We start from the raw sequence: 56,724 nt of genomic DNA, 5'->3' as shown, positions 1-56,724 counted from the left end.
TTGCCGAGCAGCGCATGGGTGCCGACGACGATGTCGATATCTCCGCTGGCAAGCCCGGCCTTCGTCTCCGACATGTCTTTCGTGGAAACGAGGCGCGACATCTGGCGGATCTTGAGCGGCAAGCCCTGAAAGCGCGTGGAGAAGGTCTTGTAATGCTGCCGGGCGAGCAGCGTCGTGGGTACGACGACGGCAACCTGATAGCCCGCCATGGCGGCGACGAAGGCTGTGCGCAGCGCCACTTCCGTCTTGCCGAAGCCGACATCGCCGCAGACGAGCCGGTCCATCGGACGGCCCCGCGCGAGGTCCTCGAGCACGGCTTCGATCGCCTGCTCCTGATCTTCCGTTTCCTGGAACGGGAAGCGTGCGCAGAACTCGTCGTAAAGGCCGGGCTGCGGCTCCATGACAGGCGCGGTCTTCAGTTCGCGCGCGGCGGCGATCTTGATGAGCTCGCCCGCCATCTCGCGGATGCGGCTCTTGAGCTTTGCCTTGCGCGCCTGCCAGCCCGTGCCGCCGAGCCTGTCGAGCTGCGCGCTTGCCTCGTCGGAGCCATAGCGCGAGAGAAGTTCGATATTTTCGACCGGCAGATAGAGCTTGTCGCCACCGTGATAGATCAGCAGCAGGCAATCATGCGGCGCGCCATTGACCTCGATGGTCTGAAGTCCCTCGAAGCGGCCGATACCGTGATCGACATGGACGACGAGATCGCCCGGCGAAAGGCTCGATGCTTCGCGCAGGAAGTTTTCCGCGCGCTTCTTGCGGCGCTGACGGATCAGACGGTCGCCCAGAACGTCCTGTTCGCTGATGACCGCGAGGTCGTTCGTCTCGAAACCGGCCTCGAGGCCGAGAACAATTAGTGAAACCGTCGCCTTGTTAACAGCGTTTACATCAACCCAGCTTTCCGCGAGCGCGATATGCTTCAGGCCGTGATCGCCGAGTACATGCGAAAGACGGTCCCGCGCGCCCTCGCTCCAGCTCGCGATGGCGATGCGTTTGCCGGCCTTGCGGAGCCCGGCGATATGTCCGCCCAGAACCTCGAAGATATTCACGCCGTCCTGCGCTCGCTCCGGCGCGAAGTTGCGGCCCTGCCTGCCGCCCAGATTGACGACGTTGCGCTCGCTGTCGGGCGCGGAAAAGGCCGTGAACAAGCGAACAGAGCGCTGGCCGCCGAGAGCGGCCTGCCAGTCGTCCTCCGTCAGGTAGAGCGCTTCCGGCTTCAGCGGCTTGTAGATGCTCGCCTCCACCGTCTTGATCTCGCGGGCTGCGACGCGGGCTTCGTAGTAATCGCGGATGAGTTCGAGGCGGCCAGCCTTTGATTCTTCGGCCAGCCCGTCCAGCGCCACGAGGGCGTGAGGCAGGTACTCGAAGATGGTGACGAGCTTGTCGTGGAAGAGCGGCAGCCAGTGCTCCATGCCCTGATGCTTGCGGCCCTCGCTCACCGCTTCATAGAGCGGATCGCGGTCGGTCGCCGCGCCGAAGGTCGCGACATAGGCCGCGCGGAAATGGCGGATGACTTCCGAGTCGAGATGGATTTCGTTCGCCGGCACAAGGTCGAGGCCGTGCAGGGTGGCTGTCGTGCGCTGGCTTTCTGGGTCGAAGCTCCTGACCGAATCCAGCGTGTCGCCAAACATGTCGAGGCGGATCGGGGCGTCGAAACCTGGCGGGAAAATATCCACGATGCCGCCGCGCACGGCGAATTCGCCGCGTTCGCGCACCGTGCCCGTGCGGTCGTAGCCGTTAGCGGCAAGATAGGTGGTAAGCGCCTCAAGGTCGATGCGGTTGCCGACATGGGCCGACCAGGCGGACCGTCGCACCATGTCCGGCTCGGGCACACGCTGGAGCGCCGCGTTCACGGTCGTCAGCAGGATGAAGGGTTTGCCCTCGACCTTGCGGTTGACGAGGCGCGACAGCGCGGCCATGCGGCGGCTGGAGATTTCAGGCGCGGGCGAAACGCGGTCATAAGGCAGGCAGTCCCAGGCCGGGAGGCTGATGATCTCGACATCCGGCGCGAAGTAGCCGAGCGCCTCCTCTGTCGATGCCAGACGCGCGTCGTCCCGCGCGATATGGATCACGCCCGCCGCGTCGCCTTCAGCGCGGGCGCGCGCAAGGTCGGCCAGCACCAGCGCGTCGAAGCCTTCCGGTGTTTCGCCAAGGGTCAGCCGGCCGGGAGCGGCCGCAATCCGCGTCAGGTCTCGCAAGTGGGTACCGCTCAGCCGTTCTGCTGCCAAAGGGCCGTCTTCAGGTGTTGGGCGCTGCGGATGCGGTTGAAGACGGATGTTTCGAACTCCGCGGGCACTTTCTCGTGTCCGGAAATCCAGTTGTAGAGGGTGATGTCCTGGATCTCGATCAAGCGCTCGTAATCGTCCAGGTCGGCGGGCGCGAGGCTGTCCAGCATTTCGTCGGCGAAATGGCCGAGGATCAGGTCCATTTCCTTGATGCCCCGGTGCCAGGAACGGAATTTGAGCCGCCGCAGGCGAATGTCGTGATCGGTGGGTGGGTTTTCGGCCATTTCGGTGCTTCCTGTTTGGGGAGGGATATAGACCCGCGAAGGCCCCCTGTCAGCCCCGGCGCGATATTTCCCGCCCGCGACCGATTGGCGATAGACTGCGCGCATGACCGACTCTCTCCGGAGCCTCGCTCCCCTTCATGCCGATTTTGCTTGCCGGGCCCGATTTTGGCCCGAAATGCGGGCCTGAGCGCGGTTATGCGTCCGGAAGTCCTTTTCCCGCTCTTCGCGCCCGCCCGCACGCTGCCCGGCATCGGCCCGCGCGTCGAAACGCTGGTGGCGAAGCTCGTCGGCGCGAAGCCTGGCGAGAGCAAGGTGGTTGATCTCTGCTGGCATCTGCCGACGGGCCTTGTGGATCGCAGACACAGGCCGAAGATCGCCGAGGTTCGGGATGGCGAGATTGCGACCATGGAGGTTCAGGTCGGGCTCCATGTGCCGCCGCGCCTGAAGCGGCTTCCCTATCGTGTGCATGTGCACGACGAGACGGGGGAAATGCAGATCATCTTCTTCAACGTGCATGGCGACTATCTGGAGAAAGCACTGCCCGAGGGTGCGATGCGCGTCGTCAGCGGCAAGGTCGAGTTCTATCAGGGCCAGCCGCAGATGACGCATCCGGACCATATCGTGGCGCCGGAAGAGCTGTCCTCGCTGCCGCTGCTCGAACCACTTTATCCGTTGACGGCGGGCGTCACCATGAAGCCGCTGCAAAAGGCGATCCGTGCGGCGCTGGAGCGTGCGCCGGAATTGCCGGAGTGGCAGGACGGACCTTGGCTCAAGGCGCGCGGCTTTGCCCCCTGGCGCGCATCTCTGATCGCCGCCCACAATCCGCAATCCGCCGCGGATCTGGAGCCGGACGCGCCCGCGCGGGCACGGCTTGCCTTTGATGAATTGCTGGCGAACCAGTTGGCGCTTGGCGTGGTGCGGCTCCGCATGCGTCGGCTGCCGGGGCGTGTTGTGAAAGGCGACGGACATTTGCGGAAGAAGGTTCTCGCAGCCCTTCCCTTCGCGCTTACGGGCGCACAGACGCAGGCGCTTGCCGAGATCGAAGGCGACATGGGTTCGGACCGGCGCATGTTGCGGCTGCTGCAGGGCGATGTCGGCAGCGGCAAGACGGTGGTGGCGCTGCTGGCCATGCTCAATGCCGTCGAGGCGGGATTTCAGGCAGCGATGATGGCACCCACTGAAATCCTGGCGCGCCAGCACCACGCCTCGCTCGTGCCACTCTGCGAGGCCGCCGGTGTACGCCTCGAACTGTTGAGCGGACGGGAGAAAGGCGCGCGGCGCGCGGCCATTCTGCAAGCGCTGGCGACGGGCGAGATCGACATTCTGGTCGGCACGCACGCGCTTTTTCAGGAAGATGTCGCCTTCAGGGCGCTCGCGCTCGCGGTGGTGGACGAGCAGCATCGCTTCGGGGTGCATCAGCGGTTGCAGCTTCAGTCCAAGGGCGGCTCGGCCACCGACATTCTCGTCATGACGGCGACCCCCATTCCGCGCACGCTGACGCTGACGGCCTATGGCGACATGGATGTGTCGCGTCTCAACGAGAAGCCGCCGGGGCGCAAGCCGGTCGACACGCGCGCGTTGCCGCTTGAACGGCTCGATGGCGTCGTCGACGGGCTGCACCGTGCTCTCGCTGCTGATGCACAGGTCTATTGGGTCTGCCCGCTGGTTGAGGAATCCGAAGAACTCGACGTGACGGCGGCCGAAGAACGCTACAAGCATTTGCGCGAGGTCTTCGGAGATCGCGTCGGCCTTGTACATGGCCGCATGAAGGCTGCCGAGAAGGATGCTGCGATGGCTCGCTTTCAGGCGGGCGAGACGCGCATCCTCGTGGCCACGACCGTGATCGAAGTGGGCGTCAACGTGCCGAGCGCGACCGTGATGGTCATCGAGCATGCAGAGCGCTTCGGCCTCGCCCAATTGCACCAGTTGCGCGGCCGCGTCGGACGCGGCGCCGACAAGTCGAGCTGCCTACTGCTCTATCAGATTCCGCTTGGCGAGACGGCGGCGGCGCGCATCAAGATCATGCGCGAAACCGAAGACGGGTTTCGCATCGCAGAGGAAGATCTGCGGCTGCGGGGTGCGGGAGAACTTCTTGGCACACGCCAGAGCGGGCTGCCGACATTTCGACTTGCCGATGTCGAGCGGCAGGGCGAACTTCTCGCAGCCGCCTATGACGACGCGCGACTCATTCTCGAACGCGACCCGGAGCTTGAAAGCGAGCGCGGCAAGGCGCTGCGTGTGCTGCTCTATCTTTTCGGGCGCGACGAGGCGATCAGATATTTAAGGTCGGGATAGTCGGCTTTGGTTTGCCCTTGCCGCCCTTCGACGGTTCGACGATGCCGAAGGAGACGATCATCTTGAGCCCGTCCTCGACCGTCATGTCGAGCACGCGCACATCCTCGCGCGGCATGTAGAGGAAGAAGCCTCCGGTCGGGTTCGGCGTCGTCGGCACAAAGACGCCGATCATCTCCTGGCCTTCGAGGCCTGGCAGATCGGTGCGCGGACCGGACGTGATGAAGGCCAGCGTATAGCTGCCGAGGCGCGGATATTCGACCAGGGCCACCTCGCGGAACGAGGTGTTCGACTGCGAAAGCACCGTTTCGAAAATCTGCTTCAACGCGCTGTAGATGCTACGCACCACCGGCATGCGCTCGACCACCCGCTCCGTCAGCGTAAGGAGCGCCTGTCCGAAGAAATTGGCCGCAAGCGCACCGAGTGCCGTCAGCACGACCAGCGCGATGATGAGGCCGAGGCCCGGAATGTTGAACGGCAGAAGACGATCAGGCTGGTATTGCTCAGGTAGCAACGGCACGAACCATGTGTCCACCAGATCGATGAACCAGCTGGTGATATAGACCGTGAGGCCGATGGGCGCCGCGACGATAATGCCGGTGAAGAAGTAGGTCCTGAGCCGCGCCATGATTCCGGGTTTACGCGGCGGCAACAGCAAGGATGGCTCGCCCTCGGTGGCGTCGGCTTCCGGCTGCGTGCTCTGGGGCTCGGTCATTTTGTCCTGCTCAATCAACCTTGACGTTGCGTCCCCTTGGATGACCCCGGCGGGCGGCACCGGCGGGTCAGGATTCCTTTTCCTATCATGCTTGGTTCGTGGCAGGATTCATAACAACAATTTACTAGTCGAGGCGGGCCGCCAAAGGCGCTCGCCCGGAAGAATTCCAGGGAGAACGACCATGGCGAAGCCTCCGGCAGGTTTCAAAATCCGCCTCGCGCCCGAGGACGAGTACACGCATCAGCCAGATGCGGCCATGAACTATAACGAGAGCATGTATTTCAACATGTTCGATCCGGCGCGGAAGACCGGCGGCTGGTTCCGCATCGGCAACCGGCCGAACGAGGGCTATGCGGAAGTGTCGGTCTGCCTGTATCTGCCGGACGGACGCGTCGGCTTCATGTATGCGAAGCCGAAAATCTCCGACAACAAGGAGATGAATGCAGGCGGTTTTCGTGTGCAGGTTGTCGAGCCCTTCAAGCGGCTGCGCGTCACCTATGACGGCAAGATCTGCCTGCTGAAGGAGCCAAACGACATGGCGGAGCCCGGCAAGGCCTTCAAGAACAACCCGATCCTGCCCTGCAAGGTCGAACTCGATTATGAAGGCGTTTCGCCGATGTTCGGCGGCGAGACCGTGAAGGAAGATGGTTCGGCGCTGGACATCGACCCCGAGAAGTCCTTTGCCAAGGCGCATTACGAGCAGCATGTGGCAGCGAGCGGCAGCTTCGTCATCGGTGACGAACGCTTCGAGGTTTCGGGCTTCGGTCTGCGCGACAAGAGCTGGGGGCCGCGCTACTGGCAGGCGATCCATTGGTATCGCTGGTGCCCGATGAACTTCGGCCGCGATTTCGGCATGATGCTATCGATCGTCGCCGGCGAGAAAGGCGAGCCGCGGCAGGGTGGCATGGTGCTGAAGGACGGAAAATACGATCTCATCACCGAAGTGTCGATCGACAGCGACTGGGACGAGAACTGGTATCAGACCGGCTTCCGCTCGCACATCAAGACCGAGTCCGGCGCGACCTACGATGTTGACGCGAAAGTGCTCTCGCTCATTCCTCTGCGCAACCGCCGTCAGGATGCGGACGGAAACGAGCTTGTTACGCGCATCACCGAGGGCATGACGGAATATCGCTGCAACGGCCAGGTCGGCTATGGCTTGTCGGAATATCTCGACCAGATCGTCGACGGCAAACCGGTGAGCATCGGGGGCTGAAATGGGCGCTGAGACAAATCCGTTTGCCGATGCACTGACGGGTGCCGTTCGCCGGGGTATTTCCGGCGCGACGGGCATCGCCAATCTGAAGCGGCTTTCGGGCGGCGCGAGCCAGGAGACATGGGCCTTCGACGCAACGACCGCTGGCGCGCCGATCCCGCTCATCCTGCGCCGCGCGCCGGGCGGCACTCGCGTCACCGAGGGGCGTGGTTCCACGGCGGCGGGGCTCGAAACCGAGGCGAAGCTCATCCAGCTCGCGGGCGCGGCGGGCGTCGCCGTGCCGCCCGTGCGGCTGGTTCTCGCCGAAGATGATGGCGTGGGCCATGGCTTTGTCATGGACCGCATTGAGGGCGAGACCATCGCCCGGAAAATTTTGCGTGACGCCGAATTCGCCGACGCGCGGCCGAAGCTCGCGCGGCAATGCGGCGAGATGCTGGCGCGTCTGCACAAGATTGACAAGGCGACGTTACCGCCGCTCCGCGTTTCACCTGCGAGCGAAGAGATCGACCAATATTACAAAACCTACAAGACGCATGATCACCCTCACCCGGTCTTCGAGCTGGCCTTCCGCTGGCTGAAGGACAACGCGCCGCCCGACGCCACGGCGATGACGCTGGTGCATGGCGACTTCCGCCACGGCAATCTGATGATCGGGCCGGAAGGCGTGCGCGCCGTTCTCGACTGGGAGCTGGCCCATATCGGCGATCCGATGGAGGATCTCGGCTGGATCTGCGTCAACTCATGGCGCTTCGGCAATATCGACAATCCGGTCGGCGGCTTTGGCAAGCGCGAGGACCTGTTCGCCGGCTATGAAGCGGCGGGCGGCGGCAAGGTCGATCCGGAACGCGTGAAGTTCTGGGAGGTGCTGGGCACGCTCAAATGGGGTGTCATGTGTACGACAATGGTAATGGCATTCAAGGCGGGCGACCGCTCCGTGGAACGGGCGACGATCGGGCGGCGCTCGTCGGAGACCGAGGTCGATCTGCTGCGGCTTCTCGCGCCGCGAAAGAAGGGATGAAGAGATGCAGGACCAGCCCACGGCCATTGAGCTTGTCGACATCGTCGCGGATTTCATCCGCCACCATGCCATGCCGCAGCTTCAGGGCCATGCCGCGTTCCATGCGCGCGTGGCAGCCAATGCGCTCGACATCGTCAAGCGCGAACTCGAAATCGCACCCAAGGCGAATGCCGAGGAGCATGGACGCCTCGAGCTTCTTCTGGAGCGCGATGGTTCGCTCGACGAACTCAACCGCGAGCTTTGCGCGGAGATCGAACGCGGCGAAATCGGCCTCGAGTCCGAGGAGCTCGTCGACCATCTATGGAAGATCACGCTGACGAAGCTCGCCATCGACCAGCCGAATTATTCCGGCTATGTGCGAGCACTGGAGGAAGGCTCGGAGGCCTGACGGCCTCGCGCCCTATTCCGTGGCAAGTTTGAGCTTTTCCGCGTAACGCGAGAGCTGCGCCCGATAGGCGGCGAGCATTTTGTCCTCGGTCATTGCCTTCAGATCGAGTGCTTCGTCCGCCCCGCCCTTGAGCAGCGTCGCGGCGATCTCGTCGTTCGCGACTTCCGTGTAATGGGTGCCGTCATAGGTCATGGCCGGGTCAATGGTCATGGCTGAAGGGATGCTGTAGTCGGTGAAGCGATCGAAGACCCGCGCCGCATCATGCAACGCCTTCGTGTAGCTCGGGAGCCAGCCGATCCGTTCGTAATCGGCGATGGCCCATGCCGACAGCGGCGAGGCATAGCCGACGAATTGTGCCTCAGGGAAGACCGACTTCAATTTCTCGTAAACAGCAATCGGCTTGCGATTGTCGAAAGGTCCCGTGTGCAGGTCGCGGATCGGTGTGCGCGGGTCGTAGCGCCGGGAGACGAAGGCGCCACGGCAATGGAAGTCCCGGTCGTATATCCGGTCGAGCGGCGATTTGCCAAAGAGGGTACGTTTCGACATGTCGAGAACGTCGAGCGAGAGATAGGCGAGGAACGGGCTTTCCGGCGCTGCCTTTGCCTTGATGAAGTCCGGCACGTTACGCGCAGGCGGAAGCGAGCGGAAGTCGCCGGCGCTCAAGCCGACGATGACGAGCCGTGGAGAAAAGCCCCTCGCCTTCAGCCATTCGGCATAGTCCACGAATTCGAGCGGTGCGCCGGAGGAAAAGGCGAAGTTGAAGCAATGATGTCCGGCGATCCTGTATTCCGGCAAAAGCGTGACGCGGCTATCGCCGAAGATGACGCAATCGTAATTGCCTTCATGCCCCGCGATAAGGTTCGGCTTCGAGATGCGCTCGTTGAAGGCGAAATTGACCGGCGTGATCTTGTTGCCGCCGAAATACCAGAGCGGATCGACCAGCGCATTGAACGCAAACGCGAGCGCGCAACAGAACGCCAGCGTTCCGAACAGCATGAACAGGTAGGTTGAGGCGGTCGCGGACATTTTCATTTTCGATCAGAACTGGAAATAGAGAAATTCACTGACACGCTGAAGGCTGAGAATGGCGGCAGCGGCGCCTATGCCGACGACGGCGGCATAGGGCGCGGCAGGCCGCCAGAAGATCGCGCGGCGCCAACGTGGGTTGTCATCGAGCGGCACGAGCAACGGATCCTTGTGGCGGTCGGCGCGCGAGTAATTGAAGGCGGGGCGCACCATGGCCATCCATTGCTGCGTGTTCGGCCAGAACCAGACGACCGACATCCAGAAGACGGCCCAGAGGAGATCGACACCGAGGTCATGCGCGGAGATCGAGGGCGTTACGGCGACGAGTCCCTTATAGATCGCAAGTGCCGCGTCGAGGCTGGGCGCGCGGAAGAAGACCCAGGCGAGCGCGACGGCCAGAAATGTGATCGTTCGGGCGATCCCGTGCGACCACCATTTGTTGATCGGCGTCGTCCAGACGGCGCGCCAGCCATGGTTGATGATCAGCATGGTGCCGTGCATGACACCCCAGAAGACGAAGGTCCAGGCGGCGCCATGCCACAGCCCGCCGATGGCCATGGTGAGGAAGAGATTGAGATAACGCCGCGCCTTGCCGCGGCGGTTTCCGCCGAGCGCGATATAGAGATAGTCGCGCAGGAAGCGCGACAGGGTCATGTGCCAGCGGCGCCAGAAGTCGACGATGCTCGTCGCCTGATAGGGCGAATGGAAATTGAGCGGCAGCTTGATGCCGAAGACGCGCGACGCGCCAATGGCCATGTCGGAATAGCCGGAAAAATCGAAATAGAGCTGGAACGTATAGGCGAGCATGCCTTCCCACGCTCGCAGGAATGTAATGTCATGCCCTGCTCCCGCATCGGCGAAGACGGAGCTTGCGAGCGGCGCCAGATTGTCGGCGAGCATGACCTTCTTGAAAAGCCCGATGAAGAAGATGGTAAGGCCGATCGCGACGTTCATGCGGTCGAAGGCAAAGCCGCGCGCGTTCTTGGTCTGGGTGAAAATCTCGTGGTGATGGACGATCGGCCCGGCGATGAGTTGCGGGAAGAACATCACGAAGAAGCAGTATTCGAGGAAGCTGTGTTTCACCACCTGCCCCCGCCCCGCATCGACCAGATAGGCGATCTTCTGAAAGGTGAAGAAGGAAATCGCCAGCGGAAGCACGATGTGCTGAAGCGGAATGTCGCTCCCCGCGACGTCGTTCGCCGTGCGGATCAGAAAGTCGGTGTATTTGAAATAGGCCAGTGCCCCGAGGTCGACCGTGACGCCGAAGGCAACAAGCGCCGTCGCCCAGCCGCGCCCCGGCTTCACCCGCTCGGCAAGGATGAATCGTGCCAGCACAAAGTTGAAAACCGCGAGTGCGATCAGCAACGGCAGATAGATCGGGTTCCACCAGCCGTAGAAAAAGAGCGAGGCAAGGACGAGAAAGCCGAGCGCTGCTTCCCGCCCCATCCAGGCGCGGATGAGGAAGCAGAGGATTGCGGTGGCTGGAAAGAAGCCGAAGAGGAAGATCGGGGAATTGAAGAGCATGAAGGCTTCTCTGGTCGCCGGAGGTGGCCGCAGATAAAAAGGGCCGGAATTGCTTCCGGCCCTTTCTTTCTAGCATATGCTTGCGCGATCAGGCACCGAGGGCACCAATGATCGTGACCGAGCACACATTCGAGGCGGGCGCGCCGCCGAGATTGTGGGTCAGGCCGATCTTCGGAGCGGCCAGCTGGCGCTCGCCGGCGCGGCCCTGAAGCTGGAGATACATCTCATAGGCCATGCGGAGGCCCGAGGCGCCGATCGGGTGGCCGAAGCACTTCAAGCCGCCGTCGATCTGGCAAGGCACCTTGCCGTCCGCGTCGTAGAAGCCGTCCATCACGTCCTTCACAGCATGCCCTTCGGGCGAGATGAAAAGGTCTTCCATGGTCACAAGCTCGGTGATCGAGAAGCAGTCATGCACTTCCATCATGCTGACTTCCTCGCGCGGCCGCTGGATTCCGGCTTCGGCATAGGCCTTCTTTGCCGCGATGCGCGCGGTGTGGAAGTAGCTGCCATCCCAGCTGTTGTGCTGCGACTCGAGACCGTTCGAGACGGCGAGCTGCATCGCCTTCACCGTCACGATGTCTTTCTTGCCGAGCGCACGGGCGATTTCCGGCGTCGTCACGATGGCCGCCGCCGCGCCGTCCGACACGCCGCAGCAGTCGAAAAGGCCGAGCGGCTCGGCGATCATCGGGGCGTTCATGACCTGCTCTTCGGTCACGGCGTTGCGCAGATGCGCCTTGGGGTTCTTCGCGCCGTTGGCGTGGCTTTTCACGGAGACATGGGCAATGGCGCGTTTCAGGTCTTCCTTGGAGACGCCGTGCTTGGCGCGATAGGCGGAAGCGAGCTGGGCGAAGTTGCCCGGCGCGGAGCCCGACGGCGCCCATTGCGGGATGAGCGTGCCGGCATTGCCGACCGGCAGGCCGCCATAGCCGGTATCCTTCAACTTTTCCACGCCGAGCGCGATGGCGATATCCGCCGCGCCCGAGGCGACGGCGTAGACCGCGCCGCGCAGCGCTTCGGAGCCGCCCGCGCAGAAGTTTTCGACGCGCGTGACCGCGATGTTCGGCAGACGCAGCGCCAGCGACATGGGCGTGCCGCCCTTGCCGGTGCCCGTCTCGTCGATATGCGTCGAGAACCAGGCCGCGTCGATCTGCGTCGGCTCGATGCCTGCGTCCTGCATCGCTTCGAGATAAGCCTCGACCATCAGTTCCTCGGGGCCGGCGTCCCAACGCTCGCCGAACTTCGAGCAGCCCATGCCGAGGATCGCAACCTTGTCCTTAATTCCAGCAGCCATGATGTTTTCCTTCCCGGTTTTTCTCTGGCTTGATTTTCGTGGCTGCGCTTATTCAGCGGCCTGCGATTTCGCCTGTTCTTTGAGGATGGGGACGGCCTTCCAGAAATACCTCCGGAAGCCGCGCTTTTCGTCGAAATCCTTGATGCGGAAGACGAGCTTCACTTCCATGCCGGAATCCACCGTACCCTGCTCGACATCGGTGAAGTCCATCATGATGCGCCCGCCTTCATCGAACACGACCATGCCGTAATGGTTCGGCGGGTTCATGCTGGCGGAGAGGAAGTCGGCCGACCAGGAGAGTATCTTCGCCTTGCGCTCGGCGAACTTGTAGGGCTCCTGCGTGTCGACCGTGTGGTTGTTCGGATTGACCGAAATGCGCGAGCGCGGGAACTGCACCACGCCGGTTTCCGTGCAGCGGCCGCCGACGAGACCCATGAGCATGTCTTCGTTGCGGTAGAGCGTGGTGAGCGCGGTCTTCTTGTCCTGCTCGGCACGCATGCCCTGCTCCCACTCGATCAAGCCGTTGAAGGTGAGGAACTTCAGGTAGTTCGTCTCTTCCTTCCGGTTGGCGAGCGAGCCGGCAATGCCGCGCTTGCCCGACTGGGTCGAAAGCTTGTCGGTCGTCTCGAAGACAAGCGCGTCGCAACCGCCGCCGAAATGCAGCACCAGCACCTTCTCGCCGGGCTTCGCGTCCTTCTGAAGCGCATGAATGAGCATCACCAGCGAATGGGCAGCGCCCGTCTCGCCGCAATTGGCGGCCAGTGTGTCGCGCGCGGCCTCCGGCGCGATGCCGGACTTCTTGGCGAGCTGCTGCACGAACTTGTCGCCGAAAGTGCAAGGCAGGACGAAGTGCTTGATCTCTTCCGCCTTGACGCCAGCATTGTCGAGCGCGGCTTTCACGGCGCGCGGAACAATCTTTGAGTAGCCCTCGTCGCGGATCCAGCGCTCTTCCCAGTTGTAGTCGAACTCTTCCGCGGAACCACGGAAGTGATCGACGAAATCGACCGTGAGGCTGGCGCCGCCGAGATATTTTGCGATGACGTTTTCGGTGCCGACAGAAATGGCAGCCGCACCGTCGCCGAAGTCGAGCTCCTGCGCGCTGGCGGCGCGGGCCTTGCGATGGTCGGCGGCAAGAACGAGCGCGTGCTTCGCCTCGCCCGCCTTCACGGCGGTCAGCGCCTGCAGAAGCGCCGAAGTCCCCGCGCGCTGCGTCGAGGCAACGTCGACCGCGCGGACGGTTTCATCCAGCGTCAGCGCGGCGGAAATGATGCCGGCATTGAGGCGGTCCTTGAAGGGCATGGTCGTCGAGCCGAAGAAGAGTGCGTCGACATGGGAGCGGTCATCGTCCGGACCGAGAAGATCGCGGGCGGCTTCGACCGCCATGGTGACGGCGTCCTCATCCCAATTCGCCATGGAGCGCTCGCCCTTCCCCTTGCCGAGGAAATTGGGCGCGATCCATGCGTTGGCCTGCGCCACCGCCTTGCGCTGAAGGCGAAGTCTGGGAATGTAGCCACCAAAACCTGTAAGGCCGATCGACTGCTGGGCCATCGTCTCCCTCTCATATTGCTTGGTTATTGTTGGAGAGAGTTTACCGGTGAACCGGCCATTGCGACAACAGGCTGTGTTTGGCCCTGCCGCTACGTCACGCGCCGCCAAGACGCAATTTCAGCGAGCCACGACGACGCAGGCGACCCCTTTTGCGCCCAGATCGGCGCAGCGCGCCCTCGCCTCCGCTGCCGTCTGGAAGCTGCCCGCCTGAAGCCTGTACCAGACGCCCTTCGGCCCGAGATCCGCCGCATCGATGTTGTGATCGAGCGCCGCGAGCGAGGCGTTGCCGCGCTCCGCTTCAGCCCAGGCCTTGGCGGCGCTGGAGTGTTTGCGGAAAGCGCCGAGCTGCATCCGGTAACGCCCGGTGCCGGATCGAGGCGGCGCAGCCTCCGCCGGTTCCAGCGCGGTAGTCTTTGCGGGGACGGCCTGAACGGGCGCGGTCGTGACCGGGGGCGCGGCGCGGATGGCGGTGGTGTTCCAGCCGTCGGCGGAGGCGAGTTTAACTTCTGAGCTGCCTGCCGTAACCGGCTCGCCAAGGGCCGCAAGCCTCTCGCGCGCCGGCGCGTAGTTCGGGTCGATGGCAAGCGCCTCCTTGAGGTCGGCCACTGCGGCGGTGACATTGCCCGACCGCTCATAGGCGAGCGCCCGGCCGAAAAGCGGCAGCTTGCGCTGGTCGCCGCTGATCCGCTGGATGGCGGCACCATAGTCGCGAATGGCGGTTGGATAGTCCCGACGCTCCCGTTCGAGATTGGCGCGATTGTGATAGGCCGCGCCGTGGTCGGGTGCGAGGTCAATTGCCTTGGTGTAGTCGGCCTCTGCCGCGAGCGTGTTGCCCGCCGCGACGTCGGCTATGCCGCGATTGTAATAGGCGCGCGCCGCGACATCCTTCGGGAGCGTGCCGAGGTCCAGAGCTCTGGTGTAATCGTCGCGCGCCAAACTCTGCAGGCCGAGTTTCTGCCGGGCGATACCGCGATGGTGATAGGCAAGCGCCAGTCTGCGCTTGTCGAGGAGTCCGCTGTCTATCGCGTGGTTGAGTGCGGCGACGGCATCTTCATAACGGCCGGAGTCGATGGAGCGGTTGGCGCTGTCGAAATCGGCGTCGATCCCGGACGCCGATGCACGAGGTGGCGTCATGTTTGGAGGCGCCGCGTCGGCCGAACCAGGCAACAGCAGAAGCGCCGCCCAGAACAAGGCCAATCCCGTTCCGCTCGCCAGATGCCTTGCATTCAGTCGCCGCATCGACCGCCCTCCCTCGCGTGGAAGATTAACATGGTCGATATGTGTCTGTTCGGGACAGACACAATATCCAGCAATACGAATGGCTTACATGGGTTATTTAAACTTTTAGCAAAATCTTAGCTTCGCGAATCGGCCTATTCGACAGTGACTGACTTCGCAAGGTTACGCGGCTGGTCCACATCCGTGCCCTTGGCCACGGCTGCGTGATAGGCGAGGAGCTGCACCGGGATAGCCGCGATAATGGGCGCGATAAGCGGATCGACTTTCGGCATCTCGATCTTTGCCCATACCTGATCGCCTGCCCTGTCGAGGCCTTCGCGGTCGGAGATCAGCACCACCTTGCCGCCCCGCGCGATCACCTCCTGCATATTGGAGATGGTCTTTTCGTAAAGTGCATCGACCGGCGCGATGACGATGACGGGCACGTTCTCATCGACGAGCGCAATGGGGCCATGCTTCAGCTCGCCTGCCGCATAGCCTTCGGCGTGAATGTAGGAAATCTCCTTGAGCTTCAGCGCGCCTTCGAGGGCAATCGGGAAGAAGTGGCCGCGGCCGAGATAGAGCACGTCGCGAACCTTGGCAATCTCGCCGGCCAGCGCATGGATCTCGCTGTCGCGCGACAGCATCTCGGCGACATGGCGCGGCGTTTCCAGCAGCGTACGGACGAGGCGCGGCTCGTCGGCAGCGTCGATGGTGCCCCGCGCCAGCCCTGTGCCGATGGCAAGGGCCGCCAGCGCGACGAGCTGGCAGGTGAAGGCCTTGGTCGAGGCGACGCCGATTTCTGGCCCGGCATGGGTCCGCATGATGACGTCTGAATCGCGGGCGATGGAGCTTTCCGCCACGTTGACGATCGAAAGGATCGTCTGGCCGTGCGCCTTGCAATAGCGCAGCGCCGCCAGCGTGTCCGCCGTTTCGCCAGACTGCGAGATGAAGATGGCAAGGCCGCCCGCCGGCAGAGCCGCCTCGCGGTAGCGGAACTCGGAAGCGATATCGACTTCGACCGAGATGCGGGCGAAACGCTCGAACCAGTATTTGGCGACGAGGCCCGCATAGGAGGCCGTGCCGCAGGCAATGATGGTGATGTGTGGAACGGTCGCGAGGTCGATGGGCAGTTTCGGCAGACGCAGCGTCTCGTCGACCGGATTGACGTAATTCGCCAGCGTATGGCCGATCACTTCCGGCTGCTCGAAGATTTCCTTCGCCATGAAGTGGCGATGGTTGCCCTTGTCGACCAGCGCGGTCGAGACATCGGTGATGCGGATCGGACGCTCGACAATGTCGTCATCGGCATTGTGGAAGACGGCGCCCTCGCGCGTGATCTCGACCCAGTCACCTTCTTCGAGGAAGGACACACGGTTCGTCATGGGCGCAAGCGCGAAGGCGTCGGAGCCGAGATACATCGCGTGAACGCCGTAGCCGACGGCCAGCGGGCTGCCGCGACGGGCGCCGATGAGGAGGTCGTCCTCGTCCTTGAAGATGATGCCGAGAGCGAAAGCGCCTTCGAGTTCCTTCAGCGCGGCGGCGGCGGCCTGCCGTGGCGCGAGGCCCTTGTCGAGGTAATGCGTGACGAGATGGGCGACGACTTCGGAGTCGGTCTCCGTCTGGAAGACGGCGCCGCCTGCGGTCAGCCGTTCGCGCAGGTCGCGGAAATTCTCGATGATGCCGTTGTGCACGATGGCGACCCGCTCGGTCGCATGCGGGTGCGCATTGCGTTCCGTCGGCGCGCCATGCGTCGCCCAGCGCGTGTGACCGATGCCGATGGTGCCGTCGAGCGGATGGCTATCGAGCGCCTTTTCGAGATTGAAGAGCTTGCCTTCGGCGCGGCGGCGCACGATATCGCCATGGGAAAGCGTCGCGACGCCCGCCGAGTCATAGCCGCGATATTCGAGGCGCTTCAGCGCTTCGAGGATGATGGGGGCCGCGGGCTTACCGCCGATGACGCCGACAATGCCGCACATTATTCGCCTGCCTTCTTCATGCCCGCGTGCTTCGCGCGGAAGGCCGCTGCCCAGCCCGGCTTTTCGAAATGCTTGGAGCGCTCGACGGCGAGCGCGTCGGCGGGCACGTCCTTGGTGATGACGCTTCCCGAGCCCGTATAGGCGCCGTCGCCGATCTTGACCGGCGCGACCAGTGAGGAGTTCGAGCCGATGAAGGCGCCTGCGCCGATATCGGTGAAGTGCTTGTTGAAGCCGTCATAATTGCAGGTGATCGTGCCTGCGCCGATATTGGCCTTCGCGCCCACGCGCGCGTCGCCGATATAGGAGAGGTGGTTCACCTTGGCGCCCGCCTCGATCTTTGCCTTCTTCGTCTCGACGAAATTGCCGATATGAACGTCGCGGCCGATCTCTGAGCCCGGACGGATGCGGGCGAAAGGCCCGATCTGCGCGCCCTCCTCGATCCTGGCGCCTTCGATATGGCAGAAGGGTTTGATGGTGACGTTGTTTGCGACCTCGACGCCCGGGCCGAAGACGACATTCTGGCCCACCGTCACGTCCTGGCCGAAGACCGTGTCGGCGGAGAGATAGACGGTTTCTGGATCGGAGAGCGTCACCCCGCCCTCCATCGCCCGCTTGCGGAGGCGGTGCTGCATTTCCGCCTCGACGGCGGCGAGGTCGGCGCGGCTGTTCACGCCCTGAATGTCTTCTTCCGGTGCCCGGATGACTATGCAGCCAAGACCTTCGGCACGGGCGTGCTCCACCACATCGGTGAGATAATATTCGCCGCTGGCATTGTCGTTCGTCATGCGTCCGAGCAGGCGGAAGAGATGCTCCGCGCGCACCGCCATTGCGCCGCCATTGCAAAGCGTGATGACGATCTCCTCCGGCGTTGCATCCTTGCGCTCGACGATACGGGCAAGCGAGCCATCCGCGTTGAGGACGAGGCGGCCATAGGCGGACGGGTCGCGGGCCTCGAAGCCCAGCACCACTACGGGCGCTTCGGCGCGGCAGGCCGCGACCATGTTGGCGAGCGTCTCGGCCCGGACCAGAGGCGTGTCACCGAAGATGACCAGGACCACGCCCGCGCCCTGTGGCACGAAGGCCTCGGCAGAGCGGACGGCATGGCCGGTTCCGAGCGGCTTGTCCTGAATGGCGATGTCGATATTGGCTACGACGCCTTTCGCGTAGCGCGCCACCTCGTCCATGCCTGGCGCGAGGACGAGCACGCTGCGCGTATTGTCGAGGCTACCCACCGTTGCCAGCACATGGCCGAGCATGGGACGTCCGGCGATCTGGTGGAGCGCCTTGGGGGTGCTCGACTTCATCCGTGTGCTTCGGCCCGCGGCGAGAATGACGGTGGTGACGGTGGAGTGGGACATGGGGCTCTTCGGCAAAAGGTTCAGTCATGGCCGCGACAGGCGGACCACGCCCCCGATCCTCTATCCGACGGCGTGAAAACTGGCATACGCCATCTTTTGCCGGGAAATAAATTTATATTTCCGTATGTTGCGCCACTTTAATGCGACCGCGCCCTTTGCTTGATTTAGGTGTCTCAGCGGGCGCGCTTGTAGGCTGGGCGAGGTGTCCGCGCGGCGGGAACACGCTTCATGGAGGATTTGGCGATCGGGCGATTCGAGGACGGCGCGGGCTTCGCCCGGCTCTTGGTACGGCTCGTGGCCATGCCCTCGACTGCGCTGAGCAACCGGTTCACACGGGCTTCGCTCTCCATTTTGGCAAGCCGCTGAGCGGCGCCAGCATTCCTGATCTGAAGCGCCAGCAACAGAATCAAGAGCACAACGGAGCCGAACATGAGGAAGATGCTCTCGATGGAGAGGCTTTCCAGAAAGGCGGCGACAGACATTTTTCCCCCGGAAACCAGAATTTGGCGTCAGTTTCCGCCCTCCGATGCATGTTTCGGGCCTCGCTTCGCCCCGCTCCCGGAGCGGGGAATCCGCTGGGGCGGTATCTCATTGCCGCAAATCCAGATGATTACCCATAAGGCAGTCGCCTAAAATATGAGCAATTGGTTTGTAGCCATCAGGGTTGCGGATCGAACCGAACACTGGCTACCTTGCGCCCCGCTGCTGCACCAACCACCAGTCGGGTAAAAATGAGCGCTATCGACAGTCTGATCGAAGGCTACCGCGCCTTTCGCACCGGAACTTATCGGCAAAACGAAGAGCGCTATCGGGCTCTTGCTTCCAGAATGCAGAAGCCGAAGGCGCTGATCATCGCGTGCTGCGACAGCCGCGCCGATCCAGCGATGGTCTTTTCCGCCGATCCGGGCGAGCTTTTCGTCGTGCGCAATGTCGCCAATCTCGTCCCGCCCTACGAGCCGGATACGCATTATCATGGCACCAGCGCCGCCATCGAATTCGGCGTGACCGGCCTCGGCATCGCCGACGTCATCGTCATGGGTCACGCGCGCTGCGGTGGCATCGAAGCACTCTATGAGAGCGATCACGGCAATCCGCCCAAGGGTGAGTTCGTGTCAGGCTGGATGTCGCTGGCTCAGGGTGTCGCCGAGGATGTGCGCAAGACTCATGCGCATCTCGACCGCGATGCCATGCTGCGCCAGATGGAGCAACGCGCGGTGCTGAGCTCGCTCGAAATGCTGCGTACCTTCCCCTTCATCCGCGAGCGTGAAGCGGATGGGCGTGTGCGCCTCCACGGCTGGTTCTACGGTATCGGAAGCGGCGTGCTCTCCGTCTATGACAGGACGCACGACCGCTTCATCGATGTGCCGGATAAGGACTGAAGAATCAGGCTCCCTGGCGCAGGTAGTAGACCAGCGCCACCGACAGGATCAGGTGGATGACGCCCGGCGCATAGGCGCCCGAATCGATTTTTGCGCCCTGATAGAAAAGATTGACCGCGGCGAGCACGTTATAGACGAGCAGCGCGGCGAGAACGGGCTTCAGCGCCGCCGGATCGGTCATGTTCCGCGCGAACCAGGCAAGGGCGCCGAGCGACAGAAGCGCCGAACCGGCGAGCCGGGCCACCACGATGGCGTCGAGCCCCGGAACCATGCCGGGCAGCATGCGCGCCAGGATGCGGCCCGGCACCGCGACCATGAGCAGGCCCACCACCGCCTCGAGCGCGGCACAGACGATCAGCAGAATTTTCGGTGTCTCAGGCATTTCATCCCCCCTGTAATTAATGGCAGGCATCATATGGGCGATGCCGGGCGATTGCGCCATCAGATATCGCGATATGGGACTGGAGAGGCCTTGGGATGCTGCGGCAGGCCGTCGTCTATCCTGACCCAGTCGAGCTTTTCCGAAACCCAGATATGGCGTTCGGGCCGGATCACCTCGGGATCGTCCAGCGTTGCGATCGGTATACCGATGCGGTTCGGTGCATCCACCGGCTCGATGAATAGCCGCGTTCCGCAGATACCGCAGAAGTGCCGCCAGAGCCGGGCGGATGAGCGGAACCGCGCGGTCTCGCCGGTCACGTTGAGCGACGTCTTCGGAAACGACGCCTGGGCCAGAAACGGGGCGCCCATGGCCTTTTGGCAGGTGCGGCAGTGGCAGATGCGAGCGCCGATCGTCGGGACGGAGAAGCTATAGCGAACGGCGCCGCAAAGGCATCCGCCGTCATAGGGTGGCTCTCTGGTCTTGTCCGGCTGGCTCATCTGTCTTGCTCCCGCAGGGAAGTCTACCCATCGCTTACTGTGCCACACCCGGCTTCATCCCGGGAGCGCGTAGCTGAGGATGAGCACGATGGCGCAATGCGGGCGGCGGTCATCGTTTGGAGAAGCAGGGAATGGTGGGTCCGCTGGGACTCGAACCCAGGACAACTCGATTAAAAGTCGAGTGCTCTACCAGCTGAGCTACGGACCCCCGACAAGAGTGGGCGGAACCTAACGGCGCCTTCCTTCCGGGTCAACCGGCTTACAAGGCCTGAATATCGCCAGTTGCCTGTTCCGCCTTGAACCGCGCCGCAAAGGCCTCGAATTCGCCCTCGGCAATGGCCACGCGCATGCCCGCCATCAGTTCCTGATAGTAGGCGATGTTGATCCAGCTCACCAGCATGGAGCCCAGCATCTCGCCGGACTTGATGAGATGATGGAGATAGGCGCGGCTGTAATCGCGCGCGGCGGGGCATGAGCTTTCCGCATCGAGCGGGCGCGGATCTTTCGCATGACGCGCATTGCGAAGATTGACGCGACCGCGCCGCGTGAAGGCGAGCCCGTGGCGTCCATTGCGTGTCGGCATGACGCAATCGAACATGTCGATGCCGCGACGCACACCTTCGACCAGATCGTCGGGCGTGCCGACGCCCATCAGATAGCGCGGGCGGTCCTTCGGCAGCAGCGGCACGGTGAAGTCGAGAACGCGCAGCATTTCCGGTTGGCCCTCGCCGACAGCGAGGCCGCCGATCGCATAGCCGTTGAAACCGATATCGACGAGGCCCGCAGCGGAACGCGCGCGAAGTTCGCTATAGGTGCTGCCCTGCACGATGCCGAAAAGCGCCTGACCTTCCTTGCGATGCGGCTGCGCCTCGAAGGCGGCCTTGGAGCGCTTTGCCCAACGGAGCGAAAGCTCCATCGACACGCGCGCCTGTTCCTCGGTCGCAGGGAACGGCGTGCATTCGTCGAGCTGCATCTGGATGTCGGAACCCAGCAAGCACTGGATTTCAATGGAGCGCTCAGGCGTCAGCAGGTGGCGCGAGCCGTCGAGATGGGAGGCGAAAGTGACGCCCTCCTCCGTCATCTTGCGAAGGCTCGTCAGCGACATGACCTGAAAGCCGCCGCTGTCGGTGAGGATCGGGTAAGGCCAGTTGGCGAATTTGTGCAAGCCGCCCAGGGCATGAACCTCCTCCGCACCCGGACGAAGCATCAGATGGTAGGTATTGCCGAGGATGATGTCGGCGCCCGCCTCGCGCACCTGATCCATATAGAGCGCCTTCACCGTCGCGGCAGTGCCGACCGGCATGAAAGCGGGTGTGCGGATTTCTCCGCGCGGCGTATGGATGACGCCCGTGCGGGCGGCGCCGTCTGTCGCTTTCAACTCATGACGAAACAGGCTCATGCTGCGTCTCCGCGATAGATGAGGCAGGCATCGCCATAGGAATAGAAGCGATAATGTTCGGCGACGGCATGAGCATAGGCGCGCTTCATCTCATCAAGGCCGCGCAGCGCGGAGACCAGCATGAAAAGCGTCGAGCGCGGCAGGTGAAAATTCGTCATCAGCATGTCCACGGCGCGGAAGCGATAGCCCGGCGTAATGAAAATATCCGTCTCGCCCCTGAAAGGCGCAACGCGACCGTCAGGCGCGGCGGCGGATTCGAGAAGGCGAAGCGAGGTCGTGCCGACGGGTATGATGCGGCCGCCCCGCTCGCGGGCGGCATTGATCGCCTCGGCTTCCGCCTCGGTGATCTCGCCCCATTCGGCGTGCATCTTATGGGCCTTTGTCGTCTCCGCCGCAACGGGGAGAAACGTGCCAGCGCCGACATGAAGCGTCAGCCGCACGGTAGAAACGCCTTTCGTCTCGATGGCGGCGAGGAGTTCCGGCGTGAAATGCAGACCCGCCGTGGGGGCGGCAACAGCGCCGGGTTCGCGGGCATAGAGCGTCTGGTAGTCCGCAAGGTCCGCCTCGTCGGTGCCGCGCTTGCGCTCGATATAGGGCGGCAGCGGCATTTCGCCGGCCTTGAGGATCGCCGCGTCGAGGGCCGGGCCTTCTTTGGAAAAGCGGAAGAGCACCTCGCCGCCCTCGCCTTTTTTCTCGACCTCTGCCGAAAGGCCTTCGGCGAAATCGACGCGCTCGCCCTCCTTCAGGCGCTTGGCGGGCCGGGCGAAGGCGAGCCAGCGGCCCGCATCCTCCCGCTTGTGCAGCAGCACCTCGATCTTCGCCTCAGCCTCGCCCCGGCGACGGATGCCGAAGAGGCGCGCGGGGATCACCCGCGTATCGTTGAAGACGAGAAGATCGCCTTCGCGCAGATGCGACGGCAGATCGCGGACGCCCTCGTCGGACAGGTGCCGGGGCGCCGGTCCGATGACGAGCATGCGGGCGCTGTCGCGCGGCCTTGCGGGCCGAAGCGCGATCAGCTCCTCGGGTAGCTCGAAATCGAATTCATCGACGCGCATGGGCAACCTGCATATCAGCCCTGTTCGTCATGCTCGGGCTCGGCCCGGGCATCCAGGCGCCACAAATTCGGAACTTGTTGCCCTGGATTGCCGGGTCTCGCCGCGACGCGGCGGCCCGGCAATGACGATGAGACTTACGCCGCGTCCGCCGCGACCTGCATTTTCACAATGCGATCGGGCTCGCGCACGGGCTCGCCGCGCTTGATCTTGTCCACGAATTCCATGCCGGAAACGACCTTGCCCCAGACCGTGTACTGCTTGTCGAGGAAGCGGGCGTCGTCGAAGACGATGAAGAACTGGCTGTCGCCGCTGTTCGGGTCCTGCGCACGGGCCATGGAGCAGACGCCGCGAACATGGGGCTCCGCCGAGAACTCGGCCGGGAGCTTCTTGCCCGAGCCGCCGGCGCCGGTGCCGGTCGGATCGCCGCCCTGCGCCATGAAGCCGTCGATGACGCGGTGAAAGGCGACGCCGTTATAGAAACCCTCGCGCGTGAGTTCCTTAATGCGCGCGACATGCTTAGGCGCAAGGTCCGGGCGCAGTTCGATGACGACGCGGCCGTCCTTCAGGTCGAGATAAAGGGTGTTTTCGAGATCGGTGCTCATGAGGCTACCTCAATTCACTTTTTGACGTCTGCGGCGACCTGCATCCGGATGATCTTGTCCGGATTGCTCGGCGGCTCACCGCGCTTGATATAATCGACATTCTCCATGCCTTCGACGACGCGGCCAAAGAGCGTGTACTGGCCGTTGAGGAAGCTGGCATCGTCGAAGCAGATGAAGAATTGGCTGTTGCCGCTGTCCGGGTCCTGCGAACGCGCCATGCCGAGAGCGCCGCGCGTGAAGGATTCCGACTGGCTGAATTCGGCGGGCACGTCCGGCAGCTTCGAGCCGCCCATGCCGGTGCCCGTCGGATCGCCCGTCTGGGCCATGAAGCCGTCGATGACGCGGTGGAAAGTCAGGCCGTTGTAGAAGCCCTGACGTGTGAGCGTCTTGATGCGCTCGACCGTCTTTGGCGCGACGCTCGGCAGAAGCTCGATCACGACGCGGCCATCCTTCAGATCCATGTAGATCGTGTTTTCCGGATCGAGCTTCACGTCGGCGGCGAGTGCCAGCTGTGTCGTCGCGAAGAGCGCGATCAATGCTAACGCCAGACTTTTCAGACGACGCATATCCATCTCCCTGCTGTTCCTGTTGTTGTTATCCGGTCGGCAGAGCGACCCGGCGCTTGTCACTTGTTGCGGCTGACGCTCGCCAGGCGGGCGAGAACCTTCTTTTCGACGCGCTTCGGCACGAACGGGGAAATGTCCCCGCCCATGCTTGCGATCTGGCGGACCAGAGTCGAGGAAATGAACTGCGTCTCCGGCGAGGCGGTGAGGAACACCGTCTCGACCTGCGGATTCATGACGCGGTTCATGCCGACCATCTGGACTTCATATTCGTAGTCCACTGCGCCCCGAAGGCCGCGGATGATGACATTGGCGCCATGCGCGTCCGCCGCATCGACCACCAGGCCGGAAAAGGAGGCCGTGCTGATCTTCGAACCGAGCTTCTTCGCGACGGGGCCCGCCTCGGCTTCGATGAGCGCGGCCCGCTCCTCGAAAGTCAACATGGGCGTCTTCGTCGCGTTGATGCCGATCGCCACCACGAGATGATCCACCAGCGTCAGCGCGCGGCGAATGATGTCGATATGGCCATTGGTCATCGGATCGAACGTGCCGGGATAGATGCCGATCCGCTTTTTGGTCGCCGCCATGCGCCTATTCCTCGTCCGAACCGGTTTCGCTTGCCTCGTCGACGCGTTCGACCGAGACCACGCGCTCGTCCGCATTGGTGCGGAAGATGGTGACGCCCTGCGTCGCGCGGCCCGCGACGCGCACATCGTCGACCGGGCAGCGGATAAGCTGACCCTGATCGGTGACGAGCATGATCTGGTCCTGCTCTTCCACCGGGAAGGACGAGATGAGCTTGCCGTTTCGCGCCGTGACGGTCATCGCGATGATGCCTTTGCCGCCGCGTCCCGAAGTCCGGTAGTCGTAGGACGACGAGCGCTTGCCGAAGCCGTTCTCGCTGACGGTGAGCACAAACTGCTCGCGAGCGCCGAGTTCGGTGTAACGCTCGGTCGAGAGCGTCAGATCTTCCGACGCCTCTTCCTCGCTCTCGTCCTGCTCGACAGATTCGACCTCGGACTCCTCGCCTTCGCCCGAAACAGCTCGGCGCATGGCCGTCGCCTGCTTCAGATAGGCGCGCGCTTCGGCAGGCGTTACATCGACATGGCGCAGAATGCTCATGGCGATGAGCTTGTCGTCCTCTTCGAGGCGGATGCCGCGCACACCGGTCGAGTTGCGGCCGGAGAAGACGCGCACTTCCGTGACCGGGAAGCGGACGCAACGGCCATTTGCGACGGTGAGCAGCACGTCATCGTCTTCAGTGCAGATCTGCACGCCGACAATTGAGTCGCCCTCGTCTTCGCCCTCGAACTTCATCGCGATCTTGCCGTTGCGGTTGATCTGCACGAAGTCGGAAAGCTCGTTGCGGCGGACGCTGCCCTTCCGCGTCGCGAACATCACATGGAGTTTTGCCCAGCTCTCTTCGTCTTCGGGCAGCGGCATGATGGTCGTGATCGTCTCGCCCTGCTTCAGCGGCAGGATGTTGATCATCGCCTTGCCGCGCGACTGGGGCGTCGCCTGCGGCAGGCGCCAGACCTTGAGCTTGTAGACCATGCCGGTCGAGGAGAAGAACAGCACCGGCGTATGCGTGTTCGCCACGAAGAGCCGGTTGACGAAATCCTCGTCCTTTGTCGCCATGCCGGAGCGCCCGCGGCCGCCACGGCGCTGCGCGCGATAGGTCGAGAGCGGCACGCGCTTGATGTAACCCTGATGGCTGACGGTGACGACCATGTCTTCGCGCTGGATGAGATCCTCATCCTCGAAGTCGCTGTCGGCTTCCGAGATTTCGGTGCGGCGCGGCGTTGCAAATTCGGCCTTGATGGCGCTGAGTTCGTTGCGAACGATCTCGAGCACGCGGGCACGCGAACGCAGGATTTCAAGATAGTCGGCGATCTTCAGGCCGAGCGCCGTGAGTTCGTCGGCGATTTCATCGCGGCCGAGTGCAGTGAGGCGCTGCAGACGCAGATCGAGGATCGCCTTGGCCTGAGCTTCGGAGAGCTTGTAGGTGCCATCCGGCGAGAGCTTGTGGCGCGGATCGGCGATGAGTTCGACAAGCGGCGCGATGTCGCCCGCAGGCCAGTCGCGCGCCATCAACCGTTCCCGGGCAGTCCCCGGATCTGGCGCGGTGCGGATGAGGTGGATCACCTCATCGATATTGGCAACCGCGATGGCAAGGCCGACCAAGACATGGGCGCGGTCGCGCGCCTTGCCGAGTTCGAACTTGGTCCGCCGTGTGACGACTTCCTCGCGGAACTGCGTGAAAGCCTCGATGAACTGCTTGAGGTTCAGAAGCTCCGGGCGACCGCGATAAATCGCCATCATGTTGGAGCCGAAGGTCGTCTGCAGCGGCGAGAAGCGATAGAGCTGGTTCAGCACGACATCAGGCACCGCATCGCGCTTCAGCTCGATCACGACGCGCATGCCATCGCGGTCGGACTCGTCGCGCAAATCGCTGATGCCGTCGATCTTCTTGTCGCGCACAAGCTCGGCGATGCGCTCGATCATCGTCGTCTTGTTCACCTGATAGGGAATCTCGCTGATGATGAGAGCGACCCTGTCGCGCTTCATCTCCTCGATCTCGACACGTCCGCGAACGGTGAGCGAGCCCTTGCCGGTGAGATAGGTGGAGCGCGCGCCGGCGCGACCGATCAGAATGCCGCCGGTCGGGAAATCTGGCGCGGGCACATGCTCGATCAGTTCCTCGATCGTGATGGCCGGATTGTCGATCAGCGCGACGCAGGCGTCGATCACTTCACCCAGATTGTGCGGCGGCACGTTGGTCGCCATGCCGACGGCGATGCCGTTGGCGCCGTTGACCAGCAGGTTTGGAAACTCGGCCGGCAGAACCTTCGGCTCTCGTTCGGAGCCGTCATAGTTGTCCTGGAAGTCGACCGTTTCCTTGTCGAGATCGTTGACCAGAAGATGCGCGACCTTGGCCATGCGCACTTCGGTGTAACGCATGGCGGCCGCAGGATCGCCGTCGACCGAACCGAAATTGCCCTGCCCGTCGAGCAGCGGCAGGCGCATGGAGAAAGGCTGCGCGAGACGCACCAAGGCGTCGTAAATCGACTGGTCGCCATGCGGATGATACTTACCGATGACGTCGCCGACGACGCGGGCAGACTTGCGATAGGGCTTGTTCCAGTCGTAGCCGTTCTCACTCATCGAGAAGAGGATGCGGCGATGCACGGGTTTCAACCCGTCCCGCGCATCGGGCAGCGCGCGACTCATGATCACGCTCATCGCGTAATCGAGATAGGACCGGCGCATCTCGTCTTCGATGGTAATCGGCGAGACGTCCTTCTCCGGCGGCGTCGGTGTGCCGCCCGAAGTTCCGTCGGAACCCAAACCGCTCCCGTTGCCCGGGGCCGGCTCGTCGCCCGGAATGTCGCTGTCTGACGTGTCGGACAAATGCTTTTCTAACGTTAGAGGGCGCCAGCGATCTCTGATCGCGCGGCGCCCGAAGGACCAAAAAGAGCCCGGAAAACGACTTCCGAATCCCCGAAATCAACTGATGCACAGACTAGCAGGTCCGGCATTTTCGGGCAACCTGAAAGGCTTTCGAAAGCCCTCCTTAAGCCATTGTAATTATTGACAAAATGGGGGAGGTTTCGACGCGGCTCAGCGGCGCTCGGGCCCGGCCCTGAAAAGCACCGCAGTGGCGTCGTCGGAACGCTTGAACCGGGGATAGAGGCGCAGCGCGGGATCCTCTTCGCGTTCGATCTTCCTGATCTCGGAAAGGATGCCCGAAAGCCCCTCCTCCCGGGCGCGGCGGGCGAGCTCCGCAGGCGTCAGGCGCTCATAGTCATAGGCGAGAGAGGCAAAGCCATCGGTCATCAGCAGGCCCGTGACGTGCTGCGAGAGCGGCATGTCCCAGCGCCGCATGAAATCGACGGCGCGCGGGTCCAGGCCCAAAATCCAGTAGCCCGTTTCCGTGTTCTGTCGGTTCCGCGCGGCACGCAGGAAACGCATGACATCGGGCGAGGCGAACATGTCCGCTCCCGGCGCGAGCGAGGCAATGAGGTCCGCCGTGCGCTGGCGGGCCGACGCCTCTCGGTCGAGGTGGCGATCGCCGAAAGTCGTCGCCTCCCCCTCGTCCGTCAGCAGCACCAGATGACAATCGGCGAAATTCACGTAAGAGAGCGTGGCGCCGTCGCTATGAACCATGCTCATGGCTGCCGAGGGCAGTTCATAACGGCCGTTCGGCGGGCGTCGCTTCTTTGACTCGAAGGTTTGAGCAAGGCTGTCGATCGCGGCCCTCGTGAGACCGCCGAGATCGCTCCCGTGTTGCTCTGCATGGGCGGCGAAATAGGCGCTCGCTTCCCGCGCCAACCAATGCGCATCGCTCGGTGCATCCAGAAGCTCGTCATCGGCGACGCCGGTCGCGCCGTCGATCACCCAGGCATGCGCCGGCCCATGGCCGAATGCGTCCTCGTTCGGCTTTTCGGGGTGGCCGGCATCGGTGATCGCATCGAGGATGCGGAGCATGGGCTCACCAGTATTCCGGCTGCGTGACCATGAAATAGAGGATGGCGACGATGGCGACGAGGCCCGGCCAGCCGCACCAGAACCAGACACGCAAGAAGCGCTGGTAGCGGGGCGGCAACGGCGTTCCGGCCGCCAGCGCCGTCGCGGCCATGTCCCTCATCTGGAGATTCAACCAGAATCCCGGCAGCCAGAGGACGCCGATGGCAGCATAGAGACTGAGGCTGATCGCGATCCAGCTCTGCCAGACATGGAGATGCGCGATATGCGCCATGCCAAGGCCCGTCACCGGCTGTAACACGAAGGCCGTCGCCATCAGCGCGATGTCCGCGATGACGACGATCCGTGCCGTGCCCGCAATCAGAGGGACATTGCCGCTGCGGTTGGCCAGCGCCATGAAGAAGGCGATGCCGAGCCCTGTGCCGAAAAGCACCATGGCGCCGAGGATGTGCAGCAATTCGAGGAGTGAGAATATCTCCATCGGCGAGGCTCCATCGCAGCGGCCGAAAGCGGGCCGGGCCTTTGCCTAGAAGGGAATCTCGTCGTCGAGATCCTGAGCGAAGCTGCCCTTCGAGGCGCCCGAGCTGCGGCCACCACCGAAATCGTCGTCGCCATAGTCGCCGCCGCCACCCGACGAACCGCCCGCGCCGCCGCCGGAGCGGCCGTCCAGCATGGTCAGCACCGAGTTGAAGCCCTGAAGGACGATTTCAGTCGAGTATTTTTCCTGGCCCGACTGGTCGGTCCATTTGCGCGTCTGGAGCGCACCCTCGATGTAAACTTTCGCGCCCTTCTTCAGGTACTGCTCGGCAACCTTGCAGAGACCTTCGTTGAAGATCACGACGCGGTGCCACTCGGTCTTTTCCTTGCGCTCGCCCGAGTTCTTGTCGCGCCAGCTTTCCGAGGTCGCGATGCGCAGATTGGCGATCGGGCGGCCATCCTGCGTCCGGCGAATTTCGGGATCGGCGCCCAGATTGCCGACCAGGATGACCTTGTTGACGCTGCCTGCCATGTCTCTCGCTCCGATGCTCCGCAAGGACACCCTTGGCGTCCGAGCCAGTCACTAATCCAGGAATTCCGGCCTCACCATACCCGCAACGCACAGGATTCGTAGACCATGCCATGGGATATCCACAAGAAAAGGCGCGGCAAATCCCACTTACCTCGCATTTTCCAGTGTTCTTGTATTGTTCTGACATGCATTTAAGCCGAACGCAATTGACGTTATCGTCGACAGGGAGTGGCTTTCGGATTCACCAGCGTGGAGCCAGAGGTGGGCACAGATGAGGCGGTCTTGAAGGCAGCGGAGCAAGCGCCAACCGGCGCAGGCGTCTGGAAGGACGCTTGGCGGGCCTCCTTGATCGAACATCGGTTCTATCTCGCATACCTCATTTGCTATGTCGCACTAGGCTGCCTCACGCTCATCTGGAAAACCCGGGGTAGCGGCGAACTCCTCGCCAGGAACATCCTGGCCACGGTGATCTGCCACCTACCCGTCATCGCGGTGATATTTTTGTTTTGGGCGGCGCTGTTCTTCTTTCGTGAGCGTCCGGAGGTGCCACTGCCGGCGCTGCGCACGGCGCTTCGCGAGACCTATCTGACACCGAGCTCGCTCGCCGCCTCTCTGCTGATGCTGGTCACCATTCCGCTCTTCTTCGGAATGTTCTTTACACTGAAGATAAGTCTACCGCAGATACAGCCGTTCCAATATGATGCCCTCTTCGCGCAGTGGAGCACCTCGCTGTCCGGTGGTGATCCGACCTGGCGTATCCTTCAGCGCTGGCTCGGCCAGCCCTGGATCACGGCGACACTCGACTATGTCTATTTCCTCTGGTTTGCCGTGGTGCATCTGACCTTTTACTGGCAGCTCTTCTCGCGTCGGCGACCCGAACTTCGACTTCAATTCATCATGGCGTTCGTCGGCTGCTGGGGCCTGCTTGGCTCTGTTGTTGCCGTCGCCTTTTCATCGGCGGGCCCAGCCTTCTTTGGCGACCTGCTTGGGCGTCCGACGCCCTTTGATGGGCTGATGGCCTATCTCGATCATGTCCGGCAGAGCGGTTACCAATTGAAGGCGCTCATGGAGCAAAGCATCCTCTGGCAGAGCTATGTGACGCGTAACAACCTGCCCTTCGCGGGAATCTCGGCGATGCCTAGCATCCACGTCTCGCTGGCAGTTCTGATGGCGCTGTTCGGGTGGCGTGTGAGCCGCCTCGCGGGCATTCTTTACACGACGTTCGCCGTGCTCGTTTTCCTCGGCTCAGTGCTTCTAGCCTTCCATTACGCGATCGACGGCTATGCCGGTGCCGCGCTTACGCTGGCCGTCTGGTCGGCCTGCGGCTGGCTCGCGCGGCGCGTCTATCGAGACCATTCATCCCCCGCTTGAGTTCCGTTTTTGTTCTTGCTTCCTGCGCCGTGAAAGTCAAAATGGGATCAAGAACGAAGATTCGACCATGCGAGATCTCCTCGATTTGATCCCGGCAGCGCGGCGCTTGTTTGCGGCGTCCGATAACCTACATTGCAGAGCGAATGTCCTCCCCTCGCAAGTCAACGAGTAAACGCCCCATGGCTGACGCGGCGCGTCCGGCTTCCCCGGCCTCTTCGAGAGTTCTCGCCGTTCGCGGCGCGCGGGAGCACAACCTCAAGAATATTTCGATCGAACTGCCTCGCGACAAGCTGATCGTCATCACCGGGCTTTCGGGGTCTGGCAAGTCATCGCTTGCCTTCGACACGATCTATGCCGAGGGCCAGCGGCGCTATGTCGAAAGCCTTTCGGCCTATGCGCGGCAATTCCTCGAAATGATGCAGAAGCCGGATGTCGACCAGATCGACGGCCTCTCGCCGGCCATCTCGATCGAGCAGAAAACGACCTCGCGCAATCCGCGCTCGACGGTCGGCACTGTCACCGAGATCTACGACTATATGCGCCTCCTCTGGGCGCGCATCGGCGTTCCCTATTCACCCGCGACCGGCCTTCCCATCGAAAGCCAGACGGTCAGCCAGATGGTCGATCGCGTCATGGCGCTGCCCGAGGGTACGCGGCTCTATCTGCTCGCGCCTATCGTGCGCGGCCGCAAGGGCGAATACCGTAAGGAGTTCGGCGAGCTTCAGCGCAAGGGCTTCCAGCGTGTGAAGGTCGACGGCACCTTCCATGAAATCGACAGCGTGCCCGCGCTCAACAAGAAGCTGAAACACGACATCGACGTGGTCGTCGACCGTATCGTCGTGCGCGACGATCTCGGCAACCGTCTCGCCGACAGTTTCGAAATCGCGCTCGGCCTTGCCGATGGTATTGCTGTGGTCGAATTCGCCGACGCCAAGAAAGGCGCGGAGCCGGAGCGCATCATTTTCTCGTCGCGTTTTGCCTGCCCCGTTTCGGGCTTCACCATCGACGAGATCGAACCCCGTCTTTTCTCCTTCAACAATCCTTTCGGCGCCTGCCCGGCCTGCGACGGTCTCGGCACGCAGCATTACATGGACCCGGACCTCGTCGTGCCGGATCACGGGCTTTCGCTTCGCGATGGCGCCATCGCGCCCTGGTCGAAATCGACCTCGCCCTATTACACCCAGACGCTGGACAGTCTGGCCAAGGCCTACAAGTTCTCGGTCACCATGCCCTGGTCGCAATTGTCGAAGAAGGCGCAGCAGGTCGTGCTTTACGGCACGGGTGAAGAGCCGGTGACCTTCGCCTATGATGATGGGCTTCGCTCCTACAAGACGACGAAGCCTTTTGAGGGCGTCATACCCAATCTCGAGCGGCGTTGGCGCGAGACGGATTCTTCATGGTCGCGCGAGGAAATCGAGCGCTTTCAGGGCATCACGCGTTGCGACGATTGCGGCGGCTACCGGCTGAAGCCCGAAGCGCTGGCCGTCAAGATCAACAAGCTGCATATCGGTGAAGTCACCGACATGTCGATCCGCGATGCGGATCGCTGGTTCTCGGAACTCTCGCAGCATCTGACCGCGAAACAGAACGAGATCGCGGGCCGTGTGCTGAAGGAAATCCGCGAGCGGCTTCACTTCCTCAACAATGTCGGTCTCGAATATCTGACGCTGGCGCGGAATTCGGGAACGCTGTCGGGCGGCGAAAGTCAGCGCATCCGGCTTGCCTCGCAGATCGGCTCCGGGCTCACTGGCGTCCTCTATGTGCTCGACGAGCCCTCCATCGGTCTTCACCAGCGCGACAATGACCGTCTGCTCGAAACGCTGAAGCGCCTGCGCGATCTCGGCAATACGGTGATCGTCGTCGAACATGACGAAGATGCGATCCGGCTCGCGGATTATGTGGTCGATATCGGCCCCGGCGCGGGCATTCATGGCGGCGAGGTCGTCGCCGAGGGCACGCCCGAAGAGATCATGGCGAACCCGAACAGTCTGACGGGACAGTATCTCACCGGCTTCCGCCAGATCGAGGTTCCCGCGACGCGCCGCAAGGGCAACGGCAAGTGGCTCAAGGTTACGGGTGCGAAGGAAAACAACCTGAAGAATGTGACGGCGGAAATTCCGCTCGGCACCTTCACCTGCGTTACTGGCGTGTCGGGCGGCGGAAAGTCGACACTCCTTATCGAGACGATCTACAAGGCCGTGGCGCGGCGTCTGACCGACACCCGCGACCATCCCGGCGATTTCGACGAGATATTCGGTCTCGAACATCTCGACAAGATCATCGACATCGACCAGTCGCCCATCGGCCGCACGCCGCGCTCGAACCCTGCGACTTATACTGGCGCCTTCACCTTCATTCGCGACTGGTTCGCGGAACTGCCCGAGGCGCGCGCGCGCGGCTACAAGGCGGGACGCTTCTCGTTCAACGTCAAGGGTGGGCGCTGCGAAGCCTGTCAGGGCGATGGCGTCATCAAGATCGAGATGCACTTCCTGCCCGACGTCTATGTCGAATGCGATTCCTGCCACGGGCATCGCTACAATCGCGAGACGCTGGAAGTGAAGTTCAAGGGCAAGTCGATCGCCGACATCCTCGAAATGACGGTCGATGAGGCGGCGGACTTCTTCAAGGCGGTGCCCGCCGTGCGCGAGAAGATGGAAGTGCTTCAGCGCGTCGGCCTCGGCTATATCAAGGTCGGCCAACAGGCGACGACGCTTTCCGGCGGCGAGGCGCAGCGCGTGAAGCTCTCAAAGGAACTGTCGCGCCGCTCGACGGGCCGCACGATCTATATTCTCGACGAACCGACCACCGGTCTCCATTTCCACGATGTCGCGAAGCTTCTCGAAGTGCTTCACGAGCTCGTGGCGCAGGGAAATTCGGTTGTCGTCATCGAGCACAATCTCGAAGTCATCAAGACGGCGGACTGGATCCTCGACCTTGGCCCGGAAGGCGGCGACGCGGGCGGCGAGATTGTCGCTGTTGGCACTCCGGAAGATGTGGCGAAGGAACCGCGCAGCTATACGGGACACTACCTCGCGGAGCTCTTCAAACGTCGGCCCGGCAAGACGGTCTCCGCATCGAAACCGAAGAAGCCCGAGCGGGCGAAATGTGGGGCGGTTCCCCCTCTCGCGCAAAACGCCTATAAAGGCGGCTGACTGGGTTTCGGGGGCATGATGACCGGATTCGATCGCCGCGAATTTTTGAGGCTCTTTGCCGCCACGGCGGGCTGCTTTGCGGTGAGCGCCGCGCCCCTGCCCTTCGCCTCGGTGCTTAATCGCGCCGCCGCAGACACAGGCCTCTATCACTTCCCGCAGGGCCTCGCTTCCGGCGATCCGCAGCCTCACGCCGTCATGCTCTGGACGCGGGTCGAGCGAGTGGATGGCGCGCCGAGCGACGCGATCGACCTCTATGTTCAGGTGGCGGAGGATGAGGCTTTTACGAAACTCATCGTCGAACGCGCCGTGCGCGCGTTGCCCGAGACTGATCATACGGTGCGCGTTTTGGTGAACGAGCTCAGGCCCGACACGCATTACTACTATCGTTTCTTCGCCGGCAGCGATCAGGCGCCATTCTCCGGCCGAACCCGCACTGCGCCGCCGCGTGATGCAAAACGTCCCGTGCGTTTCGCCTTCCTCTGCTGTCAGAATTACGAGCAAGGCTATTACGGGGCCTATCGCCGCCTTGTGAATGATGACATCGCCGCGAAGCCGGAGGATCGGATCGAGTTCGTCCTTCACCTCGGCGATTTCATCTATGAACATACGGGTGACGTGCCGGAGGAAGAGAAGCCCGCGCGTCTCATCGGGCCGCTGCCGAACGGTTCGACGCCGTGGGTGCCGGATGGCAAGCGCACCAACTGGCAAAGCGGCGGACAAGCAGCCGTAACGCTTGCCGATTACCGCTTCCTCTACAAGCTCTACCTCACCGATCCCGACCTGCAGGCGGCGCGCGCCCGCTTTCCCTTCATCCATACATGGGACGACCACGAATTCACGAATGATTGCTGGCAGTCGCACGACACGTATTATGGCGACGGCAGCCCCGCGCAGAAACGCAAGCTCGCGGCCAATCAGGCCTGGTTCGAATTCGTGCCCGCGCTTCTTTCCGACGCGCCCGATTTTGGCGGTGTGAAGCCTCAAGCTCATGACTTCACGCCGGTAAAGGTTGCCGATGCGCCGATGGGTGAGCCGGACGCGAATTTCCTTTTTCAGGGAACGGATAATCTCAAAGCCATCGGCAGCCTCGGCATCTACCGCGCCTTCTCGTGGGGCAAGATGCTTGACCTCGTCATCACCGATCTGCGGAGCTATCGCAGCCCGCCCGTGATGAGCGAAGAAGTGAAGGCGCTGGTCAAGGGCGCGCCGCTGCCGCCTGTGCGGATTGTGAAGACACTCGACGCTGGCCGAAGCGCAGCGCAGGGCAATCCGCCGGCGAAACTCTCCTACAAGGACCGCGAAATCGACAATCCGCGCCGCGCCGCGCCTCCGGGCACGCATATGGGCGGGCCCCAGAAATCGTGGTTCAAATCCGTGATGCAATCGTCGAAGGCGCGTTGGCGCATCTGGGCGAACAGCGTGCCTGCCCTCGCCATGCGGATCGACTTTGCGAGCCTGCCATTCGCGGGGCTTGAGGATGGTTATGTCGGCATCGATGCCTGGCAGGGCTATCCCGGCGAGCTGAAGGAGCTGATGAGCTTTCTGAAAGAAGCCGGGATCGGCAATGTGATTTCCTGCTCTGGCGATTATCACGCGCATATCGTCGGACGCCTGCCCGTCGATCCGGATGCGGAAGCCCTCACTTATTCCGCTGTCGAATTCGTGACCACCGGGATCAGCTCCGGCTCCATGTATCGCGGCGCCGAACGCGGCGCGCGTAAAAGCGCCCTCTTCCACCGCGCCGTCGAGATCGACGACGGGGACAAGAAGCTCGAGAATTTCAACAATACGCTGGTGAACGGATTGCGGGCCGGCATCCTCACCAACTACACCAATTCGATGAAGATCGGCGCCATGTTCCGCAATGAGCGCGCGAGCCCCGGCCTCTCCTTTCTCGATTCCAACGCCCATGGCTTCGGCATAGCAACGTTGACGGAGGAAGGCGCGACAGTTGAGCTCGTCAATGTGTGCGACGTTTCGAAAGACGCGGGGCCAGAGGGTGCCGCCGTGTTGCGCCGCAGCCGCTTTGCGGTGAAGCCGTGGAAGGGCGGCGATGATCCGGTGATCGAAGGGCCGACATTCGAAGGCGAGCCGCCTTTTCCCTACTCCCACGTTACGGTCTGACGCTTCGGTCTTTGCGTTGGAGAATTCTCCGCCTAATCTTTGAGGAGGAAGGCGGGCCGCATGAGAGCCTGCCCGCATCGTTCGCGGAGGTAACAGGTGGGGATTTCGGAATATGCGTCGCATGACGCCCTCGGGCTCGCGGAGCTCGTAAAAAGCGGACAGGTTTCGGCAGCGGAACTGGCCGAGGAAGCGATCGCGCGGATCGAGAAGCACAATCCGACGCTCAACGCTGTCGTCACCAAGATGTACGATCAGGGACGGGCCACGGCGAAGGCACCTGTCGACGGCCCATTCAAGGGCGTTCCCTTCCTGCTCAAGGATATTCTTGGCGACTTTGCGGGCGTGCCCACGCAATCCGGCTCGCGCTTCATGAGCGGCGTTCCGGCAACGCGGGATTCGACGCTTACGGCGCGGTTCAAGAAATCGGGCGTCGTCGTTCTCGGCAAGACCAACGTGCCGGAATTCGGCCTGCTGCCCACGACCGAAAGCGCCTTCTACGGTCCGGCACATAATCCTTGGAACCCTGCGCATTCGACGGGCGGCTCGTCCGGCGGCTCGGCGGCCGCGGTCGCGGCGGGCATCGTTCCCATTGCGCATGCGAATGACGGAGGCGGCTCCATCCGCATTCCGGCATCGTGCTGCGGCCTTGTCGGCCTCAAGCCGACGCGCGGGCGCAATCCGCTCGGTCCAGACATCGGCGATATCATGGGCGGCCTCATTGCCGAACATATCGTCTCGCGCAGCGTACGCGACACAGCGGCCATGCTCGATTGCACGCATGGTGCGGAAGCGGGCGATCCTTATTACGCGCCGCCGGTCACGCGGCCCTTCCTTGACGAGCTGAAGCAGAAGCCCGGCAAGCTCCGCGTCGCCTATAGCGTCACCGCTCTGGACGGCAAGAAGGTTCACGCGGAAGGCGTGAAAGGTGTCGAGGAGACGGCGAAGCTTCTCGCCGATCTCGGCCATGAGGTTGTGGAGGCGGCACCCGAACTTCCGATGGAAATGCTCTCGGGCGCCTTCATGGCGCTCTGGGCCTCGGGCCTCGCCATGCAGATCGACGTTCATGCGATGATGACCGGCCGCACGCCGAGCGACAATGAGCTCGAAGGGCTGACCTGGGGCCTTTATCAGGCGGGCAAGCAGGTCACCGCCGTCCAGTATCAGATGTCGATCGCGCAGATTCAGATCATGTCCCGGCTCATGGCTCGCTTCATGGAGTCGCATGATGTATGGCTGACGCCGACGCTCGGCAGCCCGCCGCTCAAGCTCGGCACCATCGACATCACGGAGCGCGATCCGGTGGCGGCCTTCGCGCCGGTGCTCGATTACGTGCCCTTCACGGCGCTCGAAAACGCGACCGGCCAGCCCGCCATTTCGCTGCCGCTACACTGGTCGGCGGACGGGCTCCCCGTGGGCATCATGTTCGCCGGGCGCTTCGGCGAGGAAGCGCTGCTGCTGCGGCTCGCGGCACAGCTTGAACAAGCGCGGTCCTGGAAGGACAAGCGGCCCCAGATCTGGGACTGAAACGGATGAAAGCGGCGCGGCAGTTCGGGAGGCTTCTCCGGAACTGCCCGCTATGCTATCTCCTCGGCCCATGACCCAGGACATCAAACCCGTTCATGTGATCGGCGCCGGCATGGCCGGTTCCGAGGCCGCCTGGCAGCTTGCACAGGCTGGCGTTCCGGTGTTGCTGCATGAAATGCGGCCACTGGTTAAAACCGACGCGCATCAGAGCGACGGCTTCGCGGAACTCGTCTGTTCCAACTCCTTCCGCTCCGACGATTACGAGCAGAATGCAGTCGGCCTTCTCCACGAAGAAATGCGCCGCTTGGGTTCGCTTGTCATGGAAGCGGCGAATGTCGCCAAGGTGCCGGCGGGTGGCGCGCTCGCCGTCGACCGCGAGGCGTTCTCGGCCTATGTCACCGAAAAGCTCAACGCTCACCCGCTCGTCACCGTGGAGCGCGGCGAGGTCGCAGGGCTTCCGCCTGCCGACTGGGACAATGTGATCGTGGCGACCGGCCCGCTCACCTCCGCCGCCTTGGGCGAAGCGATCGCCGCTCTCACTGGTGCCGAAGAGCTCGCCTTTTTCGACGCCATCGCGCCGATCGTCTATCGCGAGACGATCGACATGTCCGTCTGCTGGTTTCAGTCGCGCTACGACAAGGTCGGCCCCGGCGGCACAGGCAAGGACTATATCAACTGCCCGATGACCCGCGAGGAATACGACGCCTTCGTTCAGGCGCTTCTCGATGGAGAGAAAGGCGACTTCAAGGAATGGGAAAAGAGCACGCCCTATTTCGAGGGCTGCCTGCCGATCGAAGTCATGGCGGAGCGCGGGCTTGAAACGCTGCGCTGGGGCCCGATGAAGCCTGTCGGCCTCACCAATCCGCATAACCCGGAGGTGAAGCCCTATGCGGTGGTTCAGCTCCGTCAGGACAATGCGCTCGGCACACTCTACAATATGGTCGGCTTCCAGACGAAACTGAAGCATGGCGAACAGACGCGCGTGTTCCGCTCCATTCCGGGTCTCGGCCAGGCTGAGTTCGCGCGGCTCGGCGGCCTTCATCGCAACACCTTCCTCAACAGCCCGAAGCTTCTCGACGGCGTGATGCGGTTGAAGAGCGAGCCGCGCCTGCGCTTCGCTGGTCAGGTTACGGGCGTCGAGGGCTATGTCGAAAGCGCCGCGATGGGGCTTCTCGCCGGACGCTTCGCCGCCGCCGAGCGGCAGGACCGCGCGCCTTCGGTGCCGCCACGCACCACGGCGCTCGGCGCGCTTCTCGCCCATATTACAGGCGATGCGAATGCCGAGACCTTCCAGCCGATGAACGTCAATTTCGGGCTCTTCCCGCCGGTTGAGCCGGGCCTCGATGAGAACGGCAAGCGCCCGCGCGGCAAGGCCAAAGGCCCTGCGCGAAAGCGCGCTCATACGAGCCGCGCACTCGCCGATCTCGCGGGCTGGATCGCACAGAAAGCCGAAGCGGCGGAATAATCAGAAGCGGCCCGCGAGCTGCTTTGCTGCCATCCGCAGCTGCCGCGAGAATGCGGGCACATCCGTAGACTGACGGAATGGATCGAATCCCGGCGCCGTGACCATTCTGAGGTAACGGTCGCAGAGCGCCGCCGGCAGAAGCGCCGGAATCGCGGCGCGATCCACCTTGTGCGCGCGCGCCCCGGCCAGCAGCGCCCGCGCCCGCGTCGCAACCTCTCCGATTGCATTGCGCAGCGTCTCCGACATTTCGCCGGCAAAGATGCGATGCGGATCGATGTCGTGGGAACGCAGCAGGTCGAGCGGCAGGTAAAGCCGTCCTTGCGAGGCGTGGAGCGGCAGCGCGCGGAGCAGGCCTGTCAACGCGTAAGCGACGCCGGCGGATTTGATCGCGGCGGCGGCCATATCGGTGCTCTCGCCTGCAAGGACTTGTGCCGCCAACATCATCAGCCGCGACGATGTTTCCTCGGCATAGGATTCGAGTTCGGCCATGCTGTCGAAGGGCGCCTCGTCGAGATCGCGCTCGCGAGCGTCGATCAGCGCGATCAATTCCTTCTGCGGCCAATGGGCGACGCTTCGCGTCTCGGCCAATGCGACCGCCGTCTCGTGCCCCCTCGCCTCGCCGTCTGATAGCGCCTCGACCGTATCGCGCCACCATTGCAGCCTGATTTGCCCGAGCATCGGCTCGCTCACCACCTCCGGCACGCGGGCGATTTCGGCGTTGAAGGCGTAAAGCGCGATGAGCGCCGGACGCTTCGCCGAGGGCACGAATTGCAGCGACAGAAAGCGATCGTGATCGAGCCGCCTCACATCATTGAGGCAGGCGCGCAGGCTGTTGGCGGTCGAATGTTGATCCATCGTCACAGTCCAAAAGGAAACGGGGCCGTTTGACAACGGCCCCGCTCCAGTAAATCGCTATGCCAGCGATCAGTAGATGTTCTGCGCCGACACCATGGCGAAGAGCATGGGGACCGACAGCATCGTGTTGGTGCGCGAGAAGAGCATCGCCGTGCGGGCGGCTTTCGGCTTCGCATCGGCAGGCGCGTCGACGATGCCGAGAGCGATCTTCTGGTTCGGCCAGATGATGAACCAGACGTTGAACCACATGATCGTGCCGAGCCACATGCCGATGCCGATCGCCGTGTCCTTCGGAACAGCGAAGCCGTTCGTGGCACCCAGCGTGTATGCATCGAGCAGGTAGCCGTTGAGATAGGCGAGAACGATACCGAAGAAGATCGTCGACATGGCACCCCAGCGGAACCAGAAGAGCGCGGCCGGCGCGATGACCTTGCCGATGGCCGGCTTCTGCTCATCGGGGATCTTGGGCATGTTCGGGATCTGAACGAAGTTGAAATACCAGAGCAGACCGATCCACATCACGCCACTGCCGACATGGAGCCAGCGAACGAAAAAGGCGCAGAACGCGAAGTCCAGCGAGCCACCCGACTTGAGGAAAAGCAGGACAAGAAGAGCCGCAAGCACGAAGCCCGCGATCACCGTGTTCCGGAGAGAAGTGAGAATTGCAGCCATAAGGATTACCCCCTGCGTTTAATCAGAATTAGGCAGCCGCGCATGGCCCCCTGTAACGTCGCCGCGCGGCATTGAGTCGCGATTCATGTTGGCAAAATTAGGAGCTTCGGAACGAAAAGCCAAGCGTTCCGGTATGGCATAAGTTCAGGAAACAGCGATCAATGCGGCTGCAACGCGGCGCTCTTCAAAGCGCAGGATGTTGTAGGTGCGGCAGGCAGCGCCTGTCGTCATCACGTCGGGCACGATTCGCGCCTCGGTCAGAAAACCCACAATATCCTTGGGTAATTGTGCGAAGCCTGCGCCGCTTCCCACGAGCAGGAAATCGAACTCGTCCGCGCATTCGATTAGCGGTGCCAGTGACGCCCGCGTCGTGTCCCTGAGCTTGCCCGGCGCCCAGGGATAAAGCCCGCGCGGTGTGAGCAGGATCGAGCCTTCGAAGCGCTGCTCGTTAAGCCGGAAGCCGCCATCGCCATAGGCGTCGATGAGCGGCTGCCCGGCGAAGCGGGGCTTCATGCCTCAGGCCTTCTTCTCGACCTTGCCGCGTCCCAGCGCGCCGGAACCCCACTCGCGCTTGACACCGATTGCGATCAGCACCGGCGCGGCGACGAAGATTGACGAATAGGTGCCGACGAAGATGCCGAAGATCATGGCGAAGGTGAAGCTACGGATGACTTCGCCACCGAAGATGAAGAGCGCGAAAAGCGCGATCAACGTCGTCGCCGAGGTCATGATCGTGCGCGCCAGCGTCTCGTTGATCGACAGGTCGATCAGCTCGCCGAGGTCCATCTTCTTGAACTTGCGCAGATTCTCGCGGATACGGTCGAACACGACGACGGTGTCGTTCATCGAATAGCCGACGATGGTCAGAAGCGCGGCGATGGTCGTCAGATTGAATTCCATCTGCAGCAACGCGAATATGCCGATGGTCGCCATGACGTCATGAATGAGCGCCAGCACGGCGCCAAGGCCGAACTGCCACTCGAAGCGGAACCAGATGTACACAAACATCAGTGCCACCGCGACGACGACGGCCATGGTCGCCGATTTGATGAGTTCGCCGGAGACCTGAGGCCCCACGCTTTCGATGCGGCGATATTCGACCGAGGTTCCGAGTGTGTCCTTCACCTTCTTGACCGCCGCTTGGCCGGTATCGTCAGTGGCGGAGGCTCCATGCGCGGTGCCGATGCGGATCAGGACGTCATTGTCCTCTCCGAAGCGCTGGAGCTGGAGGTCGCCAAGGCCAAGGCCGCCGAGCTGCGTGCGAAGGCCCGATATGTCGGCCGGGCCTTTGGTGGCGATCTCGATGACCGTGCCGCCCTCGAAGTCGATGCCGAAGTTGAGACCGCGCGCGAAGAGCAGCACGACCGAGGCCAGCATGACCGCGACGGACAGGCCGACCGCGATGTGACGAAACTTGACGAAGGAAAAAGACGTATTGTCCGGAACGAGCTTGAGCCGCTTCATTTGTCGTATTCCTTCGAAATCACAATACGAGCAGCTTGGGGCGGCGGCGCCGCACCCAGGTCGCCACGATCAACCGGTTCACCGTGAAAGCGGTGAAGACCGACGTGACGACGCCGATGGCGAGCGTCACGGCAAAGCCGCGCACCGGGCCCGAGCCAAGTTCGAAGAGAACGGCGGCCGAGATGAAATGCGTGATGTTGGCGTCGAGAATGGTCGCGAGCGCTCTGTGGTAGCCAGCCTCGATGGCGGCGATGACCGATTTTCCGGAGCGCAGTTCTTCGCGAATGCGCTCATAGATCAGCACGTTGGCGTCGACTGCGGTGCCGATGGTGAGCACGATGCCGGCGATGCCCGGCAGCGTCAGTGTCGCCTGCAGCATCGAGAGCGCGCCCATGATGAGCGCGATGTTCACGAGCAGCGCGAGATTGGCGAAGACGCCGAAGAGGCCATAAGCCGCAATCATGAACACGATAACGGCAACCGAGCCGATGATCGACGCGATGGTGCCAGCCCGGATCGAGTCGGCGCCGAGGCCGGGGCCGACGGTGCGTTCTTCAAGCACGTTGAGCGGCGCAGGCAGCGCGCCCGCGCGCAGCAGGATCGCGAGGTCATTCGCCTGCTGGACGGTGAAGTTGCCGCTGATCTGGCCTGTGCCGCCAAGGATGGGCTCGCGGATGACCGGCGCGCTGATGACCTTGTTGTCGAGCACGATGGCAAACGGCTTGCCGACGTTGTCGCGTGTGACTTCGCCGAAGAGGCGTGCGCCGGTCGAATCGAAGCGGAAGCTCACAATGGGCTCGCCCGAGCGCTGATCGAAGCCCGGCGTCGCATCGACGAGATTGTCGCCGCCGACCATGACGCGGCGTTGCACGAGCAGCGGGCGCGTCGGGTCTTCCGTCATGTAGAGGACTTCGGCCCCCGCAGGAATGGTGTGGGTCGCCATCGCCTGTTGCGCCGTCGTCGACGTGTCGACGAGGCGGAAATTGAGCTTCGCGGTCTGGCCGAGAAGCTTCTTAAGGCGTTGCGGATCACCGAGACCGGGAACCTGAACGAGAATACGGTCCGCGCCCTGCTGCTGGATCACGGGCTCGGTGGTGCCGAGTTCGTCGATGCGGCGACGGACGATTTCCATCGACTGCTGGATGGCCGATTGGGCGCGGGCGACCTTTGCCGTCTCCGACAGCGTGACGGTAATGAGCCCGCCGGAATTCGCGACCGACAGGTCGCGCTGAGGCAAGCCGCCGCTCAGGAGATTTGAGGTCACGACCGTGGACAGGTCGCGGATCGCCTTCAGCGACTTGTCGACATCCTCGGGCTTCGTGATGCGGATGGTGACCGCCTCGCCGTTCACGCCGAGCCCGGTGTAAAGCACTTCAGCGTTGCGGAGCGCCTTGCGGATGTCGTTGACGAGTTGTTGCAGCCGGTCATGGGTGACCGACGCCGTGTCCACCTGAAGCAGCAGGTAGGAGCCGCCGCGAAGATCGAGGCCCAGATTGATCTGCTTGTGCGGCAGGAAGGACGGCATTTCGTCCAGCGCGGCCTTGGGCAGGAAGTTCGGCGCGGTGTAGAGGAAGCCGGCAAGCGTAAGCAGCGCAATCAGCGCGATCTTCCAGCGTTCAAAATGCAGCATATCGGCTCTCGTCCCCACCTGCCCCGGCTGCGCGCCGGCGGCAGCAAACCCTGACTGTTAGGAAGGCGTATTCGCGTTCGCCGGTACCGGCTCGGACTTCGAGCGGACCTCGGCCAGCGTGGTCTTCACGACGCGAATTTTGACGCCCTCGGCGATCTCGACCAGCACTTCGGCTTCCTCGGCCTTGACCACCTTGCCGATGATACCGCCGGAGGTCACCACCGTGTCGCCGCGGCGCACATTGGTGACCATGGCCTGGTGATCCTTCAGCCGCTTCTGCTGGGGCCGGAGAACGAGGAAGTACATGATCGCAAACAGCGCGATAAAGGGAAACAGCGAGACAATGACGTCCGTGCTGCTCCCGCCGGTCTGGCCAAACATAAGCATCTCCAACTAAGCGCCCCGGAAAGCCGGGCCTGCGGTCACTCTCGATTGCGCCGGACTATACCGGCCGGGGGTATATTTGCAAACCGGCGCGGAAAACATGACATGCGGTTAAACTTTGAGCCCATAGAGCATTTTCGGTACGCCGCCAGAATGATAGGGTCCGCACCCAAAATGCCGCCGGAGACCTCCAAATGGCCAAGACTGGACCCAAAACAGACCTGCTGCGCCGTATCGCCGAGGCGCTGGAACGTCTCGCGCCTTCCGCGGCTACGGCGCCTTCGCTCGACGTGGCGGATGCCTTCATCTGGAATGCCGAGGGAACGCTGGAGCCGGTGCCTGAGGTTTCGCGAGTCGATCTTTCGCTGCTGCGGGGCGTCGACCGGGTCCGCGACATACTGATCGACAATACGGCCCGCTTCGCCCGCGGGCTCCCGGCGAACAACGCCCTGCTCTGGGGCGCCCGGGGCATGGGCAAGAGCTCGCTGGTGAAGGCGGCGCATGCCTCGATCAATGCGGAACTCGCGGCGACGTCCGCTGAACGGCTGATTCTCATCGAGATCCATCGCGAGGATATCGAGAGCCTGCCCGGGCTGATGGGTCTGCTCCGCGGCCAGCCGCGGCGGGCGCTGATCTTCTGCGACGATCTTTCCTTCGACCATGACGATGCGAGCTACAAGTCGCTGAAGGCCGTGCTCGAAGGCGGCATTGAGGGCCGCCCGCGCAACGTGCTGTTCTATGCGACGTCGAACCGCCGCCATCTCATGCCGCGCGACATGATGGACAATGAGCGCTCGACAGCGATCAACCCGTCGGAGGCCGTCGAGGAAAAGGTGTCGCTCTCCGATCGCTTCGGCCTCTGGCTCGGCTTCCACAATTGCAGCCAGGCCGACTATCTCCAGATGGTCGAGGGCTATGCGGCGCATTACCGCCTGAAGATCGACACAGAGGCGCTTCATGCCGAGGCGATCGAGTGGTCCGCCACGCGCGGCAACCGGTCGGGACGCACCGCCTGGCAGTTCATTCAGGATCTCGCGGGCCGCCTCGGCCAGACGCTCGACTGAGATTCGGCGCCGGGCTGAGCTTCAGCGCCCGGTAATTGCCTCTCGCAGCGGAAGCCATTTCACCCGGGTGTCCGCGAGATAGGGCTGCACCTCGCGAATGCCGAGCGGTTCGTTGCCATTGCCATGCACCAGCACGATGCTGCCCGGCTTTGCGCGGCGGCCCTTTGCGAGCCAGGCGTCGGCGCCAAGCGGAATGAGGCCCAGCTTCCTGAGTTTGAGCACCAGATATTCATCCGACACCAGCCCCGGAAAGCGGAAGAACACCGAAGGCGTTAGGCCCCGCGCAATCAGCAGCTCTTCGGTCTTCAAGACTTCGCGCTCGAAATCCGTGTTCGGCATGAGCAGGAAATTCTGCGCGTCAGGCAGTCCGCGCGCATAGCGGTGCGTATAGGAGTGATTGACCCAGGTGATGTCGATCTGGCGTCGTCGCTCTGCCTCGATAAGCGCCGTCCATTCCGACTGATGCTCAAGCGCCCAATAGCCACTGATTGAAATGGCGACGGGCGTCGGCCGTCCCTCGCGGGCAGAAACCCTGGCAAGCTCCGCGAAGAAATGCGCTTCATAGGCCCGGTGCGAGGGGCATAGATCGACGGTAAGGAAGACGCCATCGACCGGGAGCATCGCGTGAACGAGGCCCGTATTCTCGATCTTGTATGGCGGGTTCGTCAGGGCCGTGAGCGCGGAGAAATAAGGCGTTCCATCGAGCTTGCTCGTATCCGGAGTCCCATCGGCCACAGTCCAGGCGAGCGGACGAATTTGTGTGGCGAGGCTTTGCGGCTCGACGGTGAGAAGGAACTCCTCGCCGTTGCGCCGGAAGCGGCGGATGGCAATGAGCTTGCGGCCATCTTCGGCGCGGACGGTCTCGAAGACGGGGCGATAATCCTCGATGCCCGTTTGCGCGGCGACGGGCGACGACGCCGTGAGCAAGAGCAATGCGCCAAGTCCCTTGAGGAAGTCCCGCCGGGACGGGCCATCGCCGCACAACACGCACATGAAACGCCCTACCCCTCGATGACGCCTCGGGGATCGACGGCCTTCGAACCTTTGCGAATTTCGAAATGAACCTGAGGCGAGGTCACGCTGCCGGAACTGCCGGAAAGCGAAATGGTCTGGCCCCTGGTCACCGTGTCGCCGCGCTTCACCAGCAGCTTGCTGTTATGCGCGTAGGCCGTCATCCAGCCATTCGCGTGGCGCACCAGCAAGAGATTTCCATAGCCCTTGAGCTCGTTGCCCGCATAGGCGACGACGCCGCTCTGCGCCGCCTTGACGGGCGTGCCCACCGGCGCGGCGATATTGATGCCGTCATTGTGCAGGCCGCCTTCCTTCGGGCCGTAGCTCGAAATGATCGGCCCCTTTACCGGCCAGATGAAATCCCCCGCCGGATTCGGCGGTGTCGGCAGCGGCGCCTTGGGCTGAACGGAGGCGACCACCGTATTCCCGCGCGGCGCGGGCGTCGCGACCGCCCGCGAAGAGGTGCTGTGCGCTGGCGTAGGCGCGGGTGTGTCGGAATCGCGCGAGGCAACCTGACGGCTGACCTTCGATGGTAACTGCAGCCTCTGGCCGAGCCAGATGTGGTAGGGCGGCGTGATGTGGTTGGTGCTCGTCAACGTCGCCATGTCGACGCCATAGGTGCGCGAAATGCTGTAGACGGTGTCGCCCTTCTGTACCACGTGGTAGCGGCCGCCGGGAATGACGAGGCGCTGCCCGGTGCGAAGCGCGTAAGGCGGCTCCAGATTGTTGGCGTCGATCAACGAGCGGATCGGCACAGCGCGGTCGCGGGAGACCTTGAAGAGCGTATCGCCCGATCGAACCACATAGGTGCCACCACGCCCCGGAGGAGCAAGCGGCGTCGCATCGACGCTTCCGCCATGCGCGTTCGACCGTCCGCCCTCCCACCATGGCTTTTCGGAGACGCAGCCCGCCAGCACGAGCGAAAGAACGACGACGCCGATGAAGCGTGCCGCCATTCCACTCGCATTATGCAGAAGCGTCTCTCGCATGGTCCCCGCCCGCCGACCTCCCGGCGCCCGCGATTACGAGGCTCGGCCCCGCTCTCAAGATTCCTTGGCCACGCCCTCGACCAGCGGGACGAATCGCACGGACATGAGTTCTTCGCGTCTCACACCTTCCTCTGTCCGCTCGATCCGCACAAGATGCTGCTCGCCGCGGCCGCCCGGCGCGCCGACCGGAACGATCATGAGGCCACCCGGCTTCAACTGCTCGACGAGCTTGGGCGGCACCGAAGGCGCTGCCGCCGTCACGATGATTCGGTCGAAAGGCGCCTGCTCGATCCAGCCCTCATTGCCATCGCCGGCCTTGGCCGTGATGTTGTGGAGATGGAGGTCTTCGAAGCGCCGCACGGCATCGCGGAGCAGCGTGCGATAGCGCTCGACGGTGTAGACGCGACGACAAAGCTTCGACAGGACGGCCGCCTGATATCCCGACCCCGTGCCCACTTCGAGCACCTTCATGCGGTCGCCCACCTGCAACTGCTCGGTCATATAGGCGACGATGAAGGGCTGGCTGATCGTCTGCCCGCATTCGATGGGCAGTGCATGGTCCTCATAGGCCTGCTTGCGGAACGAGGCATTGATGAAATTCTCGCGCGGAATACGTTCAAGCGCGTTCAACACGCGCTTGTCGCGAATTCCCTGCCTTCTGAGCGCCATGACGAGTTCGATCTTGCCTTGATCGATGTCGTCCATGGGCGTTTCGTCGCTCATGCGGGTTCCATGTCTCGCTCAGAGCTTTCCGAGCGCGGTGACGAGGGCGCTGCGCGTGCGCGCATGCGTAAGGTTCATGTGCAAGGGCGATACCGAGATCATGCCGTTATAGATAGCATGAAGATCGGTGCCCTTGGGCGGATTGCTGAGAACGCGCTCGAAACCCAGCCAGTAATAGGGATTGTTGCGGGCGTCGATGCGCTCCTCGACGCGGACGAGCGACTGATCGCGCTTGCCCTGCGCGGTTACTTCGATGCCCCTGACGGCGGGGGCAGCGACATCGGGGAAGTTGATGTTGATGAGTACTTCCTCGGGCCAGCCGGACTTGATGAGCTTTTCGATGATACCCGGCGCGTAATGCTCGGCCGTCGCCCACTTCACCTGATGGCTTTCGCCGAAGCCGAAGGCCTGGCTCAGCGCGATGGACGGAATGCCGAGCTGAGTGCCTTCCATGGCGGCGGCGATGGTGCCGGAATAGGTCACGTCGTCGGCGATGTTCTGGCCGCGATTGATGCCTGAAAGTACGAGATCCGGCTGCCTGTCCTTGATGATGTGGCGAACGGCCATCAGCACGCAATCGGACGGCGTGCCCTTTACCGCGAATTTGCGCGGGTTCAGCTGACGGACGCGGATCGGGTTGGCGAGCGACAGCGAATGCGCCGAACCGCTCTGCTCCTCTTCGGGTGCTGCGATCCAGACATCGTCGGAAAGTTTCTGGGCGATGCGCGTCAGAACCTGAAGGCCCGGCGCATGGATACCGTCATCATTGGTGACGAGGATGCGCAGGCCGGATTTCGCGGGAGTTTTCTTCTTAGCCATTGGCGGAGATCACTTCCTGCCCGCCCATATAGGGCCGGAGCACCGAGGGAACGGTGATGGAGCCATCCGCCTGCTGATAATTTTCGAGAATGGCGACCAGTGTGCGCCCGACCGCGAGGCCGGAGCCGTTGAGCGTATTCACGAAGCGCGTGTTCTTGCTATCGACCGGGCGATAGCGGGCCTGCATGCGCCGCGCCTGGAAATCGCCGCAGACCGAGCAGGACGAAATCTCGCGGAACATGTTCTGCCCCGGCAGCCACACCTCGATGTCGTATGTCTTGCGCGAGGAAAAGCCCATGTCGCCCGTGCAGAGCGTCACCACGCGATAATGAAGGTCGAGCGCCTTCAGCACGCCTTCGGCGCAGGCAAGCATGCGTTCATGCTCCTCGTCCGCCTGTTCCGGCGTTGTGATCGAGACAAGCTCGACCTTGGAGAACTGGTGCTGACGGATCAGGCCGCGCGTATCGCGCCCCGCGGAGCCTGCTTCAGCGCGGAAACACGGCGTCCAGGCGGTGAGGCGCAGCGGCAGCTCGTCTTCCGAAAGGATCGACTCGCGAACCAGATTGGTGAGCGAAACCTCGGCGGTCGGGATCAGCCAGTAGCGGTCCTGATCCTCCCTGCTCTGCCCCTTGAAGACCGCAAACTGATCGTCGGCGAACTTCGGGAGCTGCGCCGTGCCGTACATGGTGCTGTCTTTCACCAGCAGCGGCGGGTTCACTTCCGTATAGCCGAACTCACCGGTGTGGAGGTTCAGCATGAAATTGCCGATGGCGCGTTCGAGCCGGGCGAGCTGGCCCTTCAACACTGCGAAGCGCGCGCCGGAGAGCTTTGCCGCCGTTTCGAAATCCATCAGGCCGAGCGCTTCGCCGAGATCGAAATGCTCCTTCGGCGGGAAGTTCATCTCGCGGGGCGCGCCATGGCGGCGATATTCGACATTGGCCGTCTCGTCGGGACCGACGGGAACATTGTCATAGGGGATGTTCGGAATGGCGCCGAGTTCGGTTTCGAGCTCGGTGGAGATTGCCCGCTCCTCGTCCTCGCCGGCCTGAATTTTTGCCTTCAGATGCGCGACCTCGTCGAGGAGCTTCTGGGCCAGCGCCTCGTCTTTCTTCGCCTTGGCGGCGCCGATCTGCTTCGAAGCGTCATTCCGCTGCTGCTGCATCTCCTGCAGCGCGGCAATGGTCTTGCGGCGGCGCTCGTCGATCTCGATCAGCCGCGCCGACTGGGGCGGCAGGCCGCGCTTGGCCAAGCCGGCGTCGAAGGCCTGAGGATCGTCGCGGATGATCTTGATATCGTGCATGGAGTCCGTCGCGCATAGGGAGTTCGGGCGGGTTCTGTATACGCGGAAGGGTTGGGAGCGTCCAGAAAAGGTGGCTCCCCGGGGGGTCAGGCCCCTTCCGGCGCCTCAGCCTCGTCCGCGCCCTTCGCCTCGGCGATGCGCCTGTTCCGCTCCACAAGCTTCACCGCCCCGATGGAGAGCAGATAAAGCAGGAAGGTCGGCGTTCCGAGGCTCACCTGGCTCAGGAGATCGGGCGGCGTCAGAACGGCGGCAACCGCGAAGGAAATGACGATTGCATAACGCCAGCCCGCAATGAGCTGCTTCGACGTCACCATGCCGACACGGGCGAGCAGCGTGAGGATCACCGGAAGCTGGAAGCAGACGCCAAAAGCGAGAATGAGGCTCATGATGAAGCCGAGATACTCGCTGACGCGGGGCAGAAGCTCAATCGAGGCCTGTCCCTCGCCACCCGCCTGCTGCATCGAAGTGAAATAGTGCATGGCCATCGGCATGATGCCGAAATAGACCAGCGCCGCGCCGATGAGGAATAACACCGGGGTCGCGATCATGAACGGCAGGAACGCCCGGCGCTCATTTTTGTAAAGGCCCGGCGCGACGAACATGTAGATCTGGGCGGCGATGATCGGGAACGCCAGAAAAATCGCGCCGAACATGGCGAGCTTCATCTGGGTGAAGAAATATTCCTGAGGCGCTGTGTAGATGAGCTTCACCGGCGCGCCGCCTGCGGCGATCTCATAGGGGCGGACCAGAATGTTGAAGATCTGCCTGGCGAAGGTGAAGCAGACACCAAAGCAGATGGAAACGGCGATCATCGACTTGATGAGCCGCGAACGCAGCTCGATCAGGTGATCCATCAGCGGCGCGCGGGACGATTCAAGCTCTTCGTCGCTCATGTGCGCCCAGCCTCGGACTTGGGCGCTGGTTGCGCCTGCTCGTCGAATTTCTCGATTTCGCCCGCCTCGCGGATCGCCTCGACAAGATCGGGCGTGATGTCGTCCGGCAGATGCGCGGCGAGGTCTTCCGCCGGCCTTTCGGCTGCGGGGGCTTCGGCAAGAGGCGCGGGCGCCGCAACCGGCGTCTCGACGGACTGACGAAGATCCTCCAGCGGGGCGATGCTCTGGTTGCGGAGCTCGGCAACCTGCTTGCGCAGTTCCTCCAGCTCGCTTTCGCGGGCCAGATCCTCGAAGGATTGCTGGAACTCGCGCGCCATCGCTCTCATCTTGCCGACATATTTGCCGGCTGTGCGCATCACGCGCGGCAAGTCCTTGGGGCCCACGAAGACGAGCGCCAAGACCCCAACCAGCAGCAGTTCGGACCAGCCTATGTCAAACATGGGGGCACCCGGGAAGCCTCGAACAAGGCGGTCTTGCGACCGCCTCAGCCGTTGGCGACCTTGTCCTTCGCTTCGGACGCGCTGCCCTCGGTGACGGTGCCTTCAATGATCTTGGCATCGGTGGGACGCGCGGGCGGCGGCGTGTCGTCCTCGGCAAGGCCCTTCTTGAAGCTCTTGATACCCTTGGCGACGTCGCCCATCAGGTCCGAAACCTTGCCACGGCCGAACAGCAGCACGACGAGCGCTGCAACGACGATAATGTGAGTCCAACTCAGCATTTAACTCTCCCCGTAATGGGTCACTGGCGCGCCATCCCGATTGAGGAAGGCTGGCCGGGGGCGCTTGCGCGCCCCGCTACAAATATGGGCCTTTCGTCCGCGCTTTGCGACCCGTACCACTCACTCCGCCAAGGAGGGCGTGAACCGGAGAAACCGAATTAGCCAACGAAGCGAGTTTCATAGCAGCTCACATTTTGTGCAAGTGATTTTGCTGCACATGCGAGAGGCAATCGTGAATTCGGATTAATCCGAATCCTCTTCGTCGTCGGCGACATGAGCCAGATGTTCGTCGATCGCCGAGCCATATTCTTCTACCGGCGCATCCTCGAACTCGCCATCGCCCTCGCCCCCCGCTTCGCTGGGGCTCGGGATGTCGAAGCCAGGCGGCAGACGGCCATCGAGCAGGCCGGCGGCCTTGAGTTCGTCGAGGCCCGGCAGGTCGCCCACATTCTCGAGGCCGAAATGCAGCAGGAAGTCTTCCGTCGTGCCGTAGGTCACCGGACGGCCCGGTGTACGCTTGCGTCCGCGGAGCCGGACCCAGCCTGTTTCCATCAGTACGTCGATGGTGCCCTTGGAGACTGTCACGCCGCGGATCTCTTCGATCTCGGCGCGGGTCACCGGCTGGTGGTAGGCAATGATAGCCAGCGTTTCCATGGCCGCACGGGAGAGCTTCTTCTGCTCGACCGCCGTGCGCTCCATCAGGAACGACAGATCGCCCGCCGTTCGGAATATCCATTTATTCGCGATACGAACGAGGTTTACACCACGAGTCTCATATAGCTTCTGAAGATCCTCGATGACCGCGCCGACGTCCGTCCCGGCAGGAAGCCGCGAAGCCAGAGTATCGATGTCGAGCGGTTCGGCGGCGGCGAAAAGCAGCGCTTCCGCCATGCGCATGAGCTGCGCGTGGTCCGTCACATCGACCGGAAAATTGATGATGTTGCCCCCGGCTTCATCTTCAGCCTCAACTTCATCCTCCCCCACAACTTCAGCCTCGGTCTCATTTGCGGCGGAATCATCCTCTTCCGAGGTCACTTCCTCAACTTCAACCAGAACCTCAGCCTCGACCTCAACCACCGTCTCAACTTCAACGTTCGCTACATCCTCGCCATCGACCTCGGTCTCATCATCCGCCTCGACCTCGGCCTCGCCATCGCGCGGCTCCCTGGCCTCGTCATCAAAGCGCGCGTCATCTTCGGCCCCGGCTTCGATGGGCTCGACTTCTTCGGATTCGGGTCGCGTTTCTTCTGTCATTCGCTTGTCTGCTGGTCGCCGGATTCCGCCAGGGGCGTGGTGTTGGGTTCGGACTTCTTCTGCCGCATGAAGAGCGGCTGGTAAGCGCCGCTCTGACGAAGCTCGATCTGGCCGTCCTTGGCGAGCACCAGCGCGGCACTGAGCGTGCTGGCAAGGACCGAGCGGCGCAGCTCGCCGGACATTTCCTCGACCGGAAGATAGGCGTCGATCCGGCCCCAGTCGAACATCATGCCAAGCATCTGCTCCAGACGCCTGCGGGCGATCTCGATGGACATGATCGGAAGCCGCTTCGGCTCCCATTTCGTCTCATGCCCCTTGAGTCGCTGGTCTGAATAGCTCTTCAGAAGATCGTAGAGCGTTCCTTGGTACTGACTTGTTTTAACAACGCGAATGCCCTCCGGCGCCCCGCGCTGAAAGACATGGAGTCCGAGCCTCTGGCGTCCGAACAGAGCCACCGACGCCTTGCGCATGCCTTCGAGGCGCAAAAGCTGGAAGGCCAGGCGCGCAGCCATTTCGGCACCGCTCGGGCCCTCTTCCACTTCGGGCGGCGGCAGCAACAGGCGCGACTTGAGATAGGCGAGCCACGATGCCATGACCAGATAGTCGGCGGCGAGATCGAGCTCCATCCGATGGGCGCGGTTGATGAAGTCGAGATATTGCTCGGCAAGCTTCAGGATCGAGATCTTGGTGAGATCGACCTTCTGGTTGCGCGCCAACGTCAGCAACACGTCGAGCGGGCCTTCGAAGCCCTCAAGGTCGACGATCAGCATTTCGGTCGGGTCGAGTTCGGCAGCCGCGATGGGGCGGCCTTCCTCGAATGCCTCGATGGGGATGTCGGCGGACGTGGCTTCGCCTTCCCCGCCATTGCCGGCCGGGTGTGCGTTCAGCGCCGCGGCCGGTGTTCCGGCCTCCGCTTCGTCCTGTGTGGGCGCCTCGCTCATGCCGCCTATGTGTTTGATCTCAAATGTCCCATGTCAGCTCCGCAATAAAGCTGACATGAACCGCTTATACCGCGCGGTCCACGGCCACGGTACCCCGTTTCTCGGCTTATCCCCAGCCATGAGAAGGCAGGGTCAGTCCACCATGGACATGAGTTCGGCAAGCCGCGCCACGCCCGCCGATTCGTCGAACGGCTCGGGGCTGACGAGACGCGCCAGCGCCGCATCGGACCGGGCCAGGGCCTTGCCCGCAAGCGACGGAACCTCCAGCGCGACGGCCTGCATCTCATCCATCTTGCCATTGCAGTGGAGAACGATGTCGCAGCCTGCCGCAAGGCTTGCTCTGGTTCGTTCCGCCAGCGTTCCGGCCAAGGCCTGCATGGACAGGTCGTCCGACATGAGGAAGCCATCGAAGCCGATTTCGCGCCGGATGACCTCGGAAATGACCTTTGCCGAGGTTGTCGCGGGTGCGGCCGCGTCGAGCGCCGCGTAGACAACATGGGCGGTCATGGCGAGTGGCATGTCCGCCAGCGCCCTGAAGGGTGCAAAGTCGGTGGCCGCGAGCGTCGCGTGGCCGTTGTCGACGACGGGAAGGCTCAAATGGCTGTCCACGCCCGCCCGGCCATGTCCGGGAATATGCTTGATGATGGGGAGAACCCCTCCCGCGAGAAGCCCCTCTGCGGCAGCCCGGCCAAGCGCAATGACCGGCTCGGGCGTTAACCCATAGGCGCGGTCGCCGATGACGTCATGGGCGCCTGGCACCGGCACGTCGAGCACGGGCAGGCAGTCCACATTGATGCCGAGTGAAAGAAGCTCGGCGGCGATCAGGCGGGCGCCGAGGCGCGCCGCTTCCAGCCCCTGCTCCTTCGACACCGCGTAGAGATCGCCGAAGCGCCGTCCTGCCGGATAGGCTCGCCAATGCGGCGGCCTCAGCCGCGCGACGCGGCCGCCTTCCTGATCGATGAGCACCGGCGCGTCGTGGCCTGCCGCCGAGCGCAACTCGCCGACGAGCCGCCTCACCTGTTCCGGCGTCTCGATGTTGCGGGCGAAGACGATGAAGCCCCAGGGCCGCGTCTCGGCGAAGAAGCTCTTCTCCGCGTCGGTCAGCGACGTGCCCGCACAGCCATAGATTGCGGCCGAGAGCGCCATCACCGGGTCTTCACGAAGCAGGCCTGACCCTTCGCCTTCAGGCCGGCGCAAAGCTCGACGGCCTTGGCCTTGTCCATGTAGCCGCCGCGGAGGCGGTAATAGATGCCCTTGGCGCCCAGATCGGCCCGTTGAATATCAGCGGAAAGCCCCGCCAACGTCGGATACTTCTTCTGAAGCTTCTTGAACTCGGCCCGCGCGCTCGGCTCGTCGCGGAAGGCCGCAAGCTGGACGACATAGCCGCCAGCCGTCGCAAGCGCTTCGGTCGCCGCAGGCTCCGCCGTCGCTGCGGGAGCGGTCGGCGCTGCCTCTACGGGCGTCTGCGGCTGCGGTTGCGCCGGTGCCGACTGGGTGATCGGTGCCACAGCGGACGGAACAGCCTGCTGAGCAACGTTGCCGGTTGGCGCGGGAGTCGCTGCAACAGGCGCTGCCGTGGTTGCGGGGGCCGCGGCAGGCGGCGTCGGCTGTTTCATGGCCATCGGCTCTTCGGGGCTCGGCAGCAGATGTTCCGCGCCGCCCTGAACATCAGATTTCTCGCCACCGGACAGCCGGTCATAGACAGTCTTGTCCTGATGCGGAATCTCGATGCCGCCCGGATTGGTCGGCGCGACCTTGGTCGGCGAATCATCGGCGCGGATGACCGGCGGATTGCCCTGAGCGCCCTGCTTCATGCCCTGCTTGTAGGCGAGGAAGACGACGCCCGCAAAGACCACGACAAGCGCGATGATAGCGAGCAATACGAGCGGACGACGGCGCCCCTCGTCCTCCTCGTCGGTCGCGTCATAGGTGTAGTAGTCGTCGTCGTCTTCGTCGGGCTCGTAACTCAAACCCCGCCCCCGATCACTGTCCGACATCAGCGCATCTCCTCCGCCGGCTCAACCCCAAGAATCGCGAGACCGGCGGCGATGACATAGGCCGCCGCGCGAATCATCGCCAGACGCGCAAGCGTAACATCCCTGCGTTCAGCAATGATAAACCGCAGACCCGGCTCGTCCTTGCCCTTGTTCCAGAGCCCGTGGAAAGCGGCGGCGAGATCGTTGAGGGCGAAGGCAATGCGGTGCGGCTCATGCGCCACGGCCGCCTGCTCGATCTGGCGCGGGAAGCCCGCAAGCAGCCGGACGAGGGCGAGTTCCGCCTCGTCCGTCAGCAAGGTCAGATTTGCCGCCGCGAGGCTGTCGTCGGAGATGTCGACGCCCGCTTCCTTTGCATTGCGTAACACCGAATGGATGCGCGCATGGGCGTACTGCACATAGAAGACCGGATTGTCGCGCGACTGCTCCATCACCTTCGCAAAGTCGAAGTCGAGCGGCGCGTCGTTCTTGCGCGTCAGCATCATAAAGCGGACGACATCCTTGCCGACCTCGTCCACCACGTCGCGCAGGGTCACGAAGTCGCCTGCCCGCTTCGACATGCGGAACGGCTCGCCATTGCGGAACAGGCGGACAAGCTGGCAGACCTTGACGTCGATCTCGGCCTTGCCGTCCGTGATCGCCGCGACGGCTGCCTTCACGCGCTTGATGTAGCCCGCATGGTCGGCGCCCCAGACGTCGATCAGCGTGTTGTAGCCACGATTGAACTTGTCGAAGTGGTAGGCGATGTCCGGCGCGAAATAGGTCCATGTGCCATCGGACTTTTTCAGCGCCCGGTCGGTGTCGTCGCCGAACTGGGTGGAGCGGAAAAGCGTCTGCGGGCGCGGCTCCCAATCGTCGGGAAGCTCGCCCTTGGGTGGCTCCAGAACGCCGGTATAGATGAGTCCCTTCTGTTCCAGCAGCTTCAGC

General features: G+C 63.0%; 52 protein-coding genes and 1 tRNA gene (2 of these 53 running past the window's edge). 11 read left to right on the top strand and 42 right to left on the bottom strand.

Annotated elements, in window-relative coordinates; genetic code table 11:
* Both mfd and F2P47_RS11400 read right to left on the bottom strand, forming a co-directional pair.
* A protein-coding gene (mfd, locus tag F2P47_RS11405; RefSeq protein WP_425500038.1) for a transcription-repair coupling factor crosses the window boundary here: on the bottom strand, positions 1–2,210 show its 5' portion. Its footprint begins 1,306 nt before the window's first position; 2,210 of the gene's 3,516 nt are visible here — the first part of the coding sequence; it begins with the start codon at positions 2,208–2,210; its stop codon lies beyond the left edge, outside the window.
* Positions 2,207–2,611: an FAD assembly factor SdhE gene (locus tag F2P47_RS11400; RefSeq protein ID WP_246176854.1), complete on the bottom strand. Its 405-nt coding sequence runs from the start codon at positions 2,609–2,611 to the stop codon at positions 2,207–2,209. Before F2P47_RS11400 ends, mfd begins: the two co-directional genes overlap by 4 nt.
* Positions 2,612–2,701: 90 nt before the next feature.
* On the opposite strand from F2P47_RS11400, the gene recG reads away from it, so the two are divergent.
* The gene (gene recG / locus F2P47_RS11395) at positions 2,702–4,801 is read left to right on the top strand and encodes an ATP-dependent DNA helicase RecG (protein ID WP_152216484.1); all 2,100 of its coding nucleotides are present in this window, start codon (positions 2,702–2,704) and stop codon (positions 4,799–4,801) included.
* Here recG and F2P47_RS11390 read toward each other — a convergent pair.
* A complete protein-coding gene (locus F2P47_RS11390; RefSeq protein ID WP_152216483.1) occupies positions 4,779–5,513 on the bottom strand; it encodes a DUF502 domain-containing protein in 735 nt (244 codons plus the stop codon). The two genes, recG and F2P47_RS11390, sit on opposite strands and share 23 nt — an antisense overlap.
* Positions 5,514–5,694: 181 nt before the next feature.
* Here F2P47_RS11390 and F2P47_RS11385 point away from each other — a divergent pair, with 181 nt between their 5' ends.
* The 3 genes from F2P47_RS11385 to F2P47_RS11375 are packed head-to-tail and all read left to right on the top strand — an operon-like array spanning position 5,695 to position 8,135.
* Positions 5,695–6,729 (top strand): DUF7064 domain-containing protein, encoded by a 1,035-nt coding sequence (locus tag F2P47_RS11385; RefSeq protein ID WP_152216482.1) that lies wholly within the window; start codon positions 5,695–5,697, stop codon positions 6,727–6,729.
* 1 nt (position 6,730) lies between these two features.
* Positions 6,731–7,747 carry a phosphotransferase family protein gene (locus F2P47_RS11380; protein WP_185681078.1) on the top strand — a complete coding sequence of 339 codons (1,017 nt, stop codon included), beginning with the start codon at positions 6,731–6,733 and terminating at the stop codon, positions 7,745–7,747.
* Between the two features lie 4 nt (positions 7,748–7,751).
* Complete coding sequence (locus F2P47_RS11375; RefSeq protein WP_152216481.1) at positions 7,752–8,135, top strand: DUF6285 domain-containing protein; 384 nt, start codon at positions 7,752–7,754, stop codon at positions 8,133–8,135.
* A gap of 12 nt (positions 8,136–8,147) precedes the next feature.
* On the opposite strand, the gene F2P47_RS11370 is transcribed toward F2P47_RS11375, so the two are convergent.
* From F2P47_RS11370 to F2P47_RS11335, 8 genes are all read right to left on the bottom strand, one after another.
* Positions 8,148–9,161 (bottom strand): hypothetical protein, encoded by a 1,014-nt coding sequence (locus F2P47_RS11370; RefSeq protein WP_152216480.1) that lies wholly within the window; start codon positions 9,159–9,161, stop codon positions 8,148–8,150.
* 12 nt (positions 9,162–9,173) lie between these two features.
* Positions 9,174–10,685, bottom strand: coding sequence for an MBOAT family O-acyltransferase (locus tag F2P47_RS11365; RefSeq protein ID WP_152216479.1), 1,512 nt, complete (start codon positions 10,683–10,685; stop codon positions 9,174–9,176).
* Positions 10,686–10,773: 88 nt separating this feature from the next.
* Entirely contained in the window at positions 10,774–11,976 is a 1,203-nt protein-coding gene (locus F2P47_RS11360) for an acetyl-CoA acetyltransferase (protein ID WP_152216478.1), read from the bottom strand.
* Between the two features lie 48 nt (positions 11,977–12,024).
* Positions 12,025–13,524, bottom strand: coding sequence for a hydroxymethylglutaryl-CoA synthase family protein (locus tag F2P47_RS11355; protein WP_152216477.1), 1,500 nt, complete (start codon positions 13,522–13,524; stop codon positions 12,025–12,027).
* 117 nt (positions 13,525–13,641) lie between these two features.
* The gene (locus F2P47_RS11350) at positions 13,642–14,763 is read right to left on the bottom strand and encodes an SPOR domain-containing protein (RefSeq protein WP_152216476.1); all 1,122 of its coding nucleotides are present in this window, start codon (positions 14,761–14,763) and stop codon (positions 13,642–13,644) included.
* Positions 14,764–14,897: 134 nt separating this feature from the next.
* Positions 14,898–16,721 (bottom strand): glutamine--fructose-6-phosphate transaminase (isomerizing), encoded by a 1,824-nt coding sequence (gene glmS / locus F2P47_RS11345; protein ID WP_152216475.1) that lies wholly within the window; start codon positions 16,719–16,721, stop codon positions 14,898–14,900.
* Entirely contained in the window at positions 16,721–18,079 is a 1,359-nt protein-coding gene (gene glmU, locus F2P47_RS11340; RefSeq protein ID WP_152216474.1) for a bifunctional UDP-N-acetylglucosamine diphosphorylase/glucosamine-1-phosphate N-acetyltransferase GlmU, read from the bottom strand. The genes glmS and glmU overlap by 1 nt, the downstream gene beginning before the upstream one ends.
* 173 nt (positions 18,080–18,252) lie before the next feature.
* Positions 18,253–18,561 (bottom strand): hypothetical protein, encoded by a 309-nt coding sequence (locus F2P47_RS11335; protein WP_152216473.1) that lies wholly within the window; start codon positions 18,559–18,561, stop codon positions 18,253–18,255.
* 249 nt (positions 18,562–18,810) lie between these two features.
* Between F2P47_RS11335 and F2P47_RS11330 the strand changes: the two genes are divergently transcribed.
* Positions 18,811–19,458 (top strand): carbonic anhydrase, encoded by a 648-nt coding sequence (locus F2P47_RS11330; protein ID WP_152216472.1) that lies wholly within the window; start codon positions 18,811–18,813, stop codon positions 19,456–19,458.
* A 4-nt stretch (positions 19,459–19,462) separates the two neighbouring features.
* Here F2P47_RS11330 and F2P47_RS11325 read toward each other — a convergent pair whose 3' ends face one another.
* The 12 genes from F2P47_RS11325 to F2P47_RS11270 all read right to left on the bottom strand — a co-directional run bounded on the left by F2P47_RS11325 (position 19,463) and on the right by F2P47_RS11270 (position 29,450).
* Entirely contained in the window at positions 19,463–19,840 is a 378-nt protein-coding gene (locus tag F2P47_RS11325; RefSeq protein WP_152216471.1) for a hypothetical protein, read from the bottom strand.
* A gap of 59 nt (positions 19,841–19,899) precedes the next feature.
* Positions 19,900–20,337: a GFA family protein gene (locus F2P47_RS11320; RefSeq protein WP_152216470.1), complete on the bottom strand. Its 438-nt coding sequence runs from the start codon at positions 20,335–20,337 to the stop codon at positions 19,900–19,902.
* 132 nt (positions 20,338–20,469) lie between these two features.
* Positions 20,470–20,545: transfer RNA gene (locus F2P47_RS11315), tRNA-Lys, on the bottom strand.
* Positions 20,546–20,596: 51 nt separating this feature from the next.
* Positions 20,597–21,736, bottom strand: a complete 1,140-nt coding sequence (gene tgt / locus F2P47_RS11310; protein WP_152216469.1) for a tRNA guanosine(34) transglycosylase Tgt — start codon at positions 21,734–21,736, stop codon at positions 20,597–20,599.
* Complete coding sequence (queA, locus tag F2P47_RS11305) at positions 21,733–22,791, bottom strand: tRNA preQ1(34) S-adenosylmethionine ribosyltransferase-isomerase QueA (protein ID WP_152216468.1); 1,059 nt, start codon at positions 22,789–22,791, stop codon at positions 21,733–21,735. Before queA ends, tgt begins: the two co-directional genes overlap by 4 nt.
* Positions 22,792–22,925: 134 nt before the next feature.
* Positions 22,926–23,393: a peptidylprolyl isomerase gene (locus F2P47_RS11300; RefSeq protein WP_152216467.1), complete on the bottom strand. Its 468-nt coding sequence runs from the start codon at positions 23,391–23,393 to the stop codon at positions 22,926–22,928.
* Between the two features lie 14 nt (positions 23,394–23,407).
* Positions 23,408–23,959 carry a peptidylprolyl isomerase gene (locus F2P47_RS11295; RefSeq protein WP_152216466.1) on the bottom strand — a complete coding sequence of 184 codons (552 nt, stop codon included), beginning with the start codon at positions 23,957–23,959 and terminating at the stop codon, positions 23,408–23,410.
* A 59-nt stretch (positions 23,960–24,018) separates the two neighbouring features.
* Entirely contained in the window at positions 24,019–24,543 is a 525-nt protein-coding gene (gene coaD / locus F2P47_RS11290) for a pantetheine-phosphate adenylyltransferase (RefSeq protein ID WP_152216465.1), read from the bottom strand.
* Between the two features lie 4 nt (positions 24,544–24,547).
* Positions 24,548–27,226, bottom strand: coding sequence for a DNA gyrase subunit A (gene gyrA, locus F2P47_RS11285; protein ID WP_425500037.1), 2,679 nt, complete (start codon positions 27,224–27,226; stop codon positions 24,548–24,550).
* A gap of 351 nt (positions 27,227–27,577) precedes the next feature.
* Complete coding sequence (locus tag F2P47_RS11280) at positions 27,578–28,444, bottom strand: protein phosphatase 2C domain-containing protein (RefSeq protein ID WP_152216463.1); 867 nt, start codon at positions 28,442–28,444, stop codon at positions 27,578–27,580.
* A 4-nt stretch (positions 28,445–28,448) separates the two neighbouring features.
* Positions 28,449–28,922 (bottom strand): DUF2269 family protein, encoded by a 474-nt coding sequence (locus tag F2P47_RS11275; protein ID WP_152216462.1) that lies wholly within the window; start codon positions 28,920–28,922, stop codon positions 28,449–28,451.
* 45 nt (positions 28,923–28,967) lie between these two features.
* Entirely contained in the window at positions 28,968–29,450 is a 483-nt protein-coding gene (locus tag F2P47_RS11270) for a single-stranded DNA-binding protein (RefSeq protein WP_152216461.1), read from the bottom strand.
* Between the two features lie 345 nt (positions 29,451–29,795).
* On the opposite strand from F2P47_RS11270, the gene F2P47_RS11265 reads away from it, so the two are divergent.
* The 5 genes from F2P47_RS11265 to trmFO all read left to right on the top strand — a co-directional run bounded on the left by F2P47_RS11265 (position 29,796) and on the right by trmFO (position 39,086).
* Positions 29,796–30,821, top strand: coding sequence for a phosphatase PAP2 family protein (locus tag F2P47_RS11265; protein ID WP_152216460.1), 1,026 nt, complete (start codon positions 29,796–29,798; stop codon positions 30,819–30,821).
* 179 nt (positions 30,822–31,000) lie between these two features.
* Positions 31,001–33,973, top strand: a complete 2,973-nt coding sequence (gene uvrA / locus F2P47_RS11260; RefSeq protein ID WP_152216459.1) for an excinuclease ABC subunit UvrA — start codon at positions 31,001–31,003, stop codon at positions 33,971–33,973.
* A gap of 15 nt (positions 33,974–33,988) precedes the next feature.
* The gene (locus tag F2P47_RS11255) at positions 33,989–36,097 is read left to right on the top strand and encodes an alkaline phosphatase D family protein (RefSeq protein WP_152216458.1); all 2,109 of its coding nucleotides are present in this window, start codon (positions 33,989–33,991) and stop codon (positions 36,095–36,097) included.
* Between the two features lie 96 nt (positions 36,098–36,193).
* The gene (locus tag F2P47_RS11250) at positions 36,194–37,621 is read left to right on the top strand and encodes an amidase (protein ID WP_152216457.1); all 1,428 of its coding nucleotides are present in this window, start codon (positions 36,194–36,196) and stop codon (positions 37,619–37,621) included.
* 52 nt (positions 37,622–37,673) lie between these two features.
* A complete protein-coding gene (trmFO, locus tag F2P47_RS11245; RefSeq protein WP_246176853.1) occupies positions 37,674–39,086 on the top strand; it encodes a methylenetetrahydrofolate--tRNA-(uracil(54)-C(5))-methyltransferase (FADH(2)-oxidizing) TrmFO in 1,413 nt (470 codons plus the stop codon).
* Here trmFO and F2P47_RS11240 read toward each other — a convergent pair whose 3' ends face one another.
* From F2P47_RS11240 to yajC, 6 genes are all read right to left on the bottom strand, one after another.
* Positions 39,087–39,941: a phytoene/squalene synthase family protein gene (locus tag F2P47_RS11240; RefSeq protein WP_152216455.1), complete on the bottom strand. Its 855-nt coding sequence runs from the start codon at positions 39,939–39,941 to the stop codon at positions 39,087–39,089.
* A gap of 69 nt (positions 39,942–40,010) precedes the next feature.
* Positions 40,011–40,613: a urate hydroxylase PuuD gene (locus F2P47_RS11235; protein WP_152216454.1), complete on the bottom strand. Its 603-nt coding sequence runs from the start codon at positions 40,611–40,613 to the stop codon at positions 40,011–40,013.
* Between the two features lie 144 nt (positions 40,614–40,757).
* A complete protein-coding gene (locus F2P47_RS11230) occupies positions 40,758–41,126 on the bottom strand; it encodes an Mth938-like domain-containing protein (protein ID WP_152216453.1) in 369 nt (122 codons plus the stop codon).
* Positions 41,127–41,129: 3 nt separating this feature from the next.
* Positions 41,130–42,077, bottom strand: coding sequence for a protein translocase subunit SecF (secF, locus tag F2P47_RS11225; protein ID WP_152216452.1), 948 nt, complete (start codon positions 42,075–42,077; stop codon positions 41,130–41,132).
* Between the two features lie 19 nt (positions 42,078–42,096).
* The gene (gene secD, locus F2P47_RS11220) at positions 42,097–43,707 is read right to left on the bottom strand and encodes a protein translocase subunit SecD (RefSeq protein WP_152216451.1); all 1,611 of its coding nucleotides are present in this window, start codon (positions 43,705–43,707) and stop codon (positions 42,097–42,099) included.
* Positions 43,708–43,764: 57 nt separating this feature from the next.
* Positions 43,765–44,088 (bottom strand): preprotein translocase subunit YajC, encoded by a 324-nt coding sequence (yajC, locus tag F2P47_RS11215; protein ID WP_422561593.1) that lies wholly within the window; start codon positions 44,086–44,088, stop codon positions 43,765–43,767.
* 197 nt (positions 44,089–44,285) lie between these two features.
* On the opposite strand from yajC, the gene F2P47_RS11210 reads away from it, so the two are divergent.
* A complete protein-coding gene (locus F2P47_RS11210) occupies positions 44,286–45,155 on the top strand; it encodes an ATP-binding protein (RefSeq protein WP_152216449.1) in 870 nt (289 codons plus the stop codon).
* Between the two features lie 21 nt (positions 45,156–45,176).
* On the opposite strand, the gene F2P47_RS11205 is transcribed toward F2P47_RS11210, so the two are convergent.
* From F2P47_RS11205 to argS, 13 genes are all read right to left on the bottom strand, one after another.
* Positions 45,177–46,088 carry a polysaccharide deacetylase family protein gene (locus tag F2P47_RS11205; RefSeq protein WP_152216448.1) on the bottom strand — a complete coding sequence of 304 codons (912 nt, stop codon included), beginning with the start codon at positions 46,086–46,088 and terminating at the stop codon, positions 45,177–45,179.
* 68 nt (positions 46,089–46,156) lie between these two features.
* Positions 46,157–47,155 carry a LysM peptidoglycan-binding domain-containing M23 family metallopeptidase gene (locus tag F2P47_RS11200; RefSeq protein ID WP_246176852.1) on the bottom strand — a complete coding sequence of 333 codons (999 nt, stop codon included), beginning with the start codon at positions 47,153–47,155 and terminating at the stop codon, positions 46,157–46,159.
* A gap of 54 nt (positions 47,156–47,209) precedes the next feature.
* Positions 47,210–47,878, bottom strand: coding sequence for a protein-L-isoaspartate(D-aspartate) O-methyltransferase (locus tag F2P47_RS11195; protein ID WP_152216447.1), 669 nt, complete (start codon positions 47,876–47,878; stop codon positions 47,210–47,212).
* Positions 47,879–47,896: 18 nt separating this feature from the next.
* A complete protein-coding gene (gene surE, locus F2P47_RS11190) occupies positions 47,897–48,664 on the bottom strand; it encodes a 5'/3'-nucleotidase SurE (RefSeq protein ID WP_152216560.1) in 768 nt (255 codons plus the stop codon).
* A 25-nt stretch (positions 48,665–48,689) separates the two neighbouring features.
* The gene (gene serS / locus F2P47_RS11185; protein WP_152216446.1) at positions 48,690–49,997 is read right to left on the bottom strand and encodes a serine--tRNA ligase; all 1,308 of its coding nucleotides are present in this window, start codon (positions 49,995–49,997) and stop codon (positions 48,690–48,692) included.
* 86 nt (positions 49,998–50,083) lie between these two features.
* A complete protein-coding gene (tatC, locus tag F2P47_RS11180) occupies positions 50,084–50,890 on the bottom strand; it encodes a twin-arginine translocase subunit TatC (protein ID WP_152216445.1) in 807 nt (268 codons plus the stop codon).
* Positions 50,887–51,330, bottom strand: a complete 444-nt coding sequence (gene tatB, locus F2P47_RS11175) for a Sec-independent protein translocase protein TatB (protein ID WP_152216444.1) — start codon at positions 51,328–51,330, stop codon at positions 50,887–50,889. Before tatB ends, tatC begins: the two co-directional genes overlap by 4 nt.
* 44 nt (positions 51,331–51,374) lie before the next feature.
* Positions 51,375–51,608 (bottom strand): twin-arginine translocase TatA/TatE family subunit, encoded by a 234-nt coding sequence (locus F2P47_RS11170; RefSeq protein ID WP_152216443.1) that lies wholly within the window; start codon positions 51,606–51,608, stop codon positions 51,375–51,377.
* Positions 51,609–51,851: 243 nt separating this feature from the next.
* Positions 51,852–52,505: an SMC-Scp complex subunit ScpB gene (gene scpB, locus F2P47_RS11165; RefSeq protein WP_152216559.1), complete on the bottom strand. Its 654-nt coding sequence runs from the start codon at positions 52,503–52,505 to the stop codon at positions 51,852–51,854.
* A 353-nt stretch (positions 52,506–52,858) separates the two neighbouring features.
* On the bottom strand, positions 52,859–53,803 hold the full coding sequence (locus tag F2P47_RS11160; protein WP_204886644.1) for a segregation and condensation protein A: 945 nt from the start codon (positions 53,801–53,803) through the stop codon (positions 52,859–52,861).
* A 132-nt stretch (positions 53,804–53,935) separates the two neighbouring features.
* Positions 53,936–54,949: a beta-N-acetylhexosaminidase gene (gene nagZ / locus F2P47_RS11155; RefSeq protein ID WP_152216442.1), complete on the bottom strand. Its 1,014-nt coding sequence runs from the start codon at positions 54,947–54,949 to the stop codon at positions 53,936–53,938.
* The gene (locus F2P47_RS11150) at positions 54,949–55,800 is read right to left on the bottom strand and encodes an SPOR domain-containing protein (RefSeq protein ID WP_152216441.1); all 852 of its coding nucleotides are present in this window, start codon (positions 55,798–55,800) and stop codon (positions 54,949–54,951) included. The genes nagZ and F2P47_RS11150 overlap by 1 nt, the downstream gene beginning before the upstream one ends.
* Positions 55,800–56,724 carry the 3' portion of an arginine--tRNA ligase gene (gene argS, locus F2P47_RS11145; protein ID WP_152216440.1) on the bottom strand. The gene runs 821 nt beyond the window's last position, so 925 of the gene's 1,746 nt are visible here — the last part of the coding sequence; the start codon falls outside the window, past its right edge; its stop codon occupies positions 55,800–55,802. The genes F2P47_RS11150 and argS overlap by 1 nt, the downstream gene beginning before the upstream one ends.

This window comes from Parvibaculum sedimenti, from assembly GCF_009184905.1.
Lineage (GTDB): Bacteria > Pseudomonadota > Alphaproteobacteria > Parvibaculales > Parvibaculaceae > Parvibaculum > Parvibaculum sedimenti.
Note: the sequence above shows the minus strand (reverse complement) of the source record. Positions and strands in the feature narration are given on the sequence as shown.

Excerpts from the sequence above, each read along its gene's own strand:
- F2P47_RS11400 (WP_246176854.1), bottom strand. The coding sequence starts at position 2,611 with ATGCGCGCAGTCTATCGCCAATCGGTCGCGGGCGGGAAATATCGCGCC.
- recG (WP_152216484.1), top strand. The coding sequence starts at position 2,702 with ATGCGTCCGGAAGTCCTTTTCCCGCTCTTCGCGCCCGCCCGCACGCTG.
- F2P47_RS11390 (WP_152216483.1), bottom strand. The coding sequence starts at position 5,513 with ATGACCGAGCCCCAGAGCACGCAGCCGGAAGCCGACGCCACCGAGGGC.
- F2P47_RS11385 (WP_152216482.1), top strand. The coding sequence starts at position 5,695 with ATGGCGAAGCCTCCGGCAGGTTTCAAAATCCGCCTCGCGCCCGAGGAC.
- F2P47_RS11380 (WP_185681078.1), top strand. The coding sequence starts at position 6,731 with ATGGGCGCTGAGACAAATCCGTTTGCCGATGCACTGACGGGTGCCGTT.
- F2P47_RS11375 (WP_152216481.1), top strand. The coding sequence starts at position 7,752 with ATGCAGGACCAGCCCACGGCCATTGAGCTTGTCGACATCGTCGCGGAT.
- F2P47_RS11370 (WP_152216480.1), bottom strand. The coding sequence starts at position 9,161 with ATGTCCGCGACCGCCTCAACCTACCTGTTCATGCTGTTCGGAACGCTG.
- F2P47_RS11365 (WP_152216479.1), bottom strand. The coding sequence starts at position 10,685 with ATGCTCTTCAATTCCCCGATCTTCCTCTTCGGCTTCTTTCCAGCCACC.
- F2P47_RS11360 (WP_152216478.1), bottom strand. The coding sequence starts at position 11,976 with ATGGCTGCTGGAATTAAGGACAAGGTTGCGATCCTCGGCATGGGCTGC.
- F2P47_RS11355 (WP_152216477.1), bottom strand. The coding sequence starts at position 13,524 with ATGGCCCAGCAGTCGATCGGCCTTACAGGTTTTGGTGGCTACATTCCC.
- F2P47_RS11350 (WP_152216476.1), bottom strand. The coding sequence starts at position 14,763 with ATGCGGCGACTGAATGCAAGGCATCTGGCGAGCGGAACGGGATTGGCC.
- glmS (WP_152216475.1), bottom strand. The coding sequence starts at position 16,721 with ATGTGCGGCATTGTCGGCGTCATCGGCGGTAAGCCCGCGGCCCCCATC.
- glmU (WP_152216474.1), bottom strand. The coding sequence starts at position 18,079 with ATGTCCCACTCCACCGTCACCACCGTCATTCTCGCCGCGGGCCGAAGC.
- F2P47_RS11335 (WP_152216473.1), bottom strand. The coding sequence starts at position 18,561 with ATGTCTGTCGCCGCCTTTCTGGAAAGCCTCTCCATCGAGAGCATCTTC.
- F2P47_RS11330 (WP_152216472.1), top strand. The coding sequence starts at position 18,811 with ATGAGCGCTATCGACAGTCTGATCGAAGGCTACCGCGCCTTTCGCACC.
- F2P47_RS11325 (WP_152216471.1), bottom strand. The coding sequence starts at position 19,840 with ATGCCTGAGACACCGAAAATTCTGCTGATCGTCTGTGCCGCGCTCGAG.
- F2P47_RS11320 (WP_152216470.1), bottom strand. The coding sequence starts at position 20,337 with ATGAGCCAGCCGGACAAGACCAGAGAGCCACCCTATGACGGCGGATGC.
- tgt (WP_152216469.1), bottom strand. The coding sequence starts at position 21,736 with ATGAGCCTGTTTCGTCATGAGTTGAAAGCGACAGACGGCGCCGCCCGC.
- queA (WP_152216468.1), bottom strand. The coding sequence starts at position 22,791 with ATGCGCGTCGATGAATTCGATTTCGAGCTACCCGAGGAGCTGATCGCG.
- F2P47_RS11300 (WP_152216467.1), bottom strand. The coding sequence starts at position 23,393 with ATGAGCACCGATCTCGAAAACACCCTTTATCTCGACCTGAAGGACGGC.
- F2P47_RS11295 (WP_152216466.1), bottom strand. The coding sequence starts at position 23,959 with ATGCGTCGTCTGAAAAGTCTGGCGTTAGCATTGATCGCGCTCTTCGCG.
- coaD (WP_152216465.1), bottom strand. The coding sequence starts at position 24,543 with ATGGCGGCGACCAAAAAGCGGATCGGCATCTATCCCGGCACGTTCGAT.
- gyrA (WP_425500037.1), bottom strand. The coding sequence starts at position 27,226 with ATGCGCCGGTCCTATCTCGATTACGCGATGAGCGTGATCATGAGTCGC.
- F2P47_RS11280 (WP_152216463.1), bottom strand. The coding sequence starts at position 28,444 with ATGCTCCGCATCCTCGATGCGATCACCGATGCCGGCCACCCCGAAAAG.
- F2P47_RS11275 (WP_152216462.1), bottom strand. The coding sequence starts at position 28,922 with ATGGAGATATTCTCACTCCTCGAATTGCTGCACATCCTCGGCGCCATG.
- F2P47_RS11270 (WP_152216461.1), bottom strand. The coding sequence starts at position 29,450 with ATGGCAGGCAGCGTCAACAAGGTCATCCTGGTCGGCAATCTGGGCGCC.
- uvrA (WP_152216459.1), top strand. The coding sequence starts at position 31,001 with ATGGCTGACGCGGCGCGTCCGGCTTCCCCGGCCTCTTCGAGAGTTCTC.
- F2P47_RS11255 (WP_152216458.1), top strand. The coding sequence starts at position 33,989 with ATGATGACCGGATTCGATCGCCGCGAATTTTTGAGGCTCTTTGCCGCC.
- trmFO (WP_246176853.1), top strand. The coding sequence starts at position 37,674 with ATGCTATCTCCTCGGCCCATGACCCAGGACATCAAACCCGTTCATGTG.
- F2P47_RS11240 (WP_152216455.1), bottom strand. The coding sequence starts at position 39,941 with ATGGATCAACATTCGACCGCCAACAGCCTGCGCGCCTGCCTCAATGAT.
- F2P47_RS11235 (WP_152216454.1), bottom strand. The coding sequence starts at position 40,613 with ATGGCTGCAATTCTCACTTCTCTCCGGAACACGGTGATCGCGGGCTTC.
- F2P47_RS11230 (WP_152216453.1), bottom strand. The coding sequence starts at position 41,126 with ATGAAGCCCCGCTTCGCCGGGCAGCCGCTCATCGACGCCTATGGCGAT.
- secF (WP_152216452.1), bottom strand. The coding sequence starts at position 42,077 with ATGAAGCGGCTCAAGCTCGTTCCGGACAATACGTCTTTTTCCTTCGTC.
- secD (WP_152216451.1), bottom strand. The coding sequence starts at position 43,707 with ATGCTGCATTTTGAACGCTGGAAGATCGCGCTGATTGCGCTGCTTACG.
- yajC (WP_422561593.1), bottom strand. The coding sequence starts at position 44,088 with ATGTTTGGCCAGACCGGCGGGAGCAGCACGGACGTCATTGTCTCGCTG.
- F2P47_RS11210 (WP_152216449.1), top strand. The coding sequence starts at position 44,286 with ATGGCCAAGACTGGACCCAAAACAGACCTGCTGCGCCGTATCGCCGAG.
- F2P47_RS11200 (WP_246176852.1), bottom strand. The coding sequence starts at position 47,155 with ATGCGAGAGACGCTTCTGCATAATGCGAGTGGAATGGCGGCACGCTTC.
- F2P47_RS11195 (WP_152216447.1), bottom strand. The coding sequence starts at position 47,878 with ATGAGCGACGAAACGCCCATGGACGACATCGATCAAGGCAAGATCGAA.
- serS (WP_152216446.1), bottom strand. The coding sequence starts at position 49,997 with ATGCACGATATCAAGATCATCCGCGACGATCCTCAGGCCTTCGACGCC.
- tatC (WP_152216445.1), bottom strand. The coding sequence starts at position 50,890 with ATGAGCGACGAAGAGCTTGAATCGTCCCGCGCGCCGCTGATGGATCAC.
- tatB (WP_152216444.1), bottom strand. The coding sequence starts at position 51,330 with ATGTTTGACATAGGCTGGTCCGAACTGCTGCTGGTTGGGGTCTTGGCG.
- F2P47_RS11170 (WP_152216443.1), bottom strand. The coding sequence starts at position 51,608 with ATGCTGAGTTGGACTCACATTATCGTCGTTGCAGCGCTCGTCGTGCTG.
- scpB (WP_152216559.1), bottom strand. The coding sequence starts at position 52,505 with ATGCGCATGGCGGAAGCGCTGCTTTTCGCCGCCGCCGAACCGCTCGAC.
- F2P47_RS11160 (WP_204886644.1), bottom strand. The coding sequence starts at position 53,803 with ATGAGCGAGGCGCCCACACAGGACGAAGCGGAGGCCGGAACACCGGCC.
- nagZ (WP_152216442.1), bottom strand. The coding sequence starts at position 54,949 with ATGGCGCTCTCGGCCGCAATCTATGGCTGTGCGGGCACGTCGCTGACC.
- F2P47_RS11150 (WP_152216441.1), bottom strand. The coding sequence starts at position 55,800 with ATGTCGGACAGTGATCGGGGGCGGGGTTTGAGTTACGAGCCCGACGAA.